The sequence below is a fragment of the Vibrio sp. YQ_11 genome, assembly GCF_043103065.1.
Classification (GTDB): domain Bacteria; phylum Pseudomonadota; class Gammaproteobacteria; order Enterobacterales; family Vibrionaceae; genus Vibrio; species Vibrio parahaemolyticus.
The window spans coordinates 229,807-287,477 of sequence record NZ_JBICJM010000050.1 but is presented as its reverse complement, the minus strand read 5'-3'; the positions used below and the strand labels follow the sequence as shown (position 1 = coordinate 287,477).

The 57,671-nt window shown below is 44.1% G+C and carries 49 protein-coding genes, 1 tRNA gene and 1 pseudogene (2 of these 51 only partly in view); 23 read left to right on the top strand and 28 right to left on the bottom strand.

Annotated elements, in window-relative coordinates; translation table 11 throughout:
* The 4 genes from ACF8EG_RS23010 to ACF8EG_RS22995 all read right to left on the bottom strand — a co-directional run.
* Nucleotides 1–361, bottom strand: the 5' end (the start) of a protein-coding gene (locus ACF8EG_RS23010) for a relaxase/mobilization nuclease domain-containing protein (RefSeq protein WP_025794811.1). 1,028 nt of this gene lie to the left of the window's left edge; only the first 361 of its 1,389 coding nucleotides appear in the window; it begins with the start codon at nt 359–361; the stop codon falls past the left edge of the window.
* The gene (locus ACF8EG_RS23005; RefSeq protein WP_025538535.1) at nt 351–896 is read right to left on the bottom strand and encodes a hypothetical protein; all 546 of its coding nucleotides are present in this window, start codon (nt 894–896) and stop codon (nt 351–353) included. The genes ACF8EG_RS23010 and ACF8EG_RS23005 overlap by 11 nt, the downstream gene beginning before the upstream one ends.
* Nucleotides 897–1,825: 929 nt before the next feature.
* Nucleotides 1,826–3,622: a recombinase family protein gene (locus ACF8EG_RS23000; RefSeq protein ID WP_014234481.1), complete on the bottom strand. Its 1,797-nt coding sequence runs from the start codon at nt 3,620–3,622 to the stop codon at nt 1,826–1,828.
* 176 nt (nt 3,623–3,798) lie between these two features.
* Nucleotides 3,799–4,998: an acetate/propionate family kinase gene (locus ACF8EG_RS22995; protein ID WP_206925999.1), complete on the bottom strand. Its 1,200-nt coding sequence runs from the start codon at nt 4,996–4,998 to the stop codon at nt 3,799–3,801.
* 360 nt (nt 4,999–5,358) lie between these two features.
* Between ACF8EG_RS22995 and ACF8EG_RS22990 the strand changes: the two genes are divergently transcribed.
* Entirely contained in the window at nt 5,359–6,897 is a 1,539-nt protein-coding gene (locus tag ACF8EG_RS22990) for a bifunctional diguanylate cyclase/phosphodiesterase (protein ID WP_025630942.1), read from the top strand.
* Nucleotides 6,898–6,971: 74 nt separating this feature from the next.
* Here ACF8EG_RS22990 and ACF8EG_RS22985 read toward each other — a convergent pair whose 3' ends face one another.
* Nucleotides 6,972–8,903 carry a DEAD/DEAH box helicase gene (locus ACF8EG_RS22985; protein WP_069505883.1) on the bottom strand — a complete coding sequence of 644 codons (1,932 nt, stop codon included), beginning with the start codon at nt 8,901–8,903 and terminating at the stop codon, nt 6,972–6,974.
* A gap of 379 nt (nt 8,904–9,282) precedes the next feature.
* Here ACF8EG_RS22985 and rnb point away from each other — a divergent pair, with 379 nt between their 5' ends.
* Nucleotides 9,283–11,289, top strand: a complete 2,007-nt coding sequence (gene rnb / locus ACF8EG_RS22980) for an exoribonuclease II (RefSeq protein WP_020842268.1) — start codon at nt 9,283–9,285, stop codon at nt 11,287–11,289.
* A 71-nt stretch (nt 11,290–11,360) separates the two neighbouring features.
* Nucleotides 11,361–12,164: an AraC family transcriptional regulator gene (locus ACF8EG_RS22975; RefSeq protein WP_069505881.1), complete on the top strand. Its 804-nt coding sequence runs from the start codon at nt 11,361–11,363 to the stop codon at nt 12,162–12,164.
* 4 nt (nt 12,165–12,168) lie between these two features.
* On the opposite strand, the gene ACF8EG_RS22970 is transcribed toward ACF8EG_RS22975, so the two are convergent.
* The gene (locus tag ACF8EG_RS22970) at nt 12,169–12,522 is read right to left on the bottom strand and encodes a DUF3024 domain-containing protein (protein ID WP_005462123.1); all 354 of its coding nucleotides are present in this window, start codon (nt 12,520–12,522) and stop codon (nt 12,169–12,171) included.
* Nucleotides 12,523–12,778: 256 nt separating this feature from the next.
* Between ACF8EG_RS22970 and ACF8EG_RS22965 the strand changes: the two genes are divergently transcribed.
* Complete coding sequence (locus tag ACF8EG_RS22965) at nt 12,779–13,606, top strand: phosphate ABC transporter substrate-binding protein (RefSeq protein WP_069505879.1); 828 nt, start codon at nt 12,779–12,781, stop codon at nt 13,604–13,606.
* Between the two features lie 53 nt (nt 13,607–13,659).
* Here the strand turns inward: ACF8EG_RS22965 and ACF8EG_RS22960 are convergent, their stop codons facing one another.
* Entirely contained in the window at nt 13,660–14,340 is a 681-nt protein-coding gene (locus ACF8EG_RS22960) for a MaoC family dehydratase (RefSeq protein ID WP_005487889.1), read from the bottom strand.
* 311 nt (nt 14,341–14,651) lie between these two features.
* On the opposite strand from ACF8EG_RS22960, the gene ACF8EG_RS22955 reads away from it, so the two are divergent.
* A tRNA-Ser gene (locus tag ACF8EG_RS22955) sits at nt 14,652–14,742 on the top strand.
* Nucleotides 14,743–14,819: 77 nt separating this feature from the next.
* Here ACF8EG_RS22955 and ACF8EG_RS22950 read toward each other — a convergent pair.
* Nucleotides 14,820–14,993, bottom strand: coding sequence for a hypothetical protein (locus ACF8EG_RS22950; protein WP_078554186.1), 174 nt, complete (start codon nt 14,991–14,993; stop codon nt 14,820–14,822).
* A gap of 57 nt (nt 14,994–15,050) precedes the next feature.
* Nucleotides 15,051–16,601 (bottom strand): PAS domain-containing methyl-accepting chemotaxis protein, encoded by a 1,551-nt coding sequence (locus ACF8EG_RS22945; protein ID WP_029856729.1) that lies wholly within the window; start codon nt 16,599–16,601, stop codon nt 15,051–15,053.
* Between the two features lie 252 nt (nt 16,602–16,853).
* Here ACF8EG_RS22945 and ACF8EG_RS22940 point away from each other — a divergent pair, with 252 nt between their 5' ends.
* Nucleotides 16,854–18,308 (top strand): ATP-binding cassette domain-containing protein, encoded by a 1,455-nt coding sequence (locus tag ACF8EG_RS22940; protein ID WP_069505848.1) that lies wholly within the window; start codon nt 16,854–16,856, stop codon nt 18,306–18,308.
* Between the two features lie 13 nt (nt 18,309–18,321).
* Here ACF8EG_RS22940 and ACF8EG_RS22935 read toward each other — a convergent pair whose 3' ends face one another.
* The gene (locus tag ACF8EG_RS22935) at nt 18,322–19,788 is read right to left on the bottom strand and encodes an EAL domain-containing protein (protein WP_069505846.1); all 1,467 of its coding nucleotides are present in this window, start codon (nt 19,786–19,788) and stop codon (nt 18,322–18,324) included.
* Nucleotides 19,789–20,122: 334 nt separating this feature from the next.
* Here ACF8EG_RS22935 and ACF8EG_RS22930 point away from each other — a divergent pair, with 334 nt between their 5' ends.
* From ACF8EG_RS22930 to ACF8EG_RS22920, 3 genes are all read left to right on the top strand, one after another.
* Nucleotides 20,123–20,857, top strand: a complete 735-nt coding sequence (locus ACF8EG_RS22930) for an IclR family transcriptional regulator (protein WP_005482748.1) — start codon at nt 20,123–20,125, stop codon at nt 20,855–20,857.
* A 6-nt stretch (nt 20,858–20,863) separates the two neighbouring features.
* Nucleotides 20,864–21,703, top strand: coding sequence for an arginase family protein (locus ACF8EG_RS22925; protein ID WP_005482584.1), 840 nt, complete (start codon nt 20,864–20,866; stop codon nt 21,701–21,703).
* Between the two features lie 300 nt (nt 21,704–22,003).
* Nucleotides 22,004–25,024 (top strand): DUF6701 domain-containing protein, encoded by a 3,021-nt coding sequence (locus ACF8EG_RS22920; protein ID WP_069505844.1) that lies wholly within the window; start codon nt 22,004–22,006, stop codon nt 25,022–25,024.
* 90 nt (nt 25,025–25,114) lie between these two features.
* Here ACF8EG_RS22920 and ACF8EG_RS22915 read toward each other — a convergent pair whose 3' ends face one another.
* From ACF8EG_RS22915 to pcp, 4 genes are all read right to left on the bottom strand, one after another.
* Nucleotides 25,115–26,407 carry a DEAD/DEAH box helicase gene (locus ACF8EG_RS22915; protein WP_005462104.1) on the bottom strand — a complete coding sequence of 431 codons (1,293 nt, stop codon included), beginning with the start codon at nt 26,405–26,407 and terminating at the stop codon, nt 25,115–25,117.
* Between the two features lie 184 nt (nt 26,408–26,591).
* Nucleotides 26,592–27,578 carry a GTP-binding protein gene (locus ACF8EG_RS22910; RefSeq protein ID WP_069505842.1) on the bottom strand — a complete coding sequence of 329 codons (987 nt, stop codon included), beginning with the start codon at nt 27,576–27,578 and terminating at the stop codon, nt 26,592–26,594.
* A gap of 63 nt (nt 27,579–27,641) precedes the next feature.
* Nucleotides 27,642–27,905: a hypothetical protein gene (locus tag ACF8EG_RS22905; RefSeq protein ID WP_025631929.1), complete on the bottom strand. Its 264-nt coding sequence runs from the start codon at nt 27,903–27,905 to the stop codon at nt 27,642–27,644.
* A 181-nt stretch (nt 27,906–28,086) separates the two neighbouring features.
* Nucleotides 28,087–28,725 carry a pyroglutamyl-peptidase I gene (gene pcp, locus ACF8EG_RS22900; RefSeq protein ID WP_025631931.1) on the bottom strand — a complete coding sequence of 213 codons (639 nt, stop codon included), beginning with the start codon at nt 28,723–28,725 and terminating at the stop codon, nt 28,087–28,089.
* A 241-nt stretch (nt 28,726–28,966) separates the two neighbouring features.
* Between pcp and ACF8EG_RS22895 the strand changes: the two genes are divergently transcribed.
* The 3 genes from ACF8EG_RS22895 (at nt 28,967) to ACF8EG_RS22885 (ending at nt 31,563) form a co-directional block, all read left to right on the top strand.
* A complete protein-coding gene (locus ACF8EG_RS22895; RefSeq protein WP_069505840.1) occupies nt 28,967–29,215 on the top strand; it encodes a hypothetical protein in 249 nt (82 codons plus the stop codon).
* Nucleotides 29,216–29,695: 480 nt separating this feature from the next.
* On the top strand, nt 29,696–30,919 hold the full coding sequence (gene trpB / locus ACF8EG_RS22890; RefSeq protein WP_017448076.1) for a tryptophan synthase subunit beta: 1,224 nt from the start codon (nt 29,696–29,698) through the stop codon (nt 30,917–30,919).
* A 230-nt stretch (nt 30,920–31,149) separates the two neighbouring features.
* Nucleotides 31,150–31,563 (top strand): VF530 family DNA-binding protein, encoded by a 414-nt coding sequence (locus ACF8EG_RS22885; protein WP_005462112.1) that lies wholly within the window; start codon nt 31,150–31,152, stop codon nt 31,561–31,563.
* Nucleotides 31,564–31,711: 148 nt separating this feature from the next.
* Here ACF8EG_RS22885 and ACF8EG_RS22880 read toward each other — a convergent pair whose 3' ends face one another.
* Both ACF8EG_RS22880 and ACF8EG_RS22875 read right to left on the bottom strand, forming a co-directional pair.
* The gene (locus tag ACF8EG_RS22880) at nt 31,712–32,962 is read right to left on the bottom strand and encodes a DEAD/DEAH box helicase (RefSeq protein ID WP_005462089.1); all 1,251 of its coding nucleotides are present in this window, start codon (nt 32,960–32,962) and stop codon (nt 31,712–31,714) included.
* 269 nt (nt 32,963–33,231) lie between these two features.
* The gene (locus ACF8EG_RS22875) at nt 33,232–33,447 is read right to left on the bottom strand and encodes a DUF3820 family protein (RefSeq protein WP_005375557.1); all 216 of its coding nucleotides are present in this window, start codon (nt 33,445–33,447) and stop codon (nt 33,232–33,234) included.
* A gap of 173 nt (nt 33,448–33,620) precedes the next feature.
* Between ACF8EG_RS22875 and ACF8EG_RS22870 the strand changes: the two genes are divergently transcribed.
* Nucleotides 33,621–33,929 (top strand): cysteine-rich CWC family protein, encoded by a 309-nt coding sequence (locus ACF8EG_RS22870; RefSeq protein ID WP_079858906.1) that lies wholly within the window; start codon nt 33,621–33,623, stop codon nt 33,927–33,929.
* A gap of 41 nt (nt 33,930–33,970) precedes the next feature.
* On the opposite strand, the gene ACF8EG_RS22865 is transcribed toward ACF8EG_RS22870, so the two are convergent.
* Nucleotides 33,971–34,315, bottom strand: a complete 345-nt coding sequence (locus tag ACF8EG_RS22865; RefSeq protein ID WP_021450748.1) for a HopJ type III effector protein — start codon at nt 34,313–34,315, stop codon at nt 33,971–33,973.
* Nucleotides 34,316–34,526: 211 nt separating this feature from the next.
* Here ACF8EG_RS22865 and ACF8EG_RS22860 point away from each other — a divergent pair, with 211 nt between their 5' ends.
* Nucleotides 34,527–36,296, top strand: a complete 1,770-nt coding sequence (locus tag ACF8EG_RS22860; RefSeq protein ID WP_069505838.1) for a choice-of-anchor I family protein — start codon at nt 34,527–34,529, stop codon at nt 36,294–36,296.
* 170 nt (nt 36,297–36,466) lie between these two features.
* Here the strand turns inward: ACF8EG_RS22860 and ACF8EG_RS22855 are convergent, their stop codons facing one another.
* Nucleotides 36,467–36,805, bottom strand: a complete 339-nt coding sequence (locus ACF8EG_RS22855) for a 4a-hydroxytetrahydrobiopterin dehydratase (protein WP_025501565.1) — start codon at nt 36,803–36,805, stop codon at nt 36,467–36,469.
* The gene (gene phhA / locus ACF8EG_RS22850) at nt 36,795–37,589 is read right to left on the bottom strand and encodes a phenylalanine 4-monooxygenase (RefSeq protein ID WP_069505836.1); all 795 of its coding nucleotides are present in this window, start codon (nt 37,587–37,589) and stop codon (nt 36,795–36,797) included. Before phhA ends, ACF8EG_RS22855 begins: the two co-directional genes overlap by 11 nt.
* A 221-nt stretch (nt 37,590–37,810) precedes the next feature.
* On the opposite strand from phhA, the gene ACF8EG_RS22845 reads away from it, so the two are divergent.
* The gene (locus ACF8EG_RS22845; RefSeq protein ID WP_069505833.1) at nt 37,811–39,781 is read left to right on the top strand and encodes an acetoacetate--CoA ligase; all 1,971 of its coding nucleotides are present in this window, start codon (nt 37,811–37,813) and stop codon (nt 39,779–39,781) included.
* A gap of 57 nt (nt 39,782–39,838) precedes the next feature.
* Here the strand turns inward: ACF8EG_RS22845 and ACF8EG_RS22840 are convergent, their stop codons facing one another.
* Nucleotides 39,839–40,414, bottom strand: a complete 576-nt coding sequence (locus ACF8EG_RS22840) for a class I SAM-dependent methyltransferase (RefSeq protein ID WP_069505831.1) — start codon at nt 40,412–40,414, stop codon at nt 39,839–39,841.
* A 225-nt stretch (nt 40,415–40,639) separates the two neighbouring features.
* Between ACF8EG_RS22840 and ACF8EG_RS22835 the strand changes: the two genes are divergently transcribed.
* From ACF8EG_RS22835 to ACF8EG_RS22825, 3 genes are all read left to right on the top strand, one after another.
* Complete coding sequence (locus tag ACF8EG_RS22835; protein WP_005461877.1) at nt 40,640–41,518, top strand: LysR family transcriptional regulator; 879 nt, start codon at nt 40,640–40,642, stop codon at nt 41,516–41,518.
* A gap of 175 nt (nt 41,519–41,693) precedes the next feature.
* On the top strand, nt 41,694–42,590 hold the full coding sequence (locus ACF8EG_RS22830) for a cation diffusion facilitator family transporter (protein ID WP_069505829.1): 897 nt from the start codon (nt 41,694–41,696) through the stop codon (nt 42,588–42,590).
* Between the two features lie 965 nt (nt 42,591–43,555).
* On the top strand, nt 43,556–44,122 hold the full coding sequence (locus tag ACF8EG_RS22825; RefSeq protein WP_031813204.1) for a hypothetical protein: 567 nt from the start codon (nt 43,556–43,558) through the stop codon (nt 44,120–44,122).
* Between the two features lie 189 nt (nt 44,123–44,311).
* Here ACF8EG_RS22825 and yddG read toward each other — a convergent pair whose 3' ends face one another.
* Complete coding sequence (yddG, locus tag ACF8EG_RS22820) at nt 44,312–45,214, bottom strand: aromatic amino acid DMT transporter YddG (protein WP_020842293.1); 903 nt, start codon at nt 45,212–45,214, stop codon at nt 44,312–44,314.
* Between the two features lie 120 nt (nt 45,215–45,334).
* Between yddG and ACF8EG_RS22815 the strand changes: the two genes are divergently transcribed.
* The 5 genes and pseudogenes from ACF8EG_RS22815 to ACF8EG_RS22795 all read left to right on the top strand — a co-directional run bounded on the left by ACF8EG_RS22815 (nt 45,335) and on the right by ACF8EG_RS22795 (nt 49,648).
* Nucleotides 45,335–45,490 carry a hypothetical protein gene (locus tag ACF8EG_RS22815; RefSeq protein ID WP_020842294.1) on the top strand — a complete coding sequence of 52 codons (156 nt, stop codon included), beginning with the start codon at nt 45,335–45,337 and terminating at the stop codon, nt 45,488–45,490.
* A 12-nt stretch (nt 45,491–45,502) separates the two neighbouring features.
* A complete protein-coding gene (gene elbB / locus ACF8EG_RS22810; protein ID WP_020842295.1) occupies nt 45,503–46,153 on the top strand; it encodes an isoprenoid biosynthesis glyoxalase ElbB in 651 nt (216 codons plus the stop codon).
* Between the two features lie 334 nt (nt 46,154–46,487).
* Nucleotides 46,488–47,636 (top strand): L-threonine dehydrogenase, encoded by a 1,149-nt coding sequence (gene yiaY, locus ACF8EG_RS22805; protein WP_005461954.1) that lies wholly within the window; start codon nt 46,488–46,490, stop codon nt 47,634–47,636.
* 163 nt (nt 47,637–47,799) lie between these two features.
* Nucleotides 47,800–48,876, top strand: a pseudogene (locus ACF8EG_RS22800) (PQQ-dependent sugar dehydrogenase).
* 133 nt (nt 48,877–49,009) lie between these two features.
* Entirely contained in the window at nt 49,010–49,648 is a 639-nt protein-coding gene (locus tag ACF8EG_RS22795) for an HAD family hydrolase (protein ID WP_069505827.1), read from the top strand.
* Nucleotides 49,649–49,729: 81 nt separating this feature from the next.
* On the opposite strand, the gene ACF8EG_RS22790 is transcribed toward ACF8EG_RS22795, so the two are convergent.
* The 7 genes from ACF8EG_RS22790 to ACF8EG_RS22760 form a co-directional block, all read right to left on the bottom strand.
* On the bottom strand, nt 49,730–50,209 hold the full coding sequence (locus ACF8EG_RS22790; protein ID WP_005461991.1) for a Dps family protein: 480 nt from the start codon (nt 50,207–50,209) through the stop codon (nt 49,730–49,732).
* A 214-nt stretch (nt 50,210–50,423) separates the two neighbouring features.
* Nucleotides 50,424–52,424, bottom strand: coding sequence for a methyl-accepting chemotaxis protein (locus ACF8EG_RS22785; protein WP_031850534.1), 2,001 nt, complete (start codon nt 52,422–52,424; stop codon nt 50,424–50,426).
* Between the two features lie 144 nt (nt 52,425–52,568).
* Nucleotides 52,569–53,786: a hypothetical protein gene (locus ACF8EG_RS22780; protein WP_069505825.1), complete on the bottom strand. Its 1,218-nt coding sequence runs from the start codon at nt 53,784–53,786 to the stop codon at nt 52,569–52,571.
* Nucleotides 53,779–54,492, bottom strand: a complete 714-nt coding sequence (locus ACF8EG_RS22775; protein WP_005482754.1) for an ABC transporter ATP-binding protein — start codon at nt 54,490–54,492, stop codon at nt 53,779–53,781. The genes ACF8EG_RS22780 and ACF8EG_RS22775 overlap by 8 nt, the downstream gene beginning before the upstream one ends.
* A complete protein-coding gene (locus ACF8EG_RS22770; RefSeq protein WP_069505823.1) occupies nt 54,492–55,727 on the bottom strand; it encodes an FtsX-like permease family protein in 1,236 nt (411 codons plus the stop codon). The genes ACF8EG_RS22775 and ACF8EG_RS22770 overlap by 1 nt, the downstream gene beginning before the upstream one ends.
* Nucleotides 55,717–56,946: an ABC transporter permease gene (locus ACF8EG_RS22765; RefSeq protein ID WP_025526138.1), complete on the bottom strand. Its 1,230-nt coding sequence runs from the start codon at nt 56,944–56,946 to the stop codon at nt 55,717–55,719. Before ACF8EG_RS22765 ends, ACF8EG_RS22770 begins: the two co-directional genes overlap by 11 nt.
* Before the next feature lie 40 nt (nt 56,947–56,986).
* Nucleotides 56,987–57,671, bottom strand: partial view of an outer membrane lipoprotein-sorting protein gene (locus ACF8EG_RS22760; RefSeq protein WP_005487829.1) — the 3' portion only. Its footprint extends 62 nt past the window's final position; only the last 685 of its 747 coding nucleotides appear in the window; the start codon falls outside the window, past its right edge; its stop codon occupies nt 56,987–56,989.

The window sequence follows — 57,671 nt, the reverse complement described above, 5'->3', positions numbered from 1 at the left end:
TTTTAGCTGTTTTGCACCATTGGAAATTAGTTAAACTCTCATTAGTATCTAAGCTTACAATCATGTGCTTAAATTGCTGTTTGGCGGTTGGATTAAGCCTTATAGACTCCTGCATCTCCCTTATCGCAAGTGCCATATCTAACATCTCCCCTGGTGCGTTTTTAGCATTTACAGGGATATGTATAATATTATTTGCATAAATAAATTCTGTTACTGCATCAGCGCTTTTAGTGATTCCTGCACCATAATTTACTAAATATTTAGCCACTCGTTCATCGTCACCAGCCACATACTTTATGAGAGCGTCTACGGTCTGCTCAGTGTGCTCACCGCCTTTTTGTGCAGGTTCCTTATAGATCATGACTTGACCCTCTGAATTCTTTCAGTGCCTGAACAAGCTTGTCTTCACTTAAATGCTGTTTTGCTATTTCATAAGCCGCTTCTTGAGTAAAGCTATTTACTAGCAAGTGACGAGTTGCCTGAAACTCTCTTAATAGTCCCGCTAATATTACAAGAGTACTTTCTATTTCATCTCTTGTGAGAGCTTTACTATTCTCAATATCGGTGGCAATTGTTTTAATTTGATCACTGAGTTCTGAAGTTTCTGTAAAGAACTCTTTAGATGCCTCTAGAATGATGGGTTTGACTTTTACAGCATTATTGATGACGTCACGAGTAAATGCTGAAAGCTTTGAATAACCAGCCATACATTGCTTTTTAACTAGTTCTTGATATTCTTTTTCAGTGAGATTTGTCTTTACTGATTTAATCTGCAAATCACCAGGTTCTTTACGAGGTTTGTATTTCTCTTTTTTTACTGTCTTAATGGCGGTTTCAATAGCTCTAAAATCTTTTGCACCTACACTTCTTAAAATGTCTAACATATCGTGTTTCATAATTATTACCTTTTATTGTATCTATACTCACCTCTCAAATAATTAGATATAGCTATTAAGATTTAAGACTAACAACATATGATAAACCAGCGCTAACACCGAAGGGGGTTAGAGCAACCAACCAGAATGGGCGGAGTATTTGTCGGCGTTTTTATTTGGGACAAATAAACGCGCAGACACAGCTTGCTTCAAGTTGTATTTTTATCATATTAACAATATATTAAAAATATTCAATATAAATTTAAATCAAGCGTCTGTTTTTTAATTTTAATCATGAGTTTATATCTCTAATTTTAGAGTTAACCAAAAAATAACTTACAATCATCGACTTAACAGTTATTTTATTAAAATTAATTACATAACTTCTTAACTATTAAGTGCCATGGCATGTGATAATACTTACCCTTTAAGTAAAAAGATAATATTAAATACTTATCGAATAATAATTTAAAACATCTTTCATTAAATAATAATTACAATAGTTACTCCTTTGAAATCATTCCATTTATTACAATTGAATTAGTCAATAATTAACATAGCCTGAGTCGTCATAAAAGAACGGAAAGAAACACTTTTACATTAAATATATATGCACGATTCCAGTTGTAACAATAAATTATTTCAGCTACCCAATCGGTTTCCATAGCTCTCATTGAATAGAACAGAATTAACTATTAATAAATCATGTTTTACCCAATGACCAATCATTTATTGTCCTGAGCAGAAATCTAAGAAAGAGGTTTAGCAAAGTTCCTACTCTATTACCCCGAGCTTCGTAAGAGGATATATCACGGCACTGAACAAGCTACGAAAACATACTGCTCAAAGGCAAAATTGCCTACTCAATGATCTCGGGTATATAATTGGTTTTTTCGCGTTTTTTCCAAACGAAACAAAAGCACCGCTTTGCGGTGCTCTGTTGGTGGTAGTTACTCAAATAACCTTGCGTCATCTGCGATTGCTTGCCATTTTTCGGGGTTTTGTAGTACAGCTTGTCTTACTGCAAAAAGATATTTTATCCTTTCTAGTGCGTCGCCCAAATCATCAGGTACGGGTACAGTATCAATAGCTGCTAGTTTACCTAAATTACCATGCACGCGTGACATGTTGATTAGTCGTATTGGGGCAGCTTCGTTTACATCTTTCTGCGCGGTAAAAATATCACTAATAGCTTTGTTATTTTTGTCGTCATTAAAGAATACTGGCACTTCACCCACAGCTTCACTTTTAAACACTATACGCAGTGGTTTACCAAGCTTTGAATCCGATGCTATCACATACTTGACGAATGAGCGCACAAAGCCGTTGTAGCGCTCTCTGTCCTCGTTTCGCTCTAATTGTAGCTGCTCAAGCGTGTTTACATCATAGTCGCTTGTTTGCGTTGATAGCTTTTCAAATCGTGCTTTTGCTTTATCTTGCTCTGTATAGATAGCTTTTAGCTTGTTTACATAAACGGATATAATACGAGGATCTGACTCTTCAAGCATTTGTGTCTTAATATCGTCAGCGCTTGCTTCTAGCTCTGCAACCTGCGCTTCTAGCGTGTTTAGCTCTTTCTGTAAGCTAGCAAAGCTATTGTTGTTAATCTTTGCGTAATCTAAACCAGCCAGCGCTTTAATTAATCGCGGCTCGATTTCTTCATAGTTAAGTGCGCGTTGGTCGCAGCCTTGCTTGTCAATCTGCTTGCGACATCTTACTTTGATGCGCCCGCGATTAGGCTTAAAGTAAGACATGCAAGAACCACAGGTTGGGCAATAAAGCATACAGCTAAATAGATTTGAAAACGCGCCCGTTTGTCGCCCTCCAGATCTCTTAAAAGATGCTTTAAGCCTGATCCACTCTTCTTCTGTAATCAATGCTGGGTAATAGCCTTTTATTACATCTCCAACAGGTTCTTTGCGCACCCCCTTTTCGCCGTGCACATGCTCGACTGGTTGAAAGTCGCCGACAAGCTGTATCATCTTTAGATACTTCTCAACAATCTTTGTGTACCAAGTATTGCTGCGGTTCCAGCAAGGATATCCTTGCTCATTAAGATAAACTGTAATGCGATGAGCACCCCAGCCTTGCAGCTTTAAATCTACCATCTTGCGCACAATTCGCGCACGCTCAGGTATCAACACAAAGTGCGTTTTATCTTTGCTTAATTCAATCCAGCTAGGACTCATTGATGTGCGTCTCTCACCGCCCTCTTTTTCTAATAGTCGCTTGTGTGTGAATCTGGCACGTATGCGTTTTGATTTCTGTTCACTCTCTAAGTGCGCTAAATGTATTGCTGTAGTGATAAGCAGGTCTTGACCTAAGTCACTACTTTTGTCGTGATAAATGATCAGGTTGAAACGGCAAATGGCAACATCAATGCCGTACTTTTTGAAACGTGCAAACAGAGCGCGGGCATCATCAACGGGCAAGCGACTTATACGGTCAATTGCTTCTACAATTAGCAACGTACCTTTTTCTACCTGTCCGTTTTCCGCTGCTTTTAAGAATGCGCCAAGCCCCGCGTTTTCATCTGTATTTAATCCAAAGTACGCACTTAACCCCCTGTCGTAGATGGGGCTATCTGCAAGTGTATACACTGGTAAACCATCACGGCTGTTTGAAATGTTTACATCTTCAATAAACTTGCTAGCTATTTCGATTTGTCGCCGTAGGCCATCTCCTTTTACTTGTGTGCCCTTTGAAACTCTAGAATAAATATGTGCAATGCGTGGTTTTTCGTCCATTCCAATCAGCCTGTAATGCTATAACCTATAACTTTTTGTCAGGATTGATTATTGCACATTAATCAAATGGATCAACAAAAAGAGGGCTTTATACAGGAAAGCACATTAAGTTATTGAATTTATTAAATAAAAAAGCCACCATATTTGGTGGCTTGTTGTTTAAATTAACTGCTCTACTATTGATTTAGAAGCTCAACGGATTGCGATGCTATCACCCACTCTTCATTGGTAGGAATAACCAGTGCTTTCGCACCTAGCAACTCAGATGTAGCAATCACACCTGCGTTACCAAATCGAGCGTCTTCGTTTCCTTTCGCATCTTCAACAAAACCTAGCAGTTTTAGGTTTTTCAGAATTTCACGACGAATTGGCATAGAGTTCTCGCCAATACCGCCAGTGAAGATGATGCCGTCGAATGAATCAAGCGCAGCAAGATAAGAAGCGATGTATTTAGACACACGGTATGTGAACACTTGGAATGCAAGGGCAGCGCCTTCGTGGCCTTCTTCCATTGCTTCCAAAATACCGCGTGCGTCGCTTGTTAGGCCAGAAACACCTAAGAAGCCAGAAGCTTTGTTCAGTGAGTTGAACACTTTCTCTTGAGACCAACCTTTCTTCAGAAGGTACTCAATGATGCCTGGGTCAAGGTCACCACAACGTGTACCCATCATTAGACCAGACAGCGGAGTGAAGCCCATAGACGTATCTACAGATTCACCATTGTTGATTGCACAAACAGAAGCACCGTTACCTAAGTGAACAGAGATGAAGCTCGATTCTTCAATCGGCTTGTTGATCATCTTCGCAGCTTCGCGACTTACAAAGTAATGACTTGTACCGTGGAACCCGTAACGACGAATGCCGAAATCTGTGTAAAGTTCTTTAGCGATTGCACCAGTGAACGCACGTTGAGGCATTGTTTGGTGGAACGCTGTATCGAATACTGCAAATTGTGGAAGGCTTGGAAACGCTTCAACAGCAGCACGGATGCCGATAGCACCAGCTGGGTTGTGAAGTGGAGCAAGGTCTGCAAGCTTCTCAATTTCTTGTGTAACTTCTTCAGTAATACGAACGGTTTTAGTGAATTTCTCACCGCCGTGAACAATACGATGGCCCACAGCAACGATGTCTTGAGCTAGACCTAACTCTTCGGTTAAACCTACTAGTTTGCCGATAGCGATTTTGTGATGGCTATCGTCACCTTCGATGGAGATTTCCTTTTTTTCACCGTTGAATTTCCAGCTCATACGAGCGTCTGATAGACCAAAGCATTCGCCCAGACCACTTAGCACCGCGTCACCCGATACGGAATCGATGACTGCAAATTTTAGTGAAGAGCTACCAGAGTTGATCACCAGTACAAACGAATTAGACATGTAGTTATCCTGTTGTGGAGCAGAGGTTGTAATTGCGCTTCCGCGCTGCGTACTTCTTGTTTGCTCCCCTATTATTCAATAATTTTTTAATCTTTCAACAATCTTTTAGTGAAAGCGATTTGATTGAACAAATTTTGTTGATCTATAGCAAGTTTTGATTTTATTTGAAGTCTAAAAAATATGATTTGTTAAAGCTAATTTATGAATTAGTCAATTTGTACAAATTCAAACCTATGAGCTACGTTGTTTATTGGATGTATAAAAATAACAATCTCATCAATAATTCGGGGTAATAGCGTGCCCACAATAGCCTTTTTATTAGTGATCTTAGGTTTGATTTTGCTCTGCTGGGGATGGCAGATGACAAAAAATATTTGCTCGAAAACAGAGGTACCCGGGTGGACATGGCTGTTGATGTTAATAAGTTGCTTCATTTTTGCGTATGCTGCTTTCTTGCACGCAATCATGAAAAAACCAGTGGCATCACTGCTTGAAACTGGTGTTTCTTTGCTCTTATTCGGTGGCAGTATTTTTGTCGTTTTAGTCATCAAGTGGAGCAACGATTCCATCTTAGAGCTACACAGCGTCGCGGAGCGAGAAAAACGAAATGCGGTTCATGACTCCCTGACAGGGCTTCCCAATCGCAAGTATTGCTTCGAACTGATTGATGACAGAATACAATCTGGCGACCCTTTCTCTGTCATTCTGTTTGACGTAGTGAACTTTAAACAAGTGAACGATGCGATGGGACACTTCTGCGGAGACCAGTTACTGATTCAGATTGGTCAACGATTGCAAGACAAGCTCAAAGGGAGCGACAAGATCTTCCGTGTGGGGGGCGATGAGTTTGTCATTCTCACCTCTTCCGCATGTGAGAAAACGGGCACAGAACTTATCGAAAGCCTAGATTGCGCCCTCTCTGCACGCTTTCACCTAGAAGAGTTCCAAGTATCTTCACGTGTCGTATTTGGGATAAGCACCTATCCTTACGACGCGATCTCAAATGATCTTTTGATTAAACATGCCGACATTGCCATGTATCACGCCAAACGTAACGGCAATTTATTCGCTTTTTATCATGATGATATGAACGTGGGAGCTAAGTACCAGCTTGAAATTTCCTCTCGCATTCAATGCGCGTTGGAGAAAGAAGAGTTTCAGTTGTACTACCAACCCTTGATTGATGCGAACACCAGTTTAGCTGTCGGATTCGAGGCAGTGATCCGTTGGCACGATGAAAACGGGAAAACTATCTCACCCAACGACTTCATCCCTATCGCGGAGCGCAGCAACCAAGTCCACAACATCACCATGTGGGTATTGGGCCAGGTAGAAAAAGATCTCAAAACCTTTATCGAAAAAGGCATTAAGTTGCCTGTACACGTGAACCTTTCAGCCAAAGACCTCTCTTCGAACCTTCTTTTCCATCGTCTTGAGAAACTGCTTGAAAACAATCCGCAATTTGCCGATCTGATCAGTTTGGAAATCACGGAAACCATGGCAATAGATAGAGTTGTGGAACTCAACCCACTCATTCATCAAATTAAAGGGTTGGGTATTAAAATCAGTTTGGATGACTTCGGTACGGGGTACTCGTCGCTTTCTTTATTGCGGGATCTACCTGTGGATCAAATTAAAATCGACCGTTCGTTTTTGTGCACAGCAAACCGCACAGAAGGCTCTCGTTCCATCGTAGAGAACACGATAGCTCTAGCACATGGTTTAGGGTACTCAGTGGTGGCGGAAGGCGTTCAGGACATGGACACGCTGTATTTTTTAAGAAGCAGAGGCTGCGACATCATTCAAGGCTACCTATTTTGCCCTGCGCTGCCGCTGAATGAAGTGATTAATTGGGTTAACGAGCACGACGACAAACAAAGTCATACCCGACGCGCATAAAAAAGCCGAGCTTAATGCTCGGCTTTCAAATCAATCTCTACAACAATTTATGTAACTGTGTAGTACTGCGCTGATTATGCGTCTTGAGTGCGACGGCCACGGCCGTGACCACGTTCGCCACGGTAGTTACCACGGTGATCACCACCACGGTTACGATCAAAACGACGTTCGCCACCTTCACGGTTACCTTCGCGGTTGCCGTCACGGTTACCACGGAAACCACCTTCACGACGACCGCCGTCACGACGCTCACCACCACGGTTACCACCTTCGCGGTTACCACGGAAACCACCTTCACGACGACCGCCATCGCGACGACCACCGTCACGGCGACCACCACGAGACTCACGGAAATCGTCGAAGTCACATACTACAGCACCAACATCTTGTTGACGGATACGCAGTTTGCTTAGCTTGTTCGCCGCTTCAGAAGTCATTGCTTTTGGTAGCTGAACGAATGTGTGACCTTGCGCTAGCTTGATCGCACCGATAGAACCTTTACCTAGGCCTAGTTCGTTTGCTAGAGCACCAACGATATCTTTAACTTGAACGCCTTGCTCGCGACCAACTTGAAGCTGGTAAGTATCCCAGTCTTGATTGTTGAAGCTGCGACCGCCTTCACGACCACCTTCACGGCGCTCTTTACGACGTTGCTTGTCACGTTCAATCGCTTCAACCATTGGGTCTTCGCCAATGTAGAACAGAGGACGCTTACCTTGTTGACGCTTAAGAAGCATTGCAGCAAGCATCGCAGGGTCGATTTCTAGAGAAGTTTGTAGTTTCTCTACTAGCTCTGCGAACTTGTCTAGTGCTTTGTGCTCTTTCTCTGCTTCCAGTTCAGCCGCTAGCTTGTTTAGACGAGCTTCTGCTACTTGGTCACGTAGAGGAAGTTGGATTTCTTCCATAGATGACTTAGTTACGCGCTCGATAGTGCGAAGCATACGGATTTGGTTAGTGCGAACTAGAAGGATCGCTTTACCTTTACGTCCAGCACGGCCAGTACGACCGATACGGTGGATGTAAGACTCAACATCGAATGGGATGTCGTAGTTAAATACGTGAGTGATACGTGGAACGTCAAGACCACGAGCTACGACGTCAGTTGCAACTAGGATGTCGATAACACCTTGTTTGATGTGGTCAACAGTACGCTCACGTAGAGACTGAGGAATGTCACCGTGCAGTGCAGCGGCTTTAAAGCCACGTGCAGATAGCCAATCAGCTAGACGCTCAGTGTCTTGACGAGTACGTACGAATACGATTGACGCGTCAGTTTCTTCAGTTTCAAGAAGACGAGACATAGCTTCATCTTTCTCTACACCCTTCACTACCCAGAACTGTTGTTGAACTTTGTCTACAGTGTGGTTTTTACCAGCAACGTCAACCATTACAGGATCACGTAGGAAACGCTCAACAATGTTTTTCAGCATTGGAGGCATAGTTGCAGAGAATAGAACGCGTTGAGCTGATTCAGGAGCGTGCTCCATGATTGCAGTTACGTCGTCCACGAAACCCATGTTTAGCATTTCGTCCGCTTCATCAAGAACGAAAGTATTTACTTCGTCTAAATGTAGACGTTCACGGTTGATAAGGTCTTGAACACGGCCAGGAGTACCAACAATAACGTGTGCACCATTTTTAAGAGCACGCATTTGATCTACGATAGATGCACCACCGTAAATTTCTAGAACTTTAAGACCCTTGATGTTTTTACCAAGGTTTTTCATTTCAGCCGCAACCTGAATCGCTAGCTCACGAGTTGGAGCAAGAACGATTGCTTGTGGTTTACGTTGATCAAGATCTAGCTTGTTTAGAAGAGGCAGAGAGAATGCTGCCGTTTTACCTGTACCCGTCTGTGCTTTACCCAGCGCGTCAGCACCTTCCAATAGGTGTGGGATTGCCGCAGCCTGAATTGGAGTTGGTGACACGAAACCCATTCCGTCTAGAGCAGAAAGGATAGAATCATTCAGAGATAAATCGCTGAATTGAATAACAGAATCTTGCATTGGGATCCTACTTAATTAAACAAAAAAACAGTCCCATATGCTCTTCCAATTCGATACTGATTCATCCAGTTACTAAATCCATTCAGACAGGAGTTAGCACAGTACACAACCGCGATAAGCCATTAGGGACGACTAAGGGAGGCGGATTATTCCTTAAATGCATAAAAAAAGCTAGAAAAAATTGAATTACATCACAATTTATTCTCACGAATGGTAATATCCGCATAAAAATCCACCTACCGCCCGTTTCTCCGAAGAGAAAAGCACCGTTGAGCTGTTTAATTCCTCAATAATTCACAGCGAATTTGTGTGCTTTAGGTAGTAATAATAGCCCGCAATGATTATAGTGTGGCCAACTCCATTGGTAAGTTAAGAAAAGATGTTTCAAGATAACCCGCTATTAGCCCAGCTTAAGCAGCAAATCCAAGAAAACCTGCCTAAAAAAGAAGGTTCAATCAAAGCAACAGATAAAGGCTTTGGTTTCCTGGAAGTGGACAGCAAGACCAGCTTCTTCATCCCACCAGCGTACATGAAAAAGTGCATTCACGGCGACAAAGTCGTGGCCATCATCCGTACTGAAAATGAACGTGAAGTCGCAGAACCACAAGAGCTGATCGAACAATCTCTTACTCGCTTTATCGGTCGAGTAAAGATGTTCAAAGGCAAGCTAAATGTCGTGCCTGACCATCCTCAACTAAAGAAATTGTCTCTAAAAGCGAAACTGAAGAAAGGTTTAAAGCCTGACAACTTCGCGGAAGGTGATTGGGTTGTAGCACATCTTGTTCGTCACCCGCTAAAAGGCGACAACACGTTCTTCGTTGAAATTTCAGAGAAAATCACTGACGCTGATGACAAAATCGCACCGTGGTGGGTAACGCTAGCGCAAAACGATCTACCAAACTCAGAACCTGCTGGCATTGAGAACTGGGAATTAAAAGATGACGCCGATCTAGAGCGCATCGACATGACTCATGTTCCTTTCGTCACAATCGATGGTGAATCAACTAAAGATATGGATGACGCGTTGTACGCGAAGAAAACTGAATCTGGTGATTTTGAGTTAACTATCGCGATTGCTGACCCAACTGCGTACATCACACCTGAAGACGAAATGGATAAAGTCGCGCGTGAACGTGGTTACACCATTTATCTACCAGGCCGTAACATCCCGATGTTACCTCGCGACCTAGCGGACAACCTATGTTCTCTAATTGAAGGCGAAATCCGCCCAGCAATCTGCTGCACCGTAACAGTGAGCAAAGGCGGTGTGATTGGTGACGATATCAAATTCTTCGCTGCAAACATCAAGTCACATGCGCGCCTAGCATACGATCACGTTTCTGATTGGCTAGAAAACGGCAACTCTGACGCATGGCAACCTTCAGAAGAAATCGCAACTATCGTACGTGATCTATACGAGTTTTCTCTAGCTCGCGCAGAATGGCGTGAGAAAAACGCAGTTGTATTCCCTGACCGCCCTGACTACCGTTTTGAGCTAAGTGAAGACAATGACGTTATCGCTATTCACGCTGATATGCGCCGCAGTGCAAACCGTCTTGTTGAAGAATCGATGATCACAGCGAACATCTGTGCAGGCCGTACACTGCGTGAAAAATTCGAAACTGGCGTATTCAACACTCACGCAGGTTTGAAACCAGAGAAAATCGAAGAAGTTGTGCAACTCGTTAACCCTGAGGGTACGCTAGAATTCACAGCAGAATCGATTGCAACGCTTGAAGGCTTTGCGGCTCTACGTCGTTGGTTAGCGGTTCAAGAGACATCTTACCTAGACAACCGCATTCGTAAGTTCCAAGCATACAGTGAAGTGGGTAACCAACCTCTTCCTCATTACGCGATGGGTCTAGACATTTATGCGACTTGGACATCCCCAATTCGTAAATACGGCGATATGATCAACCACCGTATGCTAAAAGCGGTGATTCTAGATAAAGAACCAGTACAAAAACCTGACGATCAAGTGGGTGAAGAACTGGCACTGCACCGTAAGCATCACAAAATTGCAGAGCGTAACGTGTCTGATTGGCTATACGCACGTACTCTTGCGGATGAACCAAGCAAGCAAACTTGTTTCACAGGTGAGATTTTCGATATTAATCGTGCTGGTGCACGTGTTCGACTTCTCGAAAATGGTGCAGCAGCCTTTATTCCTGGTGCCCTGATTCTTGATAATAAAGAACGAATTGAGTGCAATGGCGACAACGGCACAATCTCTATCGATAAAGAGGTGGTGTACAAACTGGGTGACACATTGGAAATCGTTCTTGCGGACGTTAACCAAGAAAACCGCAGTTTAGTTGCAAAGCCAACACAGGTATTTGCTGATCAACCAGCAGCACAAACAGAACAAACTGTAAGTGAAGAATAATACCGAATGAAGTTTAAAGGCGCTCGAATGAGCGCCTTTTTTATTTGTCATGGAAAACGATAAGAACGAATATGCCGAACATTGAGATCATTCGCTTTAACCACTTCACTGCTCGCAAAAGTGAACGTTACACCGCCACCCATAACGGCTTATATGTCGTAGAAGAAGGCGCATTAGTCATCCACCAGCCAAATGGCGAACAGTTTGAACTACAAGCTGGCGACTTTACCCTATACAACTCTTCTGACTTAAGAAGTGCAGAAGCCATACCAGGCGAGAATGGCTTTAAAGCTGTAGCGCTAGTCTTTGACATCAGCCTATTTTGCGAGTTTAAGAAAGCACACCCTGGATTGCATTCAGAAGCAGAACACCGACGCTTCTACCCTTTCTCACCAGAATCCAATTCAGAAGTCACACAGCTTAAGAATACGTTATTGGCTTTAGCCAGTCGTAATGCACCTGATTACACTCAGAGCCACATCGCAATGGCGCTACTTTCTCTTATGGTGGAAGTTCAGCCAGACACTCTTTCGATCATTGACGATGCAAGCAGCCTAACAGCCTCTCAAAAGGCCATTAAGTACATTGAAAAGAACATTGAGAAGGATATAACGTTAGAAGGCCTAGCGGCGCACATGAGCATGTCTATTGCGACGTTAAAACGCCGCCTTGCTGCCGAAAACCTTTCTTTTTCTCAGATATTAAAAGTGAAACGTATTAACTACGCGGCAACACAACTGCGCGTTTCACAAAAATCGATAACAGAAATCGCATTTGAATCTGGATTTAAGAGCGCTGCTCACTTTAGTACCGCGTTTAAATCCATTTACAACATCACCCCTAAAGACTTTCGTAATCAGGTAGTAAGAGGTTAATCCCCTACTCCCAAAAACACGCTTGAGGATCGCTTTCAAGTTCGGCAAGGAGATCTTCAAGCGTGTGACTATGCGGCAACTTTTTGTAAGGAATCCATCGAATTTCTTCTGAACGAGAGGCGGGAACATAAAAGCGCCAAAGCTGAGTCTGAGAATCAAATAGAATTTTTGCAATTGGCGAGGTGTATTCGCTGTGTTGTGAATCTAGCAAGAAATGCGCATGGTGAAGTTCAACGCCATTTTCAATTGGCTCATAAAGGCATTTTCCTTGCTCTACCGGCAAATTCGCATTGCGCGCCGAACAAAGAATCTGAACCAGTTTATATAAGCGGCTGGTTGCCATTTGAGAAACAGACATGACGTTCTCCTGATAGGTAGTTTTTAGTATACACCCAAGCGCCATTTAAGGCTGACTTCACCAACGTTCCGTTTACAGACTTCTCAGAGATTACCATCTCACCCTCCAAGGAAACACTACGTACATCACCACTTTGCTCAAATAACGCGATAAACACGCTGCTGTTTCACATTCGAACAATCTTTTCTGATTCACAAAAGTGTAACCTGAACGCAATATCATAAGTGCTGCTTTATACCGTATATGGAGTTTAAATATGTTACGTTTTACTGTGGCAACTTTACTAGCCATGGCTGTCTCCCTTCCTTCTGCTATGGCGAAAGAAGTCAACATTTCAGGTTCAACTTCCGTTGCTCGCGTGATGGACGTACTCGCCGAAGAATACAATAAGACACACCCAGATAATTACATCGCTGTACAGGGCATTGGTTCTAGTGCGGGGATCACCATGGTGAACAACGGTGTCGTGAAACTTGGTATGAGCTCTCGCTATCTGACAGAAAGCGAAAAAGGCGAAGACTTGAATGTGTTTCCAATTGCTTACGATGGCCTTGCCGTTGTTGTGAACCGTACAAACTCTGTGACTAACCTTTCAGCACAACAACTGTTTGACATCTACAAAGGCGAAATCAAAAACTGGAAAGAAGTCGGCGGCGCGGATCAACCGATAGCTGTTGTCACACGAGAAGCATCTTCTGGCTCGCGCTACAGCTTTGAAAGTTTGTTGGGTCTAACCAAAATCATTAACGACCGTCTGGTTTCTGATATCAGCCCAAACAACTTAGTTGTAAACAGCAACAGCATGGTTAAAACCATTGTGAACCATAACACACGTGCGATTGGTTTTATTTCGGTGGGGTCTGTAGACCTTTCTGTGAAGGCGATTCAGTTTAACGGGATTGAACCAACAGCAGCGAACATCGCAAATCACAAATACAAACTGGCTCGACCATTCTTGGTGCTTTACAAAGTCGACTCGCTAGATCAAGCAGGCAAAGACTTTGTCGCGTTCCTAAAATCGGAAGCGGGACAAAAAACCATTGCTGACTACGGGTACATACCGGTTAAAAACTTTAACCAGTAAAAACAAAAAAGAGAGCATTGAAATGCTCTCTTTTTTATTGATTCGAATATGTTTTAGAAGTGCAATTGAATCACAGATACCACTACCGCACCTGGGCGTCTTACGCCTTCAATTTCCACTTTGATTTCACGCTCGATCTCTAAACCTTTCTTGATAGGCGTTACTTTAGTCAGTGTACTTACTGCACGCACGTTGTTACCAGCTTTAACTGGGTAAGGAAAACGTACTTGGTTCAAGCCTAGATTCACAACCAATTTCGCTGTCGGAAATAATGGTTTATCCGCATCAACTGAGTCCGTCAGTTTAGGCAGTAGAGCCAACGTCAGGAAACCATGCGCAATGGTTGTTTTAAAAGGTGATTCAACAGATGCACGCTCTGGATCAGTATGAATCCATTGCATATCTTCTGTTACCGCACCAAATTGATTGATACGCTCTTGAGATACATGAACCCAGTCACCCGTATGGATCACTTCACCGATCTTACCGATTAGCTCGTCATACAGTTTTTGAGCTTCTGGCTGAAGAACAATCGGCGCAGGTTGAGGAGCCACTTCTTCATTTACTGCAGGCTGATTATGGTCGCGCACATTAGAAAACAAAAAGCTGTTTTGTGCCTTGCCCAAAAAGTCACTCCAGTAATCGCGTAGCGTTGGAGACATCCAATTCATAAACTCGGATTGATGAGCAGAAATCGCATCAACTTTGTCTTTAAACAGATTTGTGACCTTCATAAACACCCTTAAAAAATAAGCACAACTGGCTCTACCAGTTAATTTTGAATTAGTTCACAAACTGTTGCAAACACTTTCGGGCGAACACATGTATCCTCAAAGCCTATAATTTGTTATTTTTCATAAAGATAACAATAAAACACCATTTTATTGATTAGCACTAGGATAAAGTAAAAACTCTACATTTAGGTGCGTTTCGCGTTGTTTTCGCTCACTATTGCATCGGAGTCTAGAAAATCATCAAACGGCACTTCAATTGTAATTCAGTGCTTTACAACGACTACTCCACTCCCTATTATAAGTCCCGCAACGGAGAGATGGCTGAGTGGTTGAAAGCACCGGTCTTGAAAACCGGCATACGTTAATAGCGTATCTAGGGTTCAAATCCCTATCTCTCCGCCACATTTAGAAAAAAGCCGTTGATAATCAACGGCTTTTTTCGTTTTCATTGCTTTAATACAACTGATTAATGATAAAAGCTAAAAAGCGATACCTATCACGGCTTCCAACATTTTTAACTCTTCATGAGTCAAAAAATCCGTCGATTGCCTGCTGAGCACACTGCTATTGAATTCAACTATTGCTACATTCTGTTGCTCGTCTTTTTTATTTTTTGGTTGCTCCGGGGAAAAGTTGGTATTTTGCGTAACCATATTTGCTCCTACCCTATGCTTTATTTAGAGAAGCACTAAGCCATTTACTTCCGCTGCTTATGCGAATTTTTTTATCATGTCAGAGAGTTCATTCGTACAGTTTTGCACTCTGCTGTTCATCTGGTTGGTTTCTGTCATCAGATCATACGACTCGCTGTATTTCAAATTGAGCGATTGGATGTTCTCATTGATTTCATCCGTGACGTAGACCTGCTCTTCGATGGCGACAGCTATCTGTTGATTTCTTTCTACAACATCTTGGATCAACGACTCTAGTTGCTGAATGCTCTCAAGCGCCGTTCCAAGCAAAGTCACCGTCCCTGTAGACATCTCGTTGCCTTTCTCCAACGCAGAAACCGCAGACTTACTGCCATGTTGAATGCTCTCAATCGCAGATTTGATCTCTGTTGTGGACTCTTGAGTTCGTTTGGCAAGCGTTCTCACTTCATCCGCGACTACCGCAAAACCACGACCTTGCTCGCCTGCCCTTGCCGCTTCTATCGCAGCATTCAATGCCAGAAGATTGGTTTGTTCGGCAATGCCATTAATCACCTCAATAACCGTCCCAATTTGATCCGTTTGTTGATTCAAACGCATCACTACTTTCGAAATCTCACCCAACTCGCCAACAAGATCGAGAACGGAATGGTTAACGTTATCGATAACATTGCGACTATCGGTCATGGTATTTTGCGCTTTCAGCGTCGCATCTGCGGTTGCTTGAGCATTATGAGATATCTCGGAAGACGAGGCTTGCATCTCATTCACTGCGGTTGCAACAGAATCAATTTCGATTTTTTGCGCGCTTAGGTTCTCAGTAACGCGCTCACTGTTATCCGCCGCGCTATCGGCATTCGTTTTTGTATCTTCACAGGAATCTTTTACCGAAACTCCTACTCTACCTAACAATGCGTTCGCGAACTGCTTCCTCATTTTCATAGCCAGTTCGATTTCTGCAAGATCATTCACTTTCCCGCAGTATATGTATTCCATCAACGGGTTATTGAAATCCTGTCTTGCTTGTTTAGCCAGCTTCTCAATTGGTCTGGTCAACATGTAAATGGATAATGCCGAAAGTAACGCTGCTGCGCTGAAAGCCACCATTGGTGATTGATTCATCTCTAGAAGTAACAAGCCCAAAAAGTTCGAAATAAAAAGGAAAAAGGCAGCTCTCATCCAAAGGCGTGTACGAGGTAAGTAAAGTTGAAGCGGTTTTTTATCATTTCGCAGTTTCGCGTAAGCTTTCTCTGCGCGTTTGACATAAATACGTTCTGGTTTAAAACGGACAGATTGGTATTCAACAATTTCACCGTTGTATTTGATTGGCGATGCAAACGCATCCACCCAGTAATACCCTCCATTTTTTCGTCTGTTTTTCACCATTCCCATCCAATGTTTCCCAGCTTTGAGATGAGACCAGAGGTCTTTAAACGCCTGTTTAGGCATATCTGGATGGCGAACAACGTTATGTGGTTTTCCTATCAACTCTCCTTCTTCAAAGCCAGCAACTTCATTAAAATGCGCACTGGCATATTTGATGTAACTTGATGGGTCGGTTATGGAAACGAGACTGTAGCTCGCAGGATAATCGTATTCCTTTTCACTCATATACATGCATCCTTACATTTAATAAATAAGTGCCACATATGAGTGTAGCAGCATAATATCCATACACATAATGATGACTATATAGAAATATTCCCGCGACTTATTCAACAGAAGATTCGTTACATAAGTCTTTCATTTCTGGTCGTAACAATCTCTACTTTGGTTAAAATTAATACTGACATCCCCTTCCTTAGGCCCTTGGTTAGTTGTTATAACTAGTCCAATACAACAATAACAAGGAAGACAAACACAATGGCTATTCGCTTTAGTCAGCTTGCTGTACAAGGACATACCACCACACTTTCCATTGATGAATGGACAATCGATAACAATGACTCTTGGGGCATCTTCAGTGCAGAAGGAGACATCGGCTCCCTGCTAGGCGATCTGCTTTGTGGCGAACTGAAACCCACACAAGGGACGTTGGATCTTGGTGAATTGAAAGTCGCGCAAGTATCGCTTTCAGAGCAACAACGACTACTTGAACGTGAGCTAGAAAAGGACGACACCGATTTTCTCGATCGTATCGACCAAGGCAGTACCGTTTATGCTTTGATTTTTGAGTGCTGCCAAGATGCAGCAACAACGGAAAGACTGCTTGAAGAGCTCGACCTTCACCATTTAAAACAGAGCGGTTTTCGTGTTTTATCGACTGGCGAGACCAGACGAGTCATGCTCGCTAGAGCGTTGGCAACCCAACCTGACCTTGTGCTTCTGGATAATCCTTTTGTCGGTCTAGATGTTGCCCACCGCGCTTCACTCGCAACCTATTTGCACTCGCTTTCGCAATCCGTCCAGATGTTGATTACGTTTTCTCGCGAGTCCGACATGCCAGAATGGATAGATCATGTGGCGCTATTTAATGCCGGCAGTCTTGACAGCACAATGAATAAAGAGAGTTGGGACAACCACCCGATAATCGAACAAATCAAGTCACAATCCCAAAAACAAAGCGAAGAGATGATGGGGTTGATACGACGTCACCAACACTCTACACACTTCGATGATCCTATTTTCGAACTAAAAAATGGCCAAGTTGAATACACTGAAAAACGTATTTTCACTGACCTGAATTGGCGCATAGATAAAGGACAACACTGGCAAGTTAAAGGGCCAAACGGCTGTGGTAAAAGTACGTTATTGGGGCTGATATTTGGCGATCATCCACAATGCTACAGTAACGACATCCACATCTTCGGCAAGAAACGAGGCTCTGGCGAAAGCATCTGGGAGATAAAACAGCATATTGGCATGGTCTCCTCTGCACTGCATCTTCAATACCGAGTGAATTGCAGCGCGTTAGAGGTCATTCTGTCTGGGTTCTACGACTCGATTGGCTTGTATAATCAGCCTTCGCGTAAAGAGATTGACGTAGCTAAAGAGTGGCTTGATATCTTACACATGCGTCACTACGAAAAGACGTCTTTCAAACAGTTGGAATACAGTCAGCAACGTTTGCTGTTGATCGCGCGCGCTATAGCGAAGCAGCCAACACTACTCATTTTGGATGAGCCCTATCAAGGTCTCGACTTTTTAGGACGACGCTTGGTAAAAAACACGTTGGAACTGATTGCACGTGAAAATCTCAGCCAATTGCTTTACGTCTCCCATTACCAAGAAGACAGCCTTGAGAGCATCAAAAACGATCTTGAGTTTGTCTTCGGTGACGAAGCGCAGTGTTATCGCGCTCAAATTCATCACTGGTAATGCGTAACAAGAGCTAGGAAATCGGCTGCTGCGCAAGCAGGGAATATGGTAAAGGTTTGGAATACAGGTAGCCTTGATGGTATTGCACTCCCATATTTTTCAAATGCTCTGCTTGCGCCGGCGTTTCGACGCCTTCGGCAATCAACTTCACTTGCAGCTCGTCCGCAAAATGAACGATGGCATTCAATACGGATGCACTCACACTTTGAATGCCTATTGTTTCAACAAAACACTTGTCGATCTTCAAATAATCAATTTTCATGTGCTGCAAAAATGCTAACGACGTTTGCCCAGTTCCAAAGTCGTCAATCAGTACATCAATTCCGTGCACGCGCAACGCTGCGATATGCTTCCGTGCTTCCCCATTAATCAACTGACGCTCCGTAATTTCGATGCCGAGCGACACATTATTCTCACTTAGCTTTCTGTGGATGAGTTGCAGTTTTCTTATTACATGAGAACCGACAAGGTAACCAGGAGGCACATTGACACCAAGATGCACCGGATGAGTAAACGTCAGTTTGGAGAAATCGTCCGCAGCTTTTTCTAAAACGTAGTCAGTTAGCAACGATACTAACCCGTTCTGTTCTGCCGCAGGAACAAATTCATCTGGAGCAATAAAACCTTTTTGTTGATGCTCCCAGCGTATCAGCGCTTCGTAACCAAACACGCGTCCGCTTTCAACATCAATCTGAGGTTGGTAATACAAGGTTAACTCGTTTTTTTTCAGTGCTTTTTTTAGTTCTGCTAAAAGGTTTCTTTGTGGATCGACAAACTTGTTTAACGCGTATAGGCAAAGATAAATCATCGCGATAATAGGCACCGAATAGATGATGTAAGAAATCAATTTTTGCTCAACAAATAAATCGCTAGCTTCAGCGAGCGCTTGGTATTCAAACACCTTAGATTCATTAAAAGCAATCGGGTTTTTGCCTTTTCTGGATGCGCCAGCGGGCACCACGTCGTCATGAATAAACAAAGCTGACCGCTTGAGGCGTAAATCGTTGTTAAATCCAATTGTCGCGCCAAAATAGTCTCTATCAATGATGGTGATGGCTTTATATGTCTGCTGCCCTTGAGTCACCACTAGCAGCAATGGTTCATCTAAGCCGTTTATCTGGCCGAAGGTTAAGGCATGATTGGGCGTGAAGGTTAAGTATTCAGAAAGCGGTTTGGATAAGTGTCCAAGCTTCGATGAGCAAATGATCTCATCGCCTTTGACAATGAGCATTTCATCGATGTCTCGCTCAAACATCAGGTTTTGCTGCAACTGCTCACACCGTTCTGGATGAATAAGCGCAGTTCGGTTTTCAGTCTCAATTTGAAAGAGAATTTCATCCGCGATTTGTATGTTCTTTTCGAGCAAGTGATCGAGGTTACTTTGCACACTCTCGTGTGCCAAATACAAAACCTCCGCAAATACCAAAGGAAGTGGCAGAAAAAAGATAGCAGCTTTCTTAAGAAGCATTTTATTCAGCATATAAAAGCGACCTTTTATAAACCGATTGACTCAGATGGTATCGAGAAAACGATACCCACCAGCAACTCACGTTTACAATATTATTCATTAGATTTATTGAGTATGCGAGACACCTCCTACTCTCGCAAATAAAACAAAATCTTAATTGTTTAAGTTCCAGTTTAGTGGCACGAGACTCAAAGGTGAGACATCCACTTTTCAAGTTTTCTTCAATATTTAACCGCTCACTACCATTTTCTCATTAAGTGAGAATTACTCATAAAAATTATTTTTCTTTTCTCAGTGATTAAGAATTATATTTGTCCTATATCTTTTAACACGTTACAACTCTCTCATGACATTAAACAAAGCCAACGCTAATCAGGTAAACGAAAAGGCACTGCAATTATTAATGCAAGTTGCGGTAAGCCAATTCCCAGTCTCTGCGAAAACACTCAGCGAACAATTGAACGTTCCATTAAGCAGTTTGTATCGACATCTAAAACTGCTGAAAGAATGGAACTTGATTGAAGAAAGTGTGCATGACAAGACGTTTGTTGTTGGACCAGCAGCCTTACTGTTGATGCACAGCTATGAAACCGCTCAGCACGGCCTTGATATGGTTGAAACCATCTTGGCGCGCTTGGTGCAGCAAACAGGGGAAATGGCGGCGTACATGGTGCCATCGGGTTATCGAGCGCTTTGTGTCAGACAAAAAGAAAGTATGCAGGCGCTACGATGCAGCTTCGTCCAGGGTCAAAGTCAACCCCTGCTTCGTGGCGCCTCATCTAAAGTGATGCTGGCTTTTATGCCTCAAAGTCGTTGCGAAAAGATCTTACGTTACTTTAGCCAAGATCATCGCTTAGACGAATGGGAAGAGGAGCTCGCCACAATCCGAAAGAACGGCTATGCCGTAAGTACCTCCGAGATTGACCCTGGTGTTTCTGGTATCAGTGCGCCAGTCATGAAAGGAAGTAAGCTGGTTGGCGCAGTTTCGGTTATGGCTCCGGCACACCGAGTAGAAAAGGATAAGCAGCGCATTATTTTGCATGTGTTGCAGGCGGCAAGGGCACTACCACCAGAAAGGTAATTCAACATGTTAAGCTTTTTCAAACGCTATAAGTTTCATCACACACCAAAGCAGCCGCATCATTATCCTTTTTCTTTTATGACGGTTTGCGAACACTTAGCCCCTATGTCTAAAGGTGCGTTTGAATTAGCAGACCAAAGTTTGGAAAACGCGAGCGAATGGTTGTATCAACAACATGATCACGCGACAGCAGCGAATTTCGGTCATTTTTCTCACTCAAAATTAGAGAGTGGTGAATTTCAGGAAGCATTGAGCCTATCGCTTTCTCGCCACTCTATCCCTGTGTTGGTTTCTAACTGCACGGAAGCCATTTTATCGATGCTTCCTGTCGTTGTGTCGTACCGCGATGAAGTGGGCATTGTGAATATCGGCCATAAGATGAGCCTAAAGCCGACGCTTGAACCTCGCATGGGTTCAGCGTTTCACTTTGCCCTTTCTCGCTATCAAAATGTGCGACTATTTTTTGCTGGCGTAAGCGAGCAAGACACGAAACAAGAAACCTTGGAATACGCCGAAGATCAAGGCTGTGATTGGGTAACGGATCGTGAGTTTACGTTCAGACATCGCAACCACGTAAAGCAGCAAATCAGCAATTATTTGGATCACTGTGACCAAATCATTGTGACGATAGATTTAGGTTCACTATCAACGAAAAACAATCTTGAAGGTACGCCATCGCTGGATATTCAAATGGTACTGAGGACATTAAGGCTGTGTTTGGTATCTGGTAAGGTAAAAGCGATTCAACTTGTAGGCGACCGTGACCGATTGGTGTATTCACGACAAACCAAAGCCATTCTTGAGGAGTTGTATCAGATGGCTCCCCTGCTCGACCACGCGGCGTAGCGAATAATTGTACAGAATAAGGCCGTCACTTGGCCTTATTCTGGTAGAGCCTCACCTTTTATTATCATTTACTAACAAATACTTACACCATCAATGCGACATATATCACATTTATCTATTGAACAAACAACCCATCTAAGTTCTAATATCCTTACATCACTATGGTATGACATACGAAATAAAAATCCCCATAGTTCAATAACTAAGCGGTTCTTCTAATAATATTTAGCCGCTATTTTTCTGAGACACTTATTTTCTCTCGCTTGATGTCATTCAGTTCCACGAGATTTAGGATACTTAATGATGCGTCTTTACTGCGTTATTGCTACGGCCATGTTGATGCCGTTAACAGCACAAGCAACGGTTTATGACGTTGCGAAACCATCTGAGCTAAACCAAATATGCTCAACTCATAGTTCTTTTGATATTCAAAGAACAGACACTACCTTTTTTTGCCATGGCAAGATCGTATTACCCGCTGGTGATTCCATCATCTCCTCTTCACCTGAGAACGAAGTCATACTAGAAGCTCATCAAGGCATTGTTTTAGAGGGTAATAACCGAATTGGTGAGCCTAATAAACGCATCTCACTTCGCTCGCTTTCGGTCGAGTTGAAGGTTAACAATGAGCAAGCTTCTAGCATTGAAGATTACCAAAACAAACACACTGTTATTTATGGTGACCTTCTGTCGGCCTACCCAACAAAACTGCATAATGTTCTCATCGATGGGGATATAGTGCTAACGGGGTCGACGCTTCATATTGACGGTAAGTACAACACCATTATTGGTAAAATTTTGACTCACAGTACGACCGATATATTCAATGCTAACGTTTGTGGCACCATTGAATCAAAAGGCCATCAATTGCATCTCAAGACGAATCACCCTTTCCAACAACATTTCGTCGTCGGTGATATTGTGGCGCACAGTTCTCTGCTTATTGATGATATGGCGGTTTACGGCACGACGGAGTCCAAAGGTGCATCTGCCGCACTGAACGGTTCGTTCTACGCGGAAGATACTGCGATTAAGTACTTCCAGACATTAAACTTTAATCAAGGTGTTGGAAGTCAGGTTTGCGGCGAAATCCAACAAACGCCGGGAAGTTCGCACCCTCATAGTGTAACTGGCAAGTATTCTCAGTTCTGCGGTGTTGGCCAATCACGTTGCGATTACTCGAGCTCCATTTGTCCGAGCACCGCAACTCCGCCGCCCGAGTGTAGCATGTTGCCTCCAAGTAACGATGACTTGGGCCTGACGGTGACACCATCTGATGACATGGCGTTGATGTGCGGTGACGATCTCCCGCAATTCACAGCGATCACAACCAACAACGATGAAGTAGTCAGCGCACCAGTGATGGCAATATTGTCTGATCCCGACTTGTTCACGCTAGAGGTAGTGAAAGGGAAACCGACATCAACTGAAAACCAGTTTCAATCTAACGATAATGGTGAGCTCGTTGTTCGTGTGGTTCCAAACGATATCGATAAGATCTCATTAGACGCCAATTACTCTTTGACTTTCACGATGGTCGGAGACTCCGCGAAGGAGCAAACAGTCAACTTCATGTTTACGCCGTTTATGTTCGAAGCGTATTCAAATGAAAGACGGACACTGAATGAAATTCGCGTCATCGCTGGTAAACCAGAAAATGTTCATACACGTCTGCTCGCTTGTGCCTCCACAGGAGAACCCGTCGTTGCCAGCAATTACAATGGTAAACCCAAAGTAGTCCACCCTTTGATTAAACCTCTCGGTGGAAGCGAAGGTGATTTTAGTTATTCTGCTGAGTTCAAAGACGGATTATCGGAACATGGCTTAATTACTAACGAATCCGGACTGTTCGAGGTGACGTTATCCGACCAATTCGAATGTAAAGGATTTTCAGAGTGTCCAGACGACGGCACAGTTGAAGTAACAGGCAAGTTTAATGTGTACTCGCGACCATGGACCTTGGCAATCTGTGAGAACCAAAACACCTTGCCTTCAGGCACATCCGAACAAGGTGATAAGTTCATTGCCGCTGGAGAACACTTCTCGTTAACGGTGAACCCCGTCATCTGGCAAAAAGGGGGGTCTATCAGTGATCCTATCGACTCATCAGCTTATTGTGATGCTTTGGTCACGACCAACTTTATGCATGATGGCGCACCAGCAGCATCGGTTGTTTTGTCGAGCGAGCAACACTCGCCTTTAGAAACGGCAAATCAAACCTCAACGCTGTTGAAAAGTAATTATGCGTTAACTCAAGGACACCAATCAGCCAAGAACCATCGCTTCGTTTTTAACGGATTGTATTGGGAAGAAGTCGGCAGCTTGAAAGTGAAAGCAAACCTCGACAGTACGTATTTTGGCATGAAGGTTAACGAAGGTTATCGCCATATCGGACGTTTCTATCCGAAGTACTTCAAAGTGCAAAGTCAAGATTGGACTTACCCTAAAAACCAAGGCTTTGTATACATGAATCAACCGTTTGAGAAAGTTACCTACGATGTGGTTGCGCTAAACGCAAACAAAGAGGACGTAAAAAACTACGCCCATTTTGCGCCAAGTTTACAACAGCATTTTTACTTAGGAGAGCTTGGCGGATACCAAGATCGTTTTGTGCCACCAGCACCACAAAAGGCAGAATGGAAACGCATCGGCGATGCCAGTATCGGTCAGTTTGTCATTGAAAAAGCATCTACAAATGCAACGTGTCACAACAGCCCCTGTTGGGAGAAAGATATAACTAAAGGTCAATATCCTGATGGCCCGTTCAACCGCGGTGCAAACAGCAAGAGCAGTAAAATTGGCTTGGTGACTACTCACGTGGTTGATGAGGTGAACTTCTTCGATGGCGGTGAAATTCTGACGAAACAACCAGACATTCGTTTTGGTCGTTTGAACTTTAAGGATGTTGGCGGAAATCAGGGCATGAAGATCAAAGTACCATTGGACGTAGAGGTGTGGCAAAACGGTAGATTTGTTACAAACTTCGATGACAACTCGACAACCGCAAATGGTGCGTACTACACCAGCACGCCTATTTGGTCGAACGCACCGGTAAATAACGCCCAGTTATCTGGTGTTGCTAAGATGAGCGTTGGTAGAACCAACGACATCATTGCAAGCCAAATTGACGCGGCAAGAGAACAAATTCAGTTCAGCCTAAATCTAGATCACTCAGGCAACCAACTTCCTTGGCTCAAATATGACTGGGAAACTTCGACTCCCGAAGAAGAAAACCCGCCAACAATAGTCACGTTTGGTATTCACCGTGGAAACGATCGCATTATCTATCGTGGTGAGCCGAATATGCTCGGCTTAAATTAGCATCTTAAACCAACACTAAACGGCGAACAAAAAGAGCCCCTCAATTGAGGGGCTCTTTCATTACAAACGAATGTAATTATCTAACAGTGTTTAGTTCGTGCCGCGACGCGCTTTCAAACGCTTCACCATTGCAAGACGACGCTCTGCTGAGCCTTGGTCTGTCGCAGACTGGTTAGGGTTATTACGACGACCTTGACGGTTCTTAAACGCCGGTTTCGAGTTCAATTTCTCGATGTAAGATTCACGCTGTTTTGGCTCATAACCCGCAAGTTCGATACGACGAATGCGTTGCTGGATGAGGTTTTCCACTTGAACAACCGTTAGCTCTTCATCTCGGTTTACGAACGAAACCGCATGACCTTGCTTACCCGCACGACCGGTACGGCCGATTCGGTGAACGTAATCTTCAGCAAGGAAAGGCATGTCGTAGTTCACTACGTGAGGCAGATCTTCAATATCCAAACCACGCGCTGCCACGTCCGTTGCTACCATGACGCGCACTTTGCCCGTTTTGAACTCTTCTAGCGCACGACGACGAGCACTCTGAGCACGGTCACCGTGACAAACTACTGCTTTGATGCCGTCAAGTTTCAGCTCTTTCACCACATCATTTGCGGTTTCTTTGTAGTTTACAAACACCAAAACTTGTTGCCAGTTTTTGCGACCGATCAGTTCAGAAAGCAGTTCTGTTTTACGTTCTTGATCTACTGGGTAAAGTACGTGAGCAACAGTGTGCGCGGTAGTGTTTGCACGCTCTACTTCGATGCGTTTTGGTTTACGCAAAATGTCTTTCGCTAACAGATTTAGCTGGCTTGAAGTCGTTGCCGAGAACATCATGATTTGCGGATCAGTATCAACGTCCAACATGATCTTACGAACAGCGTGAATAAAGCCCATATCCAGAATACGGTCAGCTTCATCAAAAACAAGGAACTCAAGGTTCGCAACAGAAACATTGCCTTGTTCGATGTGCTCTTCCAAGCGGCCTGGCGTTGCAACCAGAATATCGACACCATTTTCTAAAGCAGAAATTTGTGAAGACATTTTACGACCACCAAATACAGCCACAACCGATAGGTCTGTGTACTTAGTGTACGCTTTAATGTTGTCAGCAATCTGCTCTGCCAGTTCACGCGTTGGTGCCAGGATAAGTGCACGAGCGGTTTTACGAGAAGCAGTACGACCGCTGTCTAGCAGCTGTTGAATCATAGGCAATGAAAACGCTGCAGTTTTACCAGTACCTGTTTGTGCTGTAGCGAAAATATCATGGCCTTTACGAGCCATTGGAATCGCCTTCTGTTGAATTGGCGTTAACTTTTCATAACCGCATTCTGCCAGTGCTTTAACCACTTCTGGCGCAAAACCTTGAGATGAAAATGACATTGAGCGTATTCCTTAAACAAACCACTTAAAATAGCTTTAAAAATTTAGCCGTGCACTATACCCGAATTTGAGTGATTTATCTCACTTTTCTCACTGAAACTCGATAAAAGAAAAAACGGTGAACCCTGCCATGCAGTCGATTCACCGTTTCATTCCAACATTTGCGCGAAGAATGGCGAATGCCTTATCCTTCGACACCCGCAAGTTGCAGTAATATTTGCTCTAGCTCATCCCAAGGGAGAAGCTGAGAATCAATCACTTCAAGTCGTGATTCAAACCCTTCTAAGCTGATTTCGTTGACCGATACCACGCGATTTGCCACGTTAAATGCGTAACACCCTTGATTGGTGTTGACTACCGCTTTCACACGTTCGGCAGTTAGGTCAGACAACATCGAGAACAGCTTATCAAAATCGAACTTGTATTCAGCGCCAAATAGCCAGCCACAACTGAAATAGCCTTGCCCTTTGTTCTCTTTACGGATGAAAGCTTCACCCGGTGGTAACTGAAACTGAGGCTCTTGGTGTGCATGCTCATGGTGATGCATTTCGATATGAGAAGAAGCACTGCCGTGTACGCGTTCAATATCCAGAACTTCAATCGGCAGCTCGCCGTTGTGAATCAACTTACTGAACACTTTAGCTGTCGTTTGATCGGTAACCCAATCGTTGAACACATCAATATCATGGCTTGAACAAAGATCGACTTTGCTGCCAATCACCACATCGGCACTGTCTAGCTGATCAACAAAGTTTTGATTAGACGTGTATTTTTCATCGCTCAAGTTACGAGGGTCGACTAACGCGATGGTCGCCTTTAAATCAACGTATGGCAGATATTGCTCTGATGTCAGCGTCGCAATCACTTGTTTTGGATGACCAAGGCCTGTTGGTTCAATCAACAAACGGTCTGGCTTTTGGCGCAATAATGCTGTAATACCAACAGACATAGGAACGCCTGCAGTACAGCACATGCAACCGCCTGGCACTTCTTTAATCAACGCACCTTGGTCGGTCATTAATGCACCATCGATGCCAATCTCACCAAACTCATTGACCAACACCGCCCAATTTTCATTTTCAGGTTTGTTCTTTAAAAGATTTAAAATCGTGGTCGTTTTACCGACACCCAAAAATCCGGTCAGTATGTTGGTAGGTACTCGATTTGACATGTTTTTCTCCGACACAGTCGTGCATTAGTGCTTGGGCAAAGTATACGGAGAATGTGACTTGCTTCAACGCTTTTTATCACGCTCGCTTATGTCTTGATTTAATGTGTGTAGGTTTGAGTTTTGAGAATAGTCAGAATGACTTACCGCCTCTGCACGTTTCACATTCGACAGGTACATACTGGTGTGAATGACACAGGTAAAGAATGCGATAATCGCGACTAAGATTGGAAGGACTCCGAGCGTGTTTTCGAATTTAAGCGCAGCGATAGCCAAAGCGAAAACAACGACAGAGATAAGTGCAATAGCCTTACTTTTGTTGCTTTTCATGATAACTCGCCTTTTTTGAGAGTAAGCCCCTGACACCTCCTGTGACAAGGGCACCGAACGAAAGTCTTACACCTTCAATCCGACACTCTAATGCTACTCCTTTCGAAGCAAGCAAAATTTGAGCAAGTTAACATTTGGCAGAACATACGCTTAGTAACTTATTAGTTATTTCAGTAGCTTACTAACAAATTTGTCCACCACTCACCACAACATCGCTTTCGTGTTCAATGACAACTTGTGCCACCAACTTTAGGCCAGCCACGATCATATCGAGGCTCATTGACGGGTGGTTGCTATCCGTCGCTTGCTCAGGCAACAACGGAATATGCACAAATCCATGCCGAATCGATTTGTCCCTCAGATAATGCTGTACTCCATAAAACAGATGGTTGCACACAAACGTCCCCGCGCTATTAGAAACCTGACAAGGAATACCGCTCTCTTGCAACGTTTGAGCAATACGCTTGATGGGCAAAGACGAAAAATACGCATCCGGGCCTTGTTCGATGATGGGTTCATCGATTGGCTGATTGCCACCGTTGTCTGGAATTCGGAAGTCATCCACATTAATTGCAACGCGTTCGGGCGTTATTGCCGCTCTACCAGCGGCCTGACCAACGGTAATAACACAATCTGGTTGATGCGCTTCAATCGCATCAATCACAGCACTGATGGACTCAAAACGCGTCACAGGCACCTGACAAGTAACAATGATGCCACCGTCAATACTTGTTTCTTCTAGCCTTTTCACAGCCTCCAACGCCGGATTTATTGCATCACCACCAAACGGTTCAAAACCAGTAATCAAAACCTTTTTCATCGCAACCTTCAAAGAGAAATTGTTTCGCCGATTATTGCATCGCCTCTTTCACTCTCCAACCATAAAGTCAGCTTGCAACCAAGCCACATTGTTTTGTGTGAATCCACTCTAACCTATGCCCCCCAACAATAAGTGAATCAACGCAGAACCGACCATAACTCAGCGGGAACTTGGTTTCTGTGCCTAACTTATGTAGAGTACGCGACCACAAAATATCGGCAGTTCAAAGAGATCGAATACCATGAACATTGATAACCACGTCATTGAAAGTCTTGAAGAGTTAGAAGCTTTTCTGCATTTAGTCGAGAGCGGTGCATTAGGTTTGGAAGGGGTAACTGGCGTTGCACTAGCGACAACAAACACTGACGGCCGTCCTTTTGTTGCAGTTTTAGGCGACAAACATCAACTTTTGTTGGGCCGTTGGGTTTCACAACATGCTTACGACAACGGTAAAGACATCGTTAGAAACGGCTCAGGACGTAAACACTGATTTCTGCGCATCCACGTGTGCTAAAAAGAGATAAGCTTGCTGTTATTTAGCAAGCTTTTTTTATAACTAAAACCCTCTAAATAACTTTAATCCCAAAAACAAGAAAGTTTCGTAACCCATTGTTCAAAAATAAAAAATAAGCTTTTGAGTTAATTCAAGAGTTGTGACATTTCGCTGACATAACATGGCTTGAAATCCCTAACATCTGCCAACGGAAGCGAATCTAACTTTCGTTTTCAGACACCATCGCAGAGTACACTTCCTTGTACTCTGTTTGTCCCGAAAGACCCTTGTGACAGCCTAGAGTCTTTCGGGACCTTTTTTGTTCCTCTTACTCACATTTTCCTCCAGACAAGATCAATCTCGTACTATTTAACTAGTTCATGATAGCAGCATCACGATTTAAGCAACTGATCACACAACCTATTTGTGAATTTGGGTATAAAAGTATCAATACTCTCATTTACTAGGACGTAACTAATGAAAAATTCTTTCGACCACAACATGCCAAACAATGAAGGATATTTTGGCGAATATGGTGGCAGCTTTGTTCCGCCAGAGCTTGAGCAAATCATGCGAGACATTAACGCCGCTTACGAAGAATGTTGCCAAGATCCAGAGTTCAAAGACGAGTTAGCTCGCCTTTATAAACACTTTGTCGGTCGACCTAGCCCTATTTTTCATGCAGCGAATCTATCTAAGAAATACGGGGCCGACATTTATCTAAAGCGAGAAGACTTGAACCATACTGGCGCTCACAAAATTAACCATTGTTTAGGTGAAGCCATCCTTGCAAAAAAAATGGGCAAAAAGAAACTGATTGCGGAAACTGGTGCTGGCCAGCATGGCGTGGCATTGGCGACTGCTGCCGCTTTGGTTGGCTTAGAATGTGACATTTACATGGGCGAAGTCGATATCGCCAAAGAGCATCCGAACGTTGTCCGTATGAGAATCCTTGGTGCTAACGTGATTCCTGCCACGCACGGACGTAAAACGCTGAAAGAAGCCGTTGATGCTGCCTTTGAAGCGTACCTAAAAGATCCAGAAACTCAACTTTATGCCATTGGTTCCGTAGTTGGCCCTCACCCATTCCCTAAAATGGTTCGCGATTTCCAATCCATCATCGGGAACGAAGCGCGAGTTCAGTTCAAAGAAATGACGGGCAAATTGCCGAACAATCTTGTCGCGTGTGTGGGTGGCGGCTCAAATGCCATGGGGTTGTTTAGCGCATTTTTAGAAGATGAAAATGTCGCGATCCATGGCGTCGAGCCTGCTGGACGCTCTTTGGACAAAGTGGGTGAACACGCAGCCACCCTAACGCTTGGCGAGCCAGGCATCATGCACGGGTTTAAGTCTTACATGCTTAAAGATGAGCAAGGCGAACCACAAGAGGTACACTCCGTCGCCAGTGGATTGGATTACCCATCGGTAGGCCCACAGCACAGTTATTTAAAAGACATCGGACGCGTGAACTATGGTTCAATCAACGATGACGAAGCGATAGACGCCTTCTTTGAGTTGTCTCGTGAAGAAGGGATTATTCCTGCTATCGAGTCTTCCCACGCAGTCGCATACGCAATCAAACTGGCACAACAAGGTGAAACAGGCTCGATTCTTGTCAACCTTTCAGGTCGAGGCGACAAAGACATCGATTTTGTGGTTGAAAACTACGGAGCAAAATACGGCATTGAGTCGCTTATCTAACTGGCAGCCACTGAGCTGAGTTACGTTTAATCGCAACGCGCAGACAAAAGCAACGCCACCTAAAACAAGGTGGCTTTGTAGTTTTCTCTCAATTTACCTTTGCTTTAGTGGTTTAACTACGCTGCCTAGGCCTTCTGGCGTTTCTATTCAAACCATCGCTGCCTAACTATAGATATCTCTATAATGTATACTTTGCTAAACTCCGCCCTTTGATGAGTAAGGCCCCTAAAATGATGACTGACGAAGAAAGAATCGAACTGCAACAAAACAACCCACTGCACGGGTTAAAGCTAGAGACTATGTTGCAAGAGTTGGTAGATTTTTATGGCTGGGACATTCTAGATACAGCCATGCGTTTTAATTGCTTTAATACCAAGCCTTCGATTGCAAGTAGCGTGAAGTATTTAAAGAAAACTGAATGGGCGAGAGAAAAATTAGAAAACTTTTATCTTTATCGCTTTAAGCGCATGCCACGAGCGAGTGAAGAAGAATACAATTTGCCACCAAGAGCCCGTACTTTCCCTCACGGTCTTGAACCTAAAGAGCCAATGCCGCTAACCGTTGATTCTATTCTCAATTCACAAGCGAAAGCAGCATCCTCATTTAAAAAACGCTCATCTCGTGGCCGTCCGACACGTCGCTAGTATACTTACTTGGAAAACAATAGAGCCCTACTGACAGATCCAGTAAGGCTCTATTGTTCTTTAAAAGGATTAAGGGCAGCGAGTGGCCAACTGGTTCATCTCCGCCCAAGAAACTCTCGTAATTCGACTAACTTGTAGATTACGTCTTCTACTGATTACGCTTTTTCTTCTTTTTACCCGTTCCTGCTGGCTTTGCGCGCGGCTTCATCGGTAAAAAGTAGGCTTCACTTTGGTCATCTTCCACTTCAAAGCCTTCTACCTGCTCGCGTTCAAGCTGGAACTTATTTTTCTTTTCTATCACTTTAAAGTGGTGGTAGTCATCGTAATCGATAAGAGATAGACCTAGACCCACTTCCCCCGCACGGCCGCTGCGTCCGATGCGATGCATATAATCGGCAGGACTACGCGGAAGATCGAAGTTAATCACCACTGGCAATTTTTCAATATCGAGACCGCGCGCTGCGATATCGGTAGCAATCAGTACTTGAATCTCACCAGACTTAAAGCCATCAAGAACGCGAGTACGAGCGCCTTGCCCTTTATCGCCATGAAAAACTTCGGCAGTGATGCCGCGTTTTGACAGTTTCTGAGCTAGGTGGTTACAGGCATTCTTAGCATTCACAAAAATTAAAGTCTGGCGCCATTGATGCTGTTTGATTAGATGTGCGAGTACCGCCGTCTTTTCACCTTTATTGACACTAAACACGCGCTGCACCAAAGTGCTGGCTTCTGCACTCTGTAACTGAACTTCAACGGGATCGTTAAGTAAGTGCTGAGCCAACGCTGTGACTTTCTCAGGGAAAGTAGCAGAAAATAGCAGTGTCTGTTTCTTCTCTGGCAGTAAGGCAAGAATCTTATTGAGCTCTTCGGTAAATCCTAAACTCAACATACGGTCGGCTTCATCGAGCACGAGCGTTTTTACTTGGTCTAACTTAATCGCATTACTCGATACCAGATCAAGTAGTCGTCCCGGCGTTGCAACAATGATGTCACAGCCGCCACGTAGCGCCAGCATTTGCGGGTTCACGGATACGCCACCAAATACGGCAACCGTTTTGATCTTATCTCTAAGATGGTATGAGTAAGATTTAACGTTGTAAGCCACCTGCGACGCCAGCTCACGAGTAGGAACCAAAATCAGATGAGAAACGAAGTTACCACGACGATCATTTGATTCACCTTGCTGAAGAATTTTCTGCAGAATTGGCAGCGAGAAAGCGGCGGTTTTACCTGAGCCCGTATTGGCTCCGCCTATCATATCCCTGCCATCAAGCACATGAGGAATAGCATGAGATTGAATAGGTGTTGGTTGGTTATATTCTAACGCTTCTAGTCGCTCGACTAAGGTTGGAATCAGGCCAAGATCGGCAAATGTCGCTTGCTGTGTTTTATCTGTCATTACGATGAGAGGCTCAGTACTGGGTAAAGGCCGAGTATCTTATGCTATTTAGCACGAGGATGTTAGCGATAATGCGCGAAACAGAGGTGGTTTGGAGCAGCGCTATAAAGGTCAGGAATGCTCTTTGCCTAATATTCGTGAATCCCCTCATGATAAACAACCATTTATGGGGCCAGTGGTAATTCACTTTAAAGAAAAAAGAGTCAGGCAGTCTGACTCTTTAGAAGTAAAACACACTGCATCGTGGGAAATAGGGTTACAGAGGCAGGTTACATCCTTTTCAAAGGTTTCACGACGCTGTCTAGCCCTTCAATTTTTAACGCTAAACACAGCTTTAATAGGTCACCTAACTCGCCGCTCGGCCAGCCCTTTTTATCAAACCACAGCAAATATTCCTCAGGTAAATCAATAAGTACTCTGCCTGCATATTTGCCAAATGGCATTTGCATTCTTGCCAGTTTAATCAGGTTTTCTTTTTCTAACATAAATGAAGCGCGGTTAAGACATCTCACGCAAGAGTACCACCAGCGGTGCTCCCTCACCAGTTAAAGGACCAAATAAGGCAAGAAGCTCAACGATCGTTAGGGCGGTTTATTTTGACGGCTTTGAGTTGCTTTGTGCTAGAGTACGCGACATTAAAAATTAGAACGAGAATGCAATGAAGTCACCATGTAGAGCAGTCTGTAAGAATAACGCTGGAATTTGTTCTGGCTGTCACCGAACGATGGATGAAATCATCCAATGGAAAGACAAAACCGAACTCCAACGAGAAACCATTATCGAGCAAATCACCGGAGAAGACTCCACCCACCGCTGTCCTGAATGCGATTCGCAAGCTCACTGCGATATTGCAGCAGGAAAAGAAACGTGTTGGTGTTTTGGTATTGAGCCTCGTGACTTGCCTAAACCGGAGTCCGATCAGCTTTGTTTATGCCGCAAGTGTTTAGAAAAAAAGCCAGTCGCATAATACGACTGGCTTCTTCATGTAACGCGATTCTAAAATGATAACTATTTTGCGGTAAGCGCAGAAGTCTCAAATTGAATGCCTTCCCACCCCGTCACCATGAAATTGCGGATATTTTGGTGATCGTTGTTTTCTGGGTGAAGCAGTACGTCCTCACGGTAGAAACGACCAAAACACGCCAACGTCGCTTCTTTATCGAGAGTGTTCAATAAGCCGAATGCAAAAATTTTGCACGAACCGTTGTTTTCATTCGCGCCATTTTGCGTATTGCCATTCGTAAATGCAGCGGGCGTAAAATCGTAATTGTCTTCAATCACTGCCATCGTCGTTTCAAATTCAATCTTTTCAGGTGATGATGCCAGCACATCAAGAAATTGTTGTAGTTCCATTTTCATTCCAAATCCTAATGCCATCGCAATCTCGCCAATGACACATTTGTTTCATAAAAAGCCCATATAAGATTCATAAATCATACATATATTCAGAGCCTTACCAAATCACACGTCAATCAATGTTCTATTATCGTCCACTGCAGTGAATGAATAGATATCTGAAAATCATGCATTGAGCGACAGTATATCGGATTGATAAGGAGATATCATGACCACCCCACTTAAGGCAATAGGTGCAATGGCGTTATCGACGCTCGCCATCGCATGTTCATCGCAACAGAACGATGTTATCGCATCTTTCAGTGCACAATGTAAGCCGATCAGTTCACCCGCTGTTGGGGAAACCTCAATCCAAGGTTTGACGTTTGTTGGGTCATCTATCGCCGATGCACCGTTTGATACTTCTGCCGCAGAAATCGTGAACTATGATGCGTGCACGGACAAACTCTACGTGGTCAATGCTCAAGTCAAACGTGTGGATGTGTTGTCGCTCAACGAAAGCAGTGCGCCTTCACAAACCGATTTTATTGACCTAACCGATGCTGGAACTTCCGCAGGTATTGAAATCGGCGCGGCCAACAGTGTTGCTGTATTTAATGGTTTAGTCGCCGTCGCGATTGAAAACAATAATAAGCAGGAAGATGGCTTGATCGCGCTGTATCGCTCGGATGATCTTTCTCTAATCACCACTTTCAAAACCGGTGCGCTGCCAGATATGGTTGGTTTTTCTAAAGATGGTCGTTACATTGCCACCGCAAACGAAGGCGAACCGAACTCCGATTACAGTATCGATCCCGAAGGTAGCGTGACGTTGGTCGATTTGAGCAAAGGTATTAACAATGCTGACGTTACGCAAATTGGCTTTGGCGAATTTGATGGAGTGCGCTCAGATGAATTGCCAAAAGCGGTGCGTATTTCCGGCCCTAATGCCTCAATTGCTCAAGACCTTGAACCGGAATATCTGACGTTTGCCGACAACGGGAAAATTTATGTCGCCTTGCAGGAAAATAACGCAATGGCGATTATTGATCCACAAAGCCAATCGGTAGAAAAAATTGTCGCTTTAGGGGAAAAGTCTTGGTCAAATTCAAAGCTGGACGCCTCAAATAAAGATAAGATCATCGGCAATTTGAAAAGCTATCCGCAGCTGGTTGGCTTGTACATGCCCGACACGCTAGACAGTTACTCTGTCAACGGCCAAACCTACATTGTTTCAGCCAACGAAGGGGATGGTCGCGAATATGGTTTTAAAACCACTCAAGCTGAATGTGATCAAGCAGGGTTCAAGTGGGATGAGGATGACTATCAAGGTACGCCAGATTACACCAATGTCAAAGGCTCCTGTTTGAGCCATATCGACGAAGTCCGTGGCAAAAAACTCAAAGTTACGACCGACCACCCTCTTGCTGGAGCTCTGAAAGACAACAAACAGCTAGCTAGACTCAAAGTTATCAAACCAAACCACACATTAAACGCAGAAGAAAACGTTCGAGCATTTGGCGCGCGTTCATTCTCAATTTGGAATGAAAATGGTGAGCTAGTTTTTGATAGTGGAGACGATTTCGCAACAGTTGCCCTCTTGAACGAAGGTAAACACTTCAACAGCACAAACGACAGCAACAGTAGCGGTGATGACCGAAGTGATGATAAAGGCATCGAGCCAGAAGCCATCGAAGTAGCGAAAATCAATGGGCGATACTACGCATTTATCGGTTTAGAGCGCCAAGGCGGTATTATGGTTTACGACATCACCGAACCAAAACAAGCGCAGTTCTTGCATTATGTAAACCACCGCGATTACACCCAACCAGTATGTACGTTGGTAGAAGACGGTGAGTGCGCAAATGACACTTACAATCCAAAAGCGGGCGATCTAGCGCCCGAATCAATTAACTACTTTACTCGTAACGGACAACATTTTATTGCCGTCGGCAACGAGGTATCAGGCACAACCTCAGTTTTTCGTATCGAACTCTAAAAACAGTAGTATCTCAAAGTATCTACAACTGTGGCGCTAAAACCGCGGCCATAAAACAGAAGTGCTAAATAGGAAACGCCCGAATATCAGTTCGGGCATTTTTTATTCACGGTTAAGTGTGTTAATGCTTTTCAGAGCATGAATAGCAAACAACGGCTGTCCATTCGTGTTTATTCGCTCAACACCAACGCATCACACTTAGACGCACAGATGAAATCGTTCTTATGCAAACCTTTAATAGAATGGCTCCACCAAGTCACGGTGACTTTGCCCCACTCAAGCAAAATTGATGGATGATGAAATTCTTCTTCTGCCAATTCCGCAATCTTATTGCTGAACGCCCACGCTTGTTTAAAGTTCTTAAACTTATATGTCTTCTCAAGTTGCGGAATGTCGTCCCTTTCAATGAGATGCCAATCGGACAGCTGCAGCAATAGAGATTGCTGTTCTTCTTTCGTCAGGGCAATGGCATCAAAGCTACAAGCTTCGCATTTTTGTTCATTCAGCATGAGCAGGTTCCTTAGGTTCAAAAGGTGGTGGAAGCAATCCAGCTTCTATCGCTAGATCCGCTTGTTTCAATAAATTCAGTTGGCTAATTTGGAAAAGCTGGGAGAAATCATCAATCACATAATATTTAGGCTGCATGATATCGATGCGATATGGCGTTCTTAATACCGTTTGTAGGTCAAAGGACTCACGAATTGCACTTTCGCTTTCCAATGCGTAGATGGTTTCTCCTGGGGAAGAGAGTATGCCGCCGCCATAGATTTTCGTTTTCGTGCCTTCTTTCACTAAACCAAATTCAACGGTAAACCAGTAAAGACGAGCCAAGTAAGCTCTCTGTTTTGGTGTTGCCGCTTGTCCGAGCTGACCATAATGTTCCGTAAACGCAGCAAACTCTGGATGCGTGAGCATGGCACAATGGCCGAAAATTTCGTGGAAAAAATCCGGCTCTTGTAAATAATCGAACTCTTCTCGGGTTCTTAGGAAAGTCGCGACTGGAAAACGTTTGTTACCCAACAAATTAAAAAATCGGTCGAAATCGATCAGAGCAGGCACAGGCTCAACCTGCCATCCTGTTGTTTCCATTAAGACTCGATTGATTTCCGGCAACTGAGGCACGCGATCCTGAGGTAAGTTCAGCAGTTCCAAACCACGTAGATAAGCATCACACGCACGCTCTTTGATCACGCTCATTTGTCTCGTGACAAGGTCACTCCAAATGGCATCTTCTTCGCGGCTCCATTCTACCCTTCCATCCTGGCTAACGGGCTTTGAACGATATTGAGTCATGACTCATCTCCATTAACAAATCCTTTACATTAAGCCTATCTGGAGTCTTAAGAGCTTCCAATCCCTGATCGATTTTCTCAATCAAAGTTTGATGTAACATATTGTTTACATCAGTTCATAACATCATGATTTATAAAACAACAAGCTTTGACGTGGGAGTTTGACTTTATTGGCATTCCCCCTCAGACTGAAACTGTTATCACTTTGTTATAGAGGGACCTATGCGCGAGAGCAACAAAGTATGGCAACCGAGCGAAAGTCGTATCGCAGAAGCCAATATTACTCAGTTTATCGAACACATTAATCGACAAGGTTTTGACCTAAAAAACTACGCAGACCTGCACCAATGGTCTTTGGATCATAACGAGCAGTTTTGGCAAGAGGTCTGGCTGTTTTGCGATGTAATAGGTAATGCAGGTGAGACGGTAAAAAGCCAAGGCGAGAGCAAATGGCAACAACCAGTACTCAATCGTGATTTATGTTGGTTTCCTGACGCTCATATTAACTACGCAGAAAACTTATTGAGCTTTGCTTATCAAAAACCACATGAGCTCGCCATCTGGTTTGAAAATGAACGTGACGAACGACAGACCTATACGTGGCAACAGCTGTGTGATGAAGTCTCGAGTGTTCAACAGTGGCTTAGGGATTGTGGCATCAAACAAGGCGATGTTGTTGCTGGTTACTTACCGCACCTTCCTCAAACCGTCATCGCGATGTTGGCAACCACCAGCTTAGGTGCGACATGGACGTCAACCTCGCCAGATTTTGGCGTAGAAAGTGTGCTGGAACGTTTTGGACAGGTAAAACCAAAAATTTTGTTCACTTGTGATGGCTACACATTCAATGGAAAAACTTTCGACATGGCGGAGAAAAACCAACATATATCCGATCATCTCGATGGCCTCAAACAAGTGTGCCAAATCAGCTATCTCAAGCCTCACATCTTTGAATGTGATGTTTGTACCCAAGATTGGCAAAACGTGCTCAATCAATACTCACCCGAGCCCGTCACCTACACCCGCGTTAACTTCAATGACCCACTCTTTGTGTTGTATTCGTCCGGTACGACAGGTAAACCCAAATGCATCGTGCACTCGGTCGGTGGCACCATTCTGAATCATGTCAAAGAGCATCAACTGCACTGCGATATTCAACCGAACGATCGAGTTTTTTACTACACGACCTGTGGTTGGATGATGTGGAATTGGCACGTTTCCGCCCTTGCAAGCGGAGCGTGCTTAGTCATTTTTGACGGTAGCCCTGTTTATCCTTCTCACAAGGTACTGTGGAACCTTGCTCAAAATGCTGACGTGACTTTGTTTGGCACGTCGGCTAAATATCTGGAAGCGATTGAAAAAGCGCAATTCTCACCGAAAAGAGCCGATGCTTTCCCCGCACTCAAGACGATTTGTTCAACTGGCTCTGTACTTTATCCTGAGCAATTCGATTACGTTTACGAGCACTTAAAGGAAGACGTACATTTAGCGTCCATTGCTGGGGGCACAGATATTTGCGGATGCTTTGTATTAGGCAATCCGATATCCCCAGTCTATCGAGGCGAGTGTCAATCCGCAGGCTTAGGCGTTGATGTACAAGTATTTAATCCACAAGGTCACAGTGTCGTAGGTGAACGAGGTGAGCTGGTTTGCACCAATTCACTGCCGAATTTTCCTTCTGGGTTCTGGCGTGATTCAGGCGAGCGTTACCATCGCGCTTACTGGGATAAGTTCGATAATGTTTGGCATCATGGCGACGATGTAGAAAAAAGTGAGGTTGGCGGTTTTGTCTTTTATGGCCGTAGTGACACCACTCTTAATCCAGGTGGCGTCAGAATTGGTACCGCAGAAATTTACCAACAGGTGAATGCTATTGATGGCATTGTTGACTCCATCGTGGTTGGGAAAGAAGTGGATCGAAATGAACAGATCTGGCTTTTTGTTCAATTAGAAAGCCAAGATGAGTTGGATGATGAGTTAATCGGCAGCATTAAAGCGCAGCTGAAATCGGCCTGTTCACCACGCCATGTGCCGAGTGCCATTTTCGCCATCAGCGATATTCCGAAAACGCGATCAGGCAAGCTGGTAGAACTTGCCGTCAAGCAAGTTGTCAATGGTCGACAAGTTGAAAACTTAGGCGCAATTGCCAATCCAGAGATACTACAAGAGATTCAAACCGCGATATCAGCTTAGATTCCACCCACAAAAAAGCGAGCACCTTGGCTCGCTTTTTTTAATCTTTTTGGCAAATTAACGGCGACCAACGCCCATTAATACCGACATGGTTTGTCCATCAGAGGTGATATCGAACACTTTTTTCGCTTCAACATCGACAAAACCAGCGTTGCTCAATGCATTCTTGGAGCGGCTTAAGGTGAAACCGTCTTGCTCGGATTCTGCAACCCAATCAAAATGAACGAAGTAACCACCTTCATTTAGCAACGAATGAGCAATGTCTAACGATGATTCCACATCATCGACAAAAGCAAGGACAGAAGACGCAACCACAAGATCAAATTGTCCGCGGAAAGCAGGATGTTGCGCCACTAAACCTCGTGATAATGCATCTACGACTGGCTCAACGTTGAGTAACTCTTTTTTGTCGAGCTCTTCAATCATGGCTTCAGACGCATCTAACGCCACAATATCCTTAACAATGGGTGACAACAATTGGCTTAATTGTCCGGTGCCGCATCCAAAATCTAAAACTTTAATGCCATCAAGCTGAGTTAGCTGTTGTAACTGTGCAAACACCGACTGCGCAAATTGCTCTGTTGCTGGGTTCGATTCCCAGTTCTTTGCTAAGCCGTCCCAATCTTGTGCCATCGTGGCCTCCATGTTCACTTCTTATAGCCCACATATCACTATGTGACATCAAAATGCAGTTGGCGCATTTTGAAATTATTAGGCTATAGGGTACCGCAAAACCGCTAAAAGACCATAGACTTATCTGGCGAATTACTATTTTTTTCGATAATCTTTCACAGCTTTGGGAGCACATCTCTATCGTGCCCTACTTTATTGCAAATTCTTAATTGGTTGTGTCAAATCATGAACTTAACTCAGGTAGAAGCTTTCTGCACTATCGCAGAGTGTGGCTCAGTCTCCGAAGCTGCGCGGCAGTTAGACTGTAACCGCACCAAACTCAGCATGTCGATCAAGGCATTAGAAAAAGAGCTCGATGTTGAGTTGTTCACAAGAACAGGAAACCAACTGACGCTTTCGGAAGCGGGAAAAGCAATTTACAAAGATTGCGAGTATTTGTTGGTCACAGCTCAACGAATCAGAAAAACATGCGCGCAAATATCCGAAGGCTTCAACGCCGAAGTCTGGGTGGCGCGTGATGACTCACTGCCAGACGATTTGTGGCAAGAACTGTCTCACCGACTCAACAATCGATTCCCTTCTACAACGTTTAACCTCATCTTGGCCTCTAGTGGTGACTTGGCTAACTTAGTCAGTACTCATCAAGTCGATTTTGCGTTCGGTGTCGACTATGAACGCATTGATGACCCGCACATTGTTTACAAACCTCTGGGTAAAATCCGAATGATGTCGGTGTGTAGCGTTGATCATCGATTAAGTAAGATGCGTCGCGTATCCGATGAAGATCTACGCAGCCAAATGCAGGCTTTGATGGTTTACCTCAACGAGAAAGACAACCCAGGCTTACAGCCGTTCTCAACTCGATACATTGGCTTCTCAAGTTTCGATTACATGCTCAACACCATTTTGGAGGAAGACGCATGGGGTGTATTGCCAGAGCCGCTCATTCGCCACTACTTGCGCCAACAAAAACTTGCCGTCATCAAACACACTTACGGTTTGACTCAAGAAGACTACTGTATGTTTGCACCAAACGGTCAGATTGAACACCCAGCGATGACTTGGTTAGCAGATAAGTTAAGCGAATATTTATTTGACTTCTAAATAAAAGGCAGTGACTGTCAATATATTTGACACCGCAAAGTTGCATTAAGCCATTGTATTTAAAGAAAAATAATAAAACGGTCGCTTTCTCGTTTAATTTCCACTCAGTTTGTAGTTGCCTAAAATGCCTCAGAAGAGAAGAATAGTAAGGTATTAAAACCAAAAGGCATCTTTTATGTGTGACAGGACAAGCAAAAACGAAAACCGTATTCTAACCATTTCAGCCCTTTTAGCTTCTGGGTTTGCAGCTGGTGGTATGGTACTTGGCTTGCTTGTTGGGTCGATTGTCATCGTTTTTGACGGTGTATACTCGCTAGTCAGTTTACTGTTAACTTTATTGTCACTGGCGGCATCTTCCTACATCAGCAAACCATCAAAATCTGTATTTCCATTTGGTAAAGCGGTACTCGAACCTATCGTTATTGCGATTAAAGCGGCCGTGATTCTTGTTGTTGTGTGTTTTTCGCTTTACTCAGCGATCTCTGCATTGATGACGGGTGGTCGTGAGGTTGATACCTCAATCGCGACTATCTTTGGTCTCGTGAACGTTATCGGTTGTGGTTATGCTTGGTGGTTTATGTCGAAAAAAAGTCGTCGGTTCTCATCAGGTCTGATCGATGCGGAGAAAAAACAATGGCAAATGGATACGCTATTAAGCGTGGCAGTTACTGTTGGTTTTATCGCTGCATGGCTAGTATCTCTTACCCCATTCGCGCATTACGCAGTCTACGCGGACCCAATGATGATGCTACTTATGGGCTTCTACTTCCTAAAAGTACCATTTGATATGTTGTGTGGCGCATTGCGTGAGTTACTAATGATGACACCAAGCAAAGAACTTTGTCAGGTTGTTGGTAACGACGTTTTAGAAATTGAAAAAGTATCTGATCATCAGTTAAAACTGGCAGGCATTACGAAGGTTGGTCAAGAGCTTCGCGTGAACATTGATCTACACGTTGATGATGACATGATTGAACTCGACACTCTTGAACAAACTCGAAAACAGCTAACCACGCGTCTGTCGAAGCACAGATTCAAACTGCAACTGAACTTAAACGTAGCGAATTGTTAGAACACGAAACAAAAGTCAGGTATTTCTATCATAAAGCACGTAAATTGAGTGTTCAGTCTTTACGAAAATGAAAAAACCGCCAGTAACGGCGGTTTTTTCTTTGTGTTTCAAGCTAGATCATTGAAGTCAACTCGGCCAATTGCACGTTTTACATAATCGGTAATAATGCTTGGCGGAGAGGTGTCATCTAGATAAATTGGCACGTTCACCGCTCGGTAGCAAACGACATCAACAAGCTCATACTCCTCCACCAATCCTGTCGCTATAAGTCTATGAATCAGATTGAGGGTCGAGAATAGATTAAGCCCTGTTGTTTTGCATAAGTCTTCTGCATTTAGCCCGAAACGGTTGCCTTCATATAGCCTGCCAAATACCAGTTCTTTGTATAGATTAAAGGCTCTTTTTTTAAAGCTTTTCGTTTAAAGAAGCCAAACATATCTACTCCTTTTGTTGTTAAGTCAAAACTTTAAGGGATGGCGATTATCAATGCGACTTAATATGCAAAATTTGACATATATCACTTTTTTAATTTGCACATAATAGAAAAATTTGGTTGTGTGGAGAACGCAGTTTATTTGCATTTTTACTCGACATTAGAATTCCAAACTTCTGGAATAATCGCAATAAAAATGTGCAATAGATCACTGTTTTAGATAGGGAAAACGTGAAAAATCCTGCGCTGTCAGTTGGCCGTTGTCGGAATGCTCACCCATCCGATTAACGCTAACCATAATAAAAAATTGACTCCCAATATCTGTACATAATACTGGCTCTGTAAAACATTTTAAAAAAGTTTAAAAGGGGTGAGTATGAAGATTGCGGGAGTCAGCACTCCGCCAACACAGCCCGATGAACTAATTAAAGTATCTGAGGGAGGTCATTTTGGTACACATCATCAAATTAAGTGTTCGCGTCACGTTTATTAAACGACGTTGTGCTACTAGCGAGTGAAAAGGAACAGAACAATGATCATAAACTACGCCCTGACAACTGCTCCTTATTCAAATGATATTGAATCATGTATCAATGTAATGACAGCGAGTATGTTTGCTCTTGTCGACCAAGGAGAAGAGACCGAAGTCGCTACCTGTGACTTTTACATCGTAGATTTATCCAGAGCCTCGAGTACTATCAGCTGTCATAAATTATTGAACGTAAACGCCAGCATTGCCCACTTTATCCAAATTCTTGATGATGATTACTTGCTAAAAGAAAGCATCGCAAAACGTAACGAAACAATGCGTTGGGGTGTCTGTCCAGAACCAGATCGCCTCATTGTGATTCACGAACTAAAGGTAAAGAAAGAGCATCGAGGAAATAAGTATTCCAAAGCCTTAATTGAGGACTTTATTGAACGCTTTACATCGATTTACGACATCATTGGTCTAAAGGCACTTCCTTTAGAAGATCGCTCAGAGGAAAGCGTAGAAGCGCTTAAAAGCTATTACTCAAAGATAGGCTTTAAGGACGTTGGTATTGATGATTTGATGCTCTGGCCAGCGTTAGAAGAACCAAACTGGAACGAAGCCTAAGTTAGACATCGCATCTCATGATGCGACTTACCTTCCCACACCTATCTCAGTTTGGTGACTGATGCTTACTCTAAAAAAATGATTGGTGACCTGTCGATAACACGATGACGGCTCAAGTAGGCCTCCATCAACACCGACAAGAACCGGAGAAGCCACAAACCAGTCATTAATCACTCAGATAATGTGGCTTTAACCAGCAGCTTCTCGCTTCTCTTTTGTTACCAACCAACACAAGAGTGACCCAACTGTCACCATAACAACACCTTGCCAGAAACTATTGCTCAACGTAACACCAAGTATAAGCGACGAAAACAGCGCAGAGAAAATCGGCGTGAAGTAAGACAAAGTCGCCAAAAAGACCATGTTCCCGCCAACAATGGCGATGTTCCATAAGCCATAACCACCCGCCATCAACGCTGCCGATGCAAACAGATACCCAAGAGCTGACCATGAGAACGTCATTGTAGGCTCATCCGCAAATGCGTACTTCACCCAAAGCGAAACCGCAGTTGCGATAAAAAACAACGTGATCGCATTGTGCTTCGATTGTTGTCGCTGTGTGAGATTACAATAAACCGCCCAAATCACCGCGCCAGTGAACGCCATGAAGTACACCAGCGGATTGCTGCTTACGTTCGAGATGATTTGTGTCGGGGATAAACCGTTCTCGCCGCTCACCGTCCAAGCAACACCAATAAACGCGAGGATTACTGCTGGATACAACAGCCAACTTGGCTTTTTGTTGCTACCCAACACTGCAAACAATACAGTTAGCGCGGGCCATAAATAGTTGACGATAGATACCTCAATCGCTTGAGCTCGCGAATTCGAATACCCAAGAGCAAGCGCAAGAAAGATCTCATAGCAAACAAACATTGCGCCCCCAACTATCAGATACTTCGGAGAAAAGTAAGACAACTTTGGGATGCCCACCACAATCAACAAAAAGATTGAACTTAGCGAATACAACATCGCCGCCCCACCTACTGGCCCTAAACTTTCGGTTACGAGCCTTGCAATACCCAGTAAGCAACTCCAAGAGAGGATGGCAATACAGCCATAAAGTGTGAAGCGAAATTGCACGGATTTCATGTGACCTACTACTCACGAATGCCAAAGGAAACTTCAGCTTAACTCAAAAATGATCCGCTTCAACGTACTGTTTTATAAATTTCAGTATAAAAATGATTCTGTTATGCGTTTGGAGTCGATATGAAACACTTTCTACCATCGAGCGTCATGCTGACACCTTTTGTGGTCCGCTACTATGATGAAGAAGACGACGATCAAGAAATCGTCGAAACTAAGGCAAATGCTCAATCTCAATCCCCAAATATAAAAGAGCAACAAACGGAAATATCAGACTAAAGGAATCTTAAAATGAAAAAAGTCGCAGTTATTTTGAGTGGCTCAGGAGTTTATGATGGATCAGAGTTACATGAAGCCGTGCTAGCCCTGCACGCCATCGAAAAAGCTGGTGCTTCTTGGCATTGCTTCGCTCCAAACATTGATCAATTACACGTCATCAATCATCTCACTGGCGAAGAAATGGATGAGCCACGCAACGTGCTCGTTGAAGCGGCACGCATAGCGCGTGGAAACATTGAGGATGTGGCTAGACTGAACGTTGAAGACTTTGATGCGCTATTGTTACCAGGTGGCTTTGGTGCAGCAAAAAATCTGACTGACTTTGCCGTTTCTGGCGCGGAATGCTCGATTAATACACACGTTGCACAAGCTTGCCGTGCGTTCGCAAATGCCAACAAGCCTGCCGGTTACCTCTGCATTGCCCCTGTCATTATTCCTATGATTTACGAACATGGCGTAAAAGGCACAATAGGTAATGATGACGCAACCGCAGCTGCGTTTCACCAAATGGGTGGAGAGCACGTTGAATGTAACGTAGATGAGTATGTGTTTGACGAGAAACACAATGTGCTTTCTACGCCAGCTTACATGTTAGCGCAGAATATCTCACAAGCAGCTTCAGGAATCGATAAATTGGTATCAAAATTGGTCGAAATCGCCTAATTACTGATAGATAACTTAAAACTCAATTTTAAATCCCCATTGATAGATCGAATATCAATGGGGATTTTTTATACTTTAGTCTAATTGAGATATAAATCATCATCAGATTTCAATTTTTACCAATCGTTTGCGTCAATAGTTGCATATTTGGGCTACGTTGTATTTGTGTTGCACCTCCACACTGTGCAACAAGATCGCTGTCACAGTTTCCTCCTTTAAAGTACCCCTAAATGGGTAAACTTGCTCTGGATCAATTTCGTTCTAGAAAGGGGTGTGCGACAGTTAAATGGCAAATTATGAAAGATTATTAATAATAACAACGGAGCAATCCAATATGACAAGTGCATTTTTTATCCCTACGGTAAACCTAATGGGCGCTGGCTGCCTAAAAGACGCAGCAAACAGCATCCAATCTCAAGGCTTTAAGAAAGGTTTGATCGTTACGGATAAGATCCTTAACCAAATCGGCGTAGTAAAACAGGTTCAAGATCTTCTTACTGAACGCGGCGTAGCAACCGTTGTGTTCGATGGCACTCAACCAAACCCTACAATCACCAACGTTAATGATGGCTTAGCTCTTCTAAAAGAGAACGAATGTGACTTCGTAATTTCACTTGGTGGTGGCTCACCACACGATTGTGCAAAAGGCATCGCACTGGTTGCATCTAACGGCGGAAAAATCGGCGATTACGAAGGCGTGGATCAATCAGCAAAACCAATGCTGCCACTAATCGCAATCAACACCACAGCAGGTACTGCATCTGAAATGACCCGTTTCTGCATCATCACTGATGAAGAGCGTCACATTAAGATGGCAATCGTTGATAAACACACAACGCCTCTTATCTCTGTAAACGACCCAGAGCTAATGCTTGCTAAGCCAGCGTCTTTGACGGCAGCAACAGGTATGGACGCGCTAACTCACGCGATTGAAGCGTACGTATCTATCGCGGCAACACCAATTACTGACGCTGTTGCAATCAAAGCGATCGAGTTAATTCAAGCGCACCTACGCACCGCAGTGAAAAACGGCGAAAACCTAGAAGCTCGTGAGCAAATGGCATATGCACAGTTCATGGCTGGCATGGCGTTTAACAACGCATCTCTAGGCTACGTGCACGCTATGGCGCACCAGCTAGGTGGTTTCTACGACCTACCACACGGTGTATGTAACGCAATCTTGCTTCCTCACGTACAACGCTACAACGCGCAAGTATGTCCAGAGCGTCTACGTGATGTCGCAAAAGCGATGGGTGTGGATGTAGAAGGTATGTCGGCAGAGCAAGGTGCTGCGGCAGCGATCGACGCTATCGTTGCGCTAGCAAAAGACGTTGGTATTCCAGCTGGTATTAAAGAGCTTGGTGCGAAGCTAGAAGATATCCCAACACTAGCAGACAACGCATTAAAAGACGCGTGTGGTTTCACTAACCCGAAACAAGCAACTCACGAAGAGATTTCTGCAATCTTCGAAGCGGCAATGTAATCGCAGAAAGACAGATTCATCTCTAACACCTTAACTCAATCCCCGATCTGGTATCGGGGATTTTTATATTCATACACCGCTCGCTGCAGCTTGTCATCATTTGGGGATCTCGCCATTTAGTGTTAGCTTTTAAGCATCCACGCACTTCAACATGGAAGGACCCATGAGAAATGTAACCATCGCCCTGCTCGCTTGTTTATCTTTTTCACTTCATGCTGCGCAATACCAAACTGATGAGGTTGCCAATGGGTTTCAAGTCCCTTGGGGCATTGAATTTATCGATTCGCAACGCGTAGTAGTGAACGAGAAAAATGGCACCATTTCATTGCTCAATGTGATGACTGGTCAACGCCAAAAAATCCATACTGTTCAGAATGTTAACACCAGTGGACAAGCCGGTTTACTGGATGTCGCACTCGCCCCAAATACCGATAAGAAAAATCCATAGCTGTATTTCACCTACAGCAAACGAACCCAGAAAGGAAACACCGTCGCACTTGCCACCGCAACGCTAAATGGCGAGCAACTAACAGGCTGGAAAGATCTCTTCATCGCCGATGCCATCACCGATACTGGCCGACATTTTGGCAGTCGAATCGCGTTTATTGATGGCAAGATCTACTTCACGATTGGCGATCGAGGTGAACGAGACAACGGGCAAAATACTCAAACACACGCAGGCTCAATACTACGCTTGAATCTAGACGGCACGGTGCCAACAGATAACCCTTTTACTTCCTCTAAGGCAAAGCCTGAAATCTGGAGTTTCGGGCATCGCAATCCACAAGGTTTGTTCTACGACAAAGAGACAGATCAACTTTGGTCGATTGAACATGGGCCGCGTGGAGGTGACGAAATTAACCTAATTAAAAAAGGGGCGAACTACGGTTGGGCAAGAGTCTCACAAGGGAAAGAATATTGGGGCCCACTTGATGTGGGTGAAGCGAAGTCACTGCCAGGAATGGAAGACCCCAAATTGGTTTACATTCCCTCTATCGCTCCAAGCAATATGGTGCTCTATCGCGGGGATAAATACTCAGAACTTGACGGCAAAATATTAGTTGGAGCGTTAAAGCTCACTCATATCAATGTCGTCAGCATTAACGATGGCAAGCTTACAGAATCACAACGCTTACTGGAAAAGCTTGAAGAACGAATCAGAGATATAACGATAAGCCCCGATGGCTATATCTACTTTTCTACCGACAGCGGCAAAATCTTCCGCTTAACCGAGCAATAAGAACTGTGCAACGCTTTTTCGATTTGTGATGCATCAGTGATTTATTTTCGTACAACTTCGCCAGAAGACTCTAAACTTAACAATAACCTTTTGTTTTTATAACGATAGTTTGGTTAAGTTGTACGAGGCCACTATGATTCCCTTCCCACTAGAACTTGAAAGAATAAAAGCCGTCATTTTCGATTTAGACAACACGCTCGTCAGTTCAGATATGAACTTTCAAGATCTTCGTCAGCAACTCGGTTGCCCTCAAACAGAAGATTTATTGGATTTCGTAGAGCGCATCGATCACCCGCATCACAAAGAGCATGCACATAATGTCATTTTTGACCACGAGATTTCCGATGCTGAACAATCTAGCCCGATGATTGGCTGTCATGAATTGCTGAACTACTTGGAGAAAAAAACGATTAAAACCGCCATCGTGACGCGAAACTGCCTAATTGCAACACAAAGAAAATTGGAACATAACCAAATCACCGTTGAGCAAGTGATCACGCGTGAATGTTATCCACCAAAACCCGATCCTTTATCGCTACAAGTACTCGCCAAGGAGTGGCGTTTGATGCCAAATGAAGTGCTGTATGTCGGTGACTTCCTTTACGATTTACAAGCTGCGTACAATGCACAAATGCCGTCTTGTTTGGTGCATCACGGCATCACCGAACAATTTCAAAATTCGGCATCACTTGCGGTGAGAGAACTGTCCGATTTGCTGGCGTACTTTGAATCAGCGCACTGCTCCCTTTGTCCGAAAAGCTCAACGAATTAGATTGCCAATTCACAGAGACAAAAAAAGGAGCACTCATGTGCTCCTTTGGCTTATTCCCGAATCGTATGTAAATGTTTGTACTTAGCCTTGTAAGTAAGCGTTTAGCATCCACATCAGTTTTTCTTGCTCACGGATGTAATCACCCATCAGTGCCGCAGTACCTTCATCGTCTGCTTCACCAGCGTTTTGTAAAATCTCACGCTGCTTAACAAGCAGAACACCAAAACCATCAACCAAGCCTTTCACGCACTCTTCCCCCGCTGTCGCGTTTTGATGCTCTTTGATTTCGCTTGATTCTAAGTAATGACTAAACGCGTGTGCTGGTGTGTAACCCAACGTTAAGATACGTTCTGCAAGTTCATCAATTTTGGTTTGGAGATCTGTGTAGATCTCTTCAAATTTTACATGCAATTCAAAGAACTGATGGCCTTTGATGTTCCAGTGATAACCGCGTGTGTTCATGTACAGCACTTGGTAGTGGGCAAGTAGCTGATTCAGTTGTTGTGCTAGTTGTTCTGATTGTTGACGATCTAGACCAATTAAGCTTACTTGTTTGCTCATAATCTTGCTCCTTGGAGAGTAAAGTTTAAAAATTCTTTTGCAGTGTTTGCTGCCGATGGAGTCATATTAGATCTGAGCGGTGAGGAAGGAAATTTGGTTTTAGCTATAGCTTTAATAACTAAACTCAATGAGCAATTAGGTTATGTGAGTAGTAGAATAGTCGAAACCCTCGACCATTGTATTTCTTCATGGTCGAGGGGCATTCATTGGGGGTCTAAGCCGTTTTAAACATGGCCATTTGTTGATTCAACTCGGTGACTTGTTGCTTCACTTGCAACGACGTCTCAGAAGCATGCTGACTGTTACTCGCCACCATTTCGACCGACTGCGTAATGCCTGCCATTAACCCATTTATGGATTGCGTTGCGTGAGATTGCTGCTCGGCAGCAGCGGCCAATTCTACCATTTGCTCGTTTAGAGAACCGATCTGCTCTGTCGTTGAAACCAATCTCGTTACGGCATTATCGATGTGTTCAGCACCTTGCTCTGCCAACGACTGGCTGTGTTCAATTTCCTGAACCACCGTGTGAGTTGAACGTTGAATTGCGTTAATAATACCGTTGATTTCTGTCGTCGATTGCGTGGTTCTTGTCGCCAACATGCGCACTTCATCGGCAACCACAGCAAAACCTCGCCCTTGTTCACCAGCTCTCGCCGCTTCAATTGCCGCATTGAGTGCCAGCAAATTAGTCTGTTCTGCTAACCCTTCAATCACTTCCGTCACGCGGCCAATTGCTTCGCTCTCTTTGCTTAACTGCGTAACTTGGGTGCTGGCGCTTTCTATGCTGCTGTGTAAGCTTTCCATGGTCGCTTTATTTTTCTCAAGTGCGTCACGACCTTGTTCTATCTCATCTTTTGAATCTGACAACTTTTGCACCGATTGATTAGCTTGATCCAACGTATTGCTCGCGGCAAAGGCAATCTCTTCGAGTTGACGCCCCATTTCTGAGATATTGGACTGTTGTTGCTCTACGTTATTGGAAGTCACTTGTGCCGATTCGAGAAGCGCACCCATGCTGGTGTCCACTTGGTTCGCTTTGCCATTTACACCTGCAACAATGCCTGCCAGTGACTCGTTCATGCGATTGATAGAGCTCGTAAGGTCAGCCAGCTCATCCTTGCCGACAACGTTCAATGGCGGTTGAGAAACATCGCCAGAGGCTATAATCTTCGCTCGTTCTGATAATCGCTGGACTCTGCGTCCAATGGTATTTCCCATGTATTTTGAAATCGCAATCGCCGCAATCACGACCAGTAATGCTGCCACCAGCATCGACGTAAGCACATTTTTGATTGATTGACTGATGCCAACACCGCTTTGATCCGCTTTAGCTTGCTGAGCCAACACAATCGTTTCTAGGCTTTGATTTAACGCGTTTGCCGCGGGTAACAACTCATTTGCCATTAGCAAATTTGCTTTGTTCCATTCATCTGATTGACGCAGCGTAATCACTTGATCAGCCAAGGGGAAATACATCTGTTGCATCTCTTTAAACAATGACCATAGTGATTGGTCGTTGTCTGACAACATATCCAGTTTAGCGTCGATTTCTGCGACCGATTGGTTGTGGAATTTGATCAGGTCTTGATACTTCTCCAGATGTGTTTGCTGTCCGTACAACAGGAAATCACGCAGTGCCGAGAGAGCATTAGCTAGAGAAGTGTAACTGTCCGCGTAGACTTTAAATAAGCGCTTACGCTCACCGCCCATTTCATTGCCTGACTCTTCATTAATTAGGCTTTGAATTTGGTCGAGCGCGACTTCAGCAATGGGTGCAGCTTCGTTAATAAACAGATTATGCGCTGGCAGATTTTCCGCGCTGTGGCTCAACTCAATAAGCTGAGAAAGTGACACTTTCATCGCTTCCCATTGCTGATGAATCGACTGGAAATCTGACTCCGAAATCAGAGCTTGTAAGGTTGGCAATGCATCGTCCGTTGATGCCATGATACTTTGCACTTCCTGACTCAAACGCAAACCTTCGGCTTCATCACTTCCCAATAACATGTACGCTCGGATTGAAGACAACGAAGCTTGAACCGATTGCTGAATTCCACGACTGGTATCAACAGTCGGCAAATCGGAACTCAATAATGATGATGCATGCTGTTCAACTATGTTTATATTACGATAAGTGAAAATCGCAGATGCGATAAATACGACGGCTAACAGCACGAAACTGAGCTGCAACTTCCCTGATATTGTAAGGTTCATCCATAAACTCCTGACAACGATGAGCCTTAAATATAACGACATTTGCGCAAATGTTAAATCAATGTATCAAAATGCATTTAAAAACGAGGCATTCTTCGCCATTGATAAACGTATTCAGAGACAACGACTGGTCACATGGCAAAGCTAGAAGCTGTATCGAATATTCGCAAACAACAAAGTGGCTGGTGTTTCGCCAAACAAACTGTCTCCACTGCCTGAAAAACGTTGTAATACAGTGAGCAGTTGCCAGTCGGTAGCTAAAGAATAATTACTTGATAAGCCTGCAAAGTAAGAACCATCGTCATAGTAGCTGGCTGACAGTGTGAAACGATTCAATGCGGTTAAATCAAAACTCACATCGGCATAGAAGGTATTTTTAGTAAAGCTCAGGGTTTTAGCGTTCAGCGGCAAGTTGAGATAGGCAAGCGCGCTGTTGGCATCTTGAGGTTTCGAGATAAACAGCCAAGCCCCTCTTGTCATCCAGTTACGAACACCACCAAAACTGTAATCCGCTTCTAAGCTCGCTACAGTGTTATTCCGCGTTGGCTCACCTTGATATTCAGCGTCTATTGAATCAAACCAAGTTAACTCACCTCGCAGCCCTGCATCGTAAACATCGGTCGCAAATCCAGCTCCAAGAATGTAATCCATCCGTGCTCGACCTGCGATAATTTGATAATCCCACCCAGAAACATTTGAAAAATAACGCAGCGAAGCGCTGTTTTGTCCAGATTCTTGTGAAGGAGAAAACACCAAATCTAAACCGTCAGCAAAACCAAGTTTTTTGCTGACCATAATGGCATCGGTGCCCGCTCTCTCTTCATAATCAAAGTCATAAATCGAGTACGCGTTATAAACGTCATTAGGGTTCCAGATGGTATTCATGGACCAGTTAATACGAAAACGCCCGACACTGGCACTCCAATCGTCGCTCTTCCAGCTCACATACAATCGGTCAAATTGAGAATTCAGAATAACGTCGTCTTCGCGCCAGTTTTTGCTCAAATCAAAGTAGCCATTGTCTAGCGCGACAAGTTCGGGATATTGAGGAATGTCTAACGCATCGCCCCACAAAGCTCGGTTTCGCAAGCCAACATTAACACGCCAGTTTGGAGAAAAACGGTATTCAAAATTCAGACGATTGTGCAGCAGATGATCGAACGAGTTACTTTGATCATCTGGCATGCTGTATGTCGCCATATACTTAATATAACCATCAAAATCCCAAGATTTTTGAGGTTGTAAACCAGGGATATTGGCAACAGCACAAAAGCTGAAAAAGCCAAGCAAGGAAAAGCTTAACGCCTGACTAACCACCATCATCCATGGCGGAGAAAAACGAATGTGTAAGCCGCTACGCATGAAACTTCTCTGCCGTGCTACCGATGTTGGCGAAATCTCTCGCGAGGCGTCCGTCTTCAAACACAATAATACGATGGGCTCGTTTGATGACCCTCGGGTCGTGAGTCGAGAAAATAAATGTCGTGCCCTCTTGTTCGCTCAGTTGCTCCATGATGTCGAGTAACTCCGAAGTACTCTTCGCGTCTAAGTTGGCGGTCGGTTCATCTGCCATGACAAAGCGAGGCTTAGGTGCAAGTGCCCGTGCGACAGCGACTCTTTGCTGCTGGCCACCCGACATTTTGCTCGGACGCTTGTGCATCTGCTGAGCTAAACCAACTTGCTCAAGGAGAGACATGGCACGCTCTCGGCATTCTCGTTCCGTTTTGCCTTGTAACTGCATCACAAACTCGACGTTTTCCAACGCGGTCAAAACAGGAAGAAGACTGTAGTCTTGGAAGATAAAACCAATATTGTCTCGTCGATAGGCGATCAGCTCTTTCTCCGACATCTCTGAAATTAAACACCCATCGATTTCAACGCTGCCTGAAGTTGGAGCATCAATGCCGCCAAGCATATTGAGCAATGTTGTTTTACCCGAGCCAGAAGGCCCCATGATGGCGACAAATTCTCCTTGTTTTATTTCTAAATCAACGTGTTGTACCGCATGCACAGGGAAGTCGCTGTCTGGATTATAAGTTTTCGTCAGTCGCTCAAGTTTAATTGTCATCAGGTCTTCTCCCCCATGGCATCAGCCGGTCGATGCTTGAGAATTTGTCGTGCGGGATACAGAGCCGCAAACAGACTGGCCATAAAAATCGCCAAAATGATCATTTGATATTCGTAAAACGAAACGCGAGGATAAAGCAGAGTATCGACGCCGTATGCACCTAAACCATCGGCGAGCCCTCCAAGCGACAATCCCGTCACACTGAGAAGCTTTATCATGGCAGCGCTGCCAAATAACCCTAAAGCACATCCCGTCAAACCAAGGAACATGGTTTCCAACGTGATCAAAATACGAATTTTGTGTTGCTGCATACCCACTGCCATCAGCACGCCGAATTCTCTGGTTCGTTCAAACACCGACATAAGCATGATATTGATGATGCCAAGCGTCATAGCCAACACGAACACCACCAGCATGACTTGGTTGGAGATATCCATCGAGCTCATCATAGTTGAAAGCAGGGGTTGAATTTCTAGCCATGTTCTTACCGTTAACGGCTTTCCTGAACCATCGTCGGTCAAGGTTCGGGTAAACGACACGATATTTTGCAACACGTCGTCATCATTGGCGTTGAGCAAAATGGCGATTTCATGCGCCCCTGCTATCCCTGCAATTTTCTCTAGGTCAGCTTTACGGACGTACACGTTGCCGTCATCAAAGGTCGTGGACGGTGTTTTGAAGATGCCTTTCACTCTAAACGCAGCGCCAGAGACATCCCCATTGATATCGGAAAGCGTCAGAATGACTTTTGAACCGACCCGTAGCTTCAATCTTTTCGCCGTCTTTTGCGATACAAGAATTGGATTCCGGCCCTCTTCATCCAACCAATAACCATCGATGATATGCTCAGAAAGCGGCGTTATCTTCTGCTCTTGTTCAAGATGAATACCATTAATACGAATACCGCGAGAACTTCGAGCAGAAGCTATCATGCCATCGGCGAGAAACCGCTCCGATACGGCTTTCACGCTTTGATGCTTGTCTAACGTTGTCACGATGCTTTGCGAGTCAGGTATGATGTCTTTCAGTTCAGGATTAACGAGATACGCACTTTGATGAATCTGCAAATGGCTGGTTTGCCAAGCAATCGCATTTTTGATCATGCTGTCCACTAAACCATTCATAAATCCGATCATGGCGACAACACCCATCAAACCAAACACCATCGCGCCAAGCATGATGGACGTTCTTAATTTGTTCCGCCAAAGATTACGCCAAGCCAATTTAATCAACATGCGCGCCCCCTTTCAGCCCACTGGCGATAGGTAAACGAAGAAGACGAATCATCGGGTAGACAAGGCACAAGGATAAGATGATGAGAACCACGATAATTTGGTTAAGCAGCAAGTGAGGATCGAGAGAAACTGGCACAATGGGCTCAAAACCACTTTCCAACATGACTTGAGCAGCTTCGCCAGTAATTTCAATGGGATTAAAATAGAAGTAGCCAAGCACAGGTGCACTGACGATCAAACCCAAAACAATGCCAATAATGGCGATGAAAAGCGATTCAATTGAAATTAAACCAATCAACTTGCTCCTGAGCATCCCAGTGGCCAACATCACGGCAAATTCACGCTGGCGTTCTAACGTCGTCATCAAAATGGTCGCGAATAGACCAAAACCAACGATTCCATACAGAATGTAGATGAGGAAGATCCCGCCAGCTTTGTCTAATGCGATTTGTTGAGAAAGCTCCGGCGATAACTCCTGCCAGCCTTTTACGGCGACGCTATTGCCGTAATCTCGCTTTAATTGCTCAATCACACTGGGCAATACGCGTAAATTTGAAGTATTGAGCACCCATGCCGTCACTTGTTTATCAAGTGAATACAATGTCTGAGCTGTATCGAGAGGCATATAAACCAATTGGGAATCCAACTGCTGTAACGGAAAATGCAAAATTCCAGCGACACGATACAACCCCGCAGCCGTCTGACCACGATACCCAGCGCCATACAACACCAACTCATCGCCAATCTTCAAACGAAGATACTGCGCTAAACCGCCACCAACCAAAACCGCATTTTGCCCAGAGGCGATAAACTCACCTTGAACCAATTTGTCACTAATGTGGGAGTACGCATTTTCCGATTCAGGATCAACGCCTAGAACCATGACACCTTTCGAACGCTCCCCTTTCGCCGCCAAGGCAAAAGATTCAACACGCGGAAGAATGACATCGATATTCGAGTTTGCTTTAGATGCAGAAATAAAGGCATCGGTTTGAGGAAGCACATCATCAATGCTAGATGAGTCGCCAAACTCAGGGTTTTGCAATTGAATAAGCCCAGTATAAAACTTTGCTGCGTTTTTGATGTTGGAACTGTAGCTACCTTCTTGGAAGGCTCTGGTGAGTAAGGAAAGAAAAAGCACTAGCGCGAGAGCAGTGGCCGTCAGTAACGTCCGCCTTTTTTGCCGCCATAAATTGCGCCATGCAAGTTTGATGAGCATCCGCTTCTCACCCCTCTCTTTTGTTCGTCTCTACCGCAAGTTAATCACGCAGGGATTTCATTTGCTGCTGCGAGAAAAAGTCATCATTTATATCGAAGTCAAACTGCGCCTGATGCGTGGTAAAAATGGTTTTATTCCCCGGTTTATCGACGGGTTTCATCTCCATTCGCGTCGCTATCTTTCTACCGCCTAACTCTTTAACGTCGTAAGTCGTCAACACATTCACTCGTTCATCGAACTCATCATAAAATTCCACTTTGCGTTGCAAATACGTCGACTGAGAAATCCACAACGTAACTTTGTTCCAAACAACAGGCGCATCAGGTTTAGCCGTCGCTTCAATGACCCAGACTTTATCCCCCTCAAAGCTGTCATTGCCGAGTAAAGCGTGTTGATAATCCACAACGATTGATGATTGGTTGATCAGATCATCATTAGTAAAATCTGACCCCATCCAAGATTGGCTCAACATAGAAGGCGCGATTTTAATTACGCGCTCAATACTCGGCACCCAATTCCACATTTCTCTATGACGCTTTAGCGATGCGCTGCCTTTATCTTTGGCTGGCGCAGTTACCAACACGAGCGACAACTCCGTGCCTTTTGTCCAACTTTTCATCGTCATAGAGCGTGTCCAATCAGGACGAACGATCTCCATGGTTGCCTCGCTATAACTGGATTTCCCCCTCATTGCTTGGTCTGATTTTTGGACAATATCGAAAGCA

Bases quoted from the DNA above. Each gene is read 5' to 3' on its own strand.
- ACF8EG_RS23005 (WP_025538535.1), bottom strand. From the start codon at position 896: ATGAAACACGATATGTTAGACATTTTAAGAAGTGTAGGTGCAAAAGAT.
- ACF8EG_RS23000 (WP_014234481.1), bottom strand. From the start codon at position 3,622: ATGGACGAAAAACCACGCATTGCACATATTTATTCTAGAGTTTCAAAG.
- ACF8EG_RS22995 (WP_206925999.1), bottom strand. From the start codon at position 4,998: ATGTCTAATTCGTTTGTACTGGTGATCAACTCTGGTAGCTCTTCACTA.
- ACF8EG_RS22990 (WP_025630942.1), top strand. From the start codon at position 5,359: ATGACAAAAAATATTTGCTCGAAAACAGAGGTACCCGGGTGGACATGG.
- ACF8EG_RS22985 (WP_069505883.1), bottom strand. From the start codon at position 8,903: ATGCAAGATTCTGTTATTCAATTCAGCGATTTATCTCTGAATGATTCT.
- rnb (WP_020842268.1), top strand. From the start codon at position 9,283: ATGTTTCAAGATAACCCGCTATTAGCCCAGCTTAAGCAGCAAATCCAA.
- ACF8EG_RS22975 (WP_069505881.1), top strand. From the start codon at position 11,361: ATGCCGAACATTGAGATCATTCGCTTTAACCACTTCACTGCTCGCAAA.
- ACF8EG_RS22970 (WP_005462123.1), bottom strand. From the start codon at position 12,522: ATGTCTGTTTCTCAAATGGCAACCAGCCGCTTATATAAACTGGTTCAG.
- ACF8EG_RS22965 (WP_069505879.1), top strand. From the start codon at position 12,779: ATGTTACGTTTTACTGTGGCAACTTTACTAGCCATGGCTGTCTCCCTT.
- ACF8EG_RS22960 (WP_005487889.1), bottom strand. From the start codon at position 14,340: ATGAAGGTCACAAATCTGTTTAAAGACAAAGTTGATGCGATTTCTGCT.
- ACF8EG_RS22950 (WP_078554186.1), bottom strand. From the start codon at position 14,993: ATGGTTACGCAAAATACCAACTTTTCCCCGGAGCAACCAAAAAATAAA.
- ACF8EG_RS22945 (WP_029856729.1), bottom strand. From the start codon at position 16,601: ATGAGTGAAAAGGAATACGATTATCCTGCGAGCTACAGTCTCGTTTCC.
- ACF8EG_RS22940 (WP_069505848.1), top strand. From the start codon at position 16,854: ATGGCTATTCGCTTTAGTCAGCTTGCTGTACAAGGACATACCACCACA.
- ACF8EG_RS22935 (WP_069505846.1), bottom strand. From the start codon at position 19,788: ATGCTGAATAAAATGCTTCTTAAGAAAGCTGCTATCTTTTTTCTGCCA.
- ACF8EG_RS22930 (WP_005482748.1), top strand. From the start codon at position 20,123: ATGACATTAAACAAAGCCAACGCTAATCAGGTAAACGAAAAGGCACTG.
- ACF8EG_RS22925 (WP_005482584.1), top strand. From the start codon at position 20,864: ATGTTAAGCTTTTTCAAACGCTATAAGTTTCATCACACACCAAAGCAG.
- ACF8EG_RS22920 (WP_069505844.1), top strand. From the start codon at position 22,004: ATGATGCGTCTTTACTGCGTTATTGCTACGGCCATGTTGATGCCGTTA.
- ACF8EG_RS22915 (WP_005462104.1), bottom strand. From the start codon at position 26,407: ATGTCATTTTCATCTCAAGGTTTTGCGCCAGAAGTGGTTAAAGCACTG.
- ACF8EG_RS22910 (WP_069505842.1), bottom strand. From the start codon at position 27,578: ATGTCAAATCGAGTACCTACCAACATACTGACCGGATTTTTGGGTGTC.
- ACF8EG_RS22905 (WP_025631929.1), bottom strand. From the start codon at position 27,905: ATGAAAAGCAACAAAAGTAAGGCTATTGCACTTATCTCTGTCGTTGTT.
- pcp (WP_025631931.1), bottom strand. From the start codon at position 28,725: ATGAAAAAGGTTTTGATTACTGGTTTTGAACCGTTTGGTGGTGATGCA.
- ACF8EG_RS22895 (WP_069505840.1), top strand. From the start codon at position 28,967: ATGAACATTGATAACCACGTCATTGAAAGTCTTGAAGAGTTAGAAGCT.
- trpB (WP_017448076.1), top strand. From the start codon at position 29,696: ATGAAAAATTCTTTCGACCACAACATGCCAAACAATGAAGGATATTTT.
- ACF8EG_RS22885 (WP_005462112.1), top strand. From the start codon at position 31,150: ATGATGACTGACGAAGAAAGAATCGAACTGCAACAAAACAACCCACTG.
- ACF8EG_RS22880 (WP_005462089.1), bottom strand. From the start codon at position 32,962: ATGACAGATAAAACACAGCAAGCGACATTTGCCGATCTTGGCCTGATT.
- ACF8EG_RS22875 (WP_005375557.1), bottom strand. From the start codon at position 33,447: ATGTTAGAAAAAGAAAACCTGATTAAACTGGCAAGAATGCAAATGCCA.
- ACF8EG_RS22870 (WP_079858906.1), top strand. From the start codon at position 33,621: ATGAAGTCACCATGTAGAGCAGTCTGTAAGAATAACGCTGGAATTTGT.
- ACF8EG_RS22865 (WP_021450748.1), bottom strand. From the start codon at position 34,315: ATGGAACTACAACAATTTCTTGATGTGCTGGCATCATCACCTGAAAAG.
- ACF8EG_RS22860 (WP_069505838.1), top strand. From the start codon at position 34,527: ATGACCACCCCACTTAAGGCAATAGGTGCAATGGCGTTATCGACGCTC.
- ACF8EG_RS22855 (WP_025501565.1), bottom strand. From the start codon at position 36,805: ATGCTGAATGAACAAAAATGCGAAGCTTGTAGCTTTGATGCCATTGCC.
- phhA (WP_069505836.1), bottom strand. From the start codon at position 37,589: ATGACTCAATATCGTTCAAAGCCCGTTAGCCAGGATGGAAGGGTAGAA.
- ACF8EG_RS22845 (WP_069505833.1), top strand. From the start codon at position 37,811: ATGCGCGAGAGCAACAAAGTATGGCAACCGAGCGAAAGTCGTATCGCA.
- ACF8EG_RS22840 (WP_069505831.1), bottom strand. From the start codon at position 40,414: ATGGCACAAGATTGGGACGGCTTAGCAAAGAACTGGGAATCGAACCCA.
- ACF8EG_RS22835 (WP_005461877.1), top strand. From the start codon at position 40,640: ATGAACTTAACTCAGGTAGAAGCTTTCTGCACTATCGCAGAGTGTGGC.
- ACF8EG_RS22830 (WP_069505829.1), top strand. From the start codon at position 41,694: ATGTGTGACAGGACAAGCAAAAACGAAAACCGTATTCTAACCATTTCA.
- ACF8EG_RS22825 (WP_031813204.1), top strand. From the start codon at position 43,556: ATGATCATAAACTACGCCCTGACAACTGCTCCTTATTCAAATGATATT.
- yddG (WP_020842293.1), bottom strand. From the start codon at position 45,214: ATGAAATCCGTGCAATTTCGCTTCACACTTTATGGCTGTATTGCCATC.
- ACF8EG_RS22815 (WP_020842294.1), top strand. From the start codon at position 45,335: ATGAAACACTTTCTACCATCGAGCGTCATGCTGACACCTTTTGTGGTC.
- elbB (WP_020842295.1), top strand. From the start codon at position 45,503: ATGAAAAAAGTCGCAGTTATTTTGAGTGGCTCAGGAGTTTATGATGGA.
- yiaY (WP_005461954.1), top strand. From the start codon at position 46,488: ATGACAAGTGCATTTTTTATCCCTACGGTAAACCTAATGGGCGCTGGC.
- ACF8EG_RS22795 (WP_069505827.1), top strand. From the start codon at position 49,010: ATGATTCCCTTCCCACTAGAACTTGAAAGAATAAAAGCCGTCATTTTC.
- ACF8EG_RS22790 (WP_005461991.1), bottom strand. From the start codon at position 50,209: ATGAGCAAACAAGTAAGCTTAATTGGTCTAGATCGTCAACAATCAGAA.
- ACF8EG_RS22785 (WP_031850534.1), bottom strand. From the start codon at position 52,424: ATGAACCTTACAATATCAGGGAAGTTGCAGCTCAGTTTCGTGCTGTTA.
- ACF8EG_RS22780 (WP_069505825.1), bottom strand. From the start codon at position 53,786: ATGCGTAGCGGCTTACACATTCGTTTTTCTCCGCCATGGATGATGGTG.
- ACF8EG_RS22775 (WP_005482754.1), bottom strand. From the start codon at position 54,492: ATGACAATTAAACTTGAGCGACTGACGAAAACTTATAATCCAGACAGC.
- ACF8EG_RS22770 (WP_069505823.1), bottom strand. From the start codon at position 55,727: ATGTTGATTAAATTGGCTTGGCGTAATCTTTGGCGGAACAAATTAAGA.
- ACF8EG_RS22765 (WP_025526138.1), bottom strand. From the start codon at position 56,946: ATGCTCATCAAACTTGCATGGCGCAATTTATGGCGGCAAAAAAGGCGG.